The organism is Clostridium thailandense, assembly GCF_019207025.1.
Lineage (GTDB): Bacteria > Bacillota > Clostridia > Clostridiales > Clostridiaceae > Clostridium_AM > Clostridium_AM thailandense.
This window is the reverse complement of the sequence record NZ_JAEEGC010000041.1, coordinates 1-57,671: the sequence shown is the minus strand read 5'-3', so window position 1 is coordinate 57,671 and position 57,671 is coordinate 1. Positions and strand designations below refer to the sequence as shown.

The following is a 57,671-nucleotide window of genomic DNA, read 5'->3' as shown; positions in this document are numbered from 1 at the left end:
CATTAAAAATAATAAAAAGGAGTATAATATACTCCTTTTTATTATTCTTCCACAGTCTGTTCGGAAGCAACTTCTTCATTTTTTACTTTTTCATATTCTTCTAAAATAGACTTTTGTATTTTTTCTCTTGTTTGAGTGTTGATTGGATGCGCTATGTCTTTAAACTCTCCATCAGGAGTTTTTCTGCTTGGCATTGCTATAAAAAGTCCATTTTGACCTTCTATAACCTTTATATCGTGAACTACAAATTCATTATCAAAGGTTACTGAAACTATAGCTTTCATTTTACCTTCAGCAGCAATTTTTCTTACTCTAACGTCTGTAATTTGCATATAAAATCCACCTCCAAGATGCTTATGTATATATTATTCTCTACATTTTATATTTTTCCTTCTTAAATTTATTAAAAATAAATAAATTTTTTGAAAATTTTATTATTTGAACATTTTAGAAGGAAATAAAAGCGCTTCTCCATTCTCATCAATACCTTTAAAATCAACTATTGAAACATAATGATGTATAAGTTTTTTAGGATTCTCTACATTATCTATTAATACTCCTATTCCTAAAAGTTCACTATCAAATTCTTTTAATAAATCTATTATTCCTAATGCTGTACCACCAGCTTTCATAAAATCATCTACAAATACGCACTTACTTCCTTTATTCATTGCTTTTTTAGATAAAGACATATTTTGTATTCTTCCGCTAGAACCTGAAACATAATTTATACTTAAAGTTGACCCTTCAGTAACTTTAGTTTCCCTTCTAACTACAACCAATTGCACTCCAAGCATTTTAGCTACTTCATAAGCTAGAGGAATTCCCTTAGTTTCAACAGTAACTACATAATCTACATTCTTATCTATAAAGGATGCTGCTAGTATAATTCCTGCTGTATGTATAACTTGAGGATTAAACATTAAATCAGTCATATATAAAAAATTCCCTGGTATTATTCTTTCTCTATTTTTCAAAATAATACATAGTTTTTCAGCAAATTCCTTACTTTTTTCATATGATAATCCACACACATATTTTACTCCACCAGCCGCACCAGATATAGTTTCAATTCTTCCCATGCTAAGTTTCATTAAAATATCCTTAACTACAACTAAATCTTCACTTATTGTAGATTTTGCCGCATTAAACATATCAGTAAAATTATTTAAATTTATAATCTTATTAGGATTTTCTATTAATATTTTTGTTATGGCTGCAACTCGCTGGTTCCTGCTAAATTTATCCATAATATCACCTATTCACCTTCAATTTCGCGAATATTTATTTAAAATTATATTCTATCATTCATATTTTATTCTAAATAAATTATATAATCAATACTTATTATAATACCTTACATATTACAATTTAAAATAAAATTTTACAATTGTGTTTTTTTGGTTTATTTTTGTATATAATTATTAAATGAAGTTATTTAATTAAAGGAGCTGATTTTATTGTCATTTGATTTTATAAAAGATAAAAACAAAAAAGTACACTTCATAGGCATAGGTGGTATAAGCATGAGCGGTTTAGCAGAAATACTACTTAACAGAGGCTTTAAGGTATCAGGATCTGATATGAAGTCTTCACCTATAACTGATAAGTTATTAGCGGATAATGCTGAAATTTACATTGGTCAAAAAAAGGATAACATAAATGAAGATATTGATCTAGTGGTATACACTGCCGCTATATCCGAAGATAATCCTGAACTTATGAGAGCTAAAGAACTAAACATTCCAACTATGACTAGAGCTGAGTTTTTAGGCAACATAATGAAGGGCCATAAGTTTAACGTTGCAATCTCTGGAACCCACGGTAAAACTACAACAACTTCAATGGTATCACATATATGTTTAGATGCTAATTTGGATCCTACAATACTTGTAGGAGGACAACTTGATGCCATAGATGGAAATGTACGTCCAGGGAATAGTGACTATTTTATAACAGAAGCTTGTGAATATAAAGGTTCTTTTCTTAAATTTTTTCCTTATGTAGGAGTAATATTAAATATAGATGCAGATCACCTAGATTATTATAAAGACATAAATGATATTGAAAATGCCTTTGTACAATTTTCCAAACTTATTCCTGAGAATGGATTCTTAGTATGCTGTGCTGAAGATGAAAGAATGAAAAATGTAATTTCCAAATCAAAATGCAACGTGGTAACTTACGGAATAAACATCGGTGATGTTACCGCTAAAAATATTATTTTTAATAAAAAAGGTTGCGCCCATTTTGATGTTTATAAAAATAATACAAAGCTTTTATCTCTACAATTAAATGTTCCTGGCAAACATAATATTCTAAATGCACTTGCAAGTATATGTGTTGGTTTGACTCTTAGTATACCATATCAAAATATTGTAAATGGCTTACAGGAATACAAGGGTACCCATAGAAGGTTCGAAATAAAGGGTATGAAGAATGGCGTTACTGTTATAGATGACTACGCCCATCATCCAACTGAAATTCAAGCTACATTAAATGCAGCAAAAAACTATCCTCATAAAAAAATATTTTGTGTTTTTCAACCTCATACCTATTCAAGAACTATAAACTTATTCAAGGAATTTAGTGAAGCTTTCAATGATGTGGATGAGCTTATACTAGCAGATATATATGCTGCTAGGGAAAAAGATACCGGTATAGTAAGTTCAGCTATGTTATCAAATAAGATTAGTTCGTTAGGTGTGAACTGCTCTAATATCAATAGCTTTGACGAAATAGTTTCACATTTAGAAAAAAACCTACAAAGTGGTGATGTTCTTTTAACAGTGGGAGCTGGAGATGTATTTAAAATAGGAGAAATGTACCTTAAAAATTAAAGAAATACGATTATGCTTAAAATCCTCCAATATGGTAATACTATAGTTGATAACCTATTGGAGGTGTTTACTTATGAAAAACTTTTTAATATCTGCTGTGGTAGATATTATTTTAATTCTTGCTTCTTATTTTTTATTCAGAAATATAATTAGTGGTCCCACAAGACACAGACTTTATGAAAAATTCTTTAGTTCATTTGCAAAGTTTATAATTTACACCTTTATTGTAACAATAATAATAACTGGCGTTACAGCTATAATACTTTATAGAACTTGGTACATATCCTATATTAATATAGTAGCACCAGCACTAGTTTCTATACTTGTAGGCTTTCTTATGTCAACTGTCCCTACTCGCGGTGCTGGTGATGAAAAAATCAAATAGTTATACTAAAACAACTGATAGATATTTGTAAATTTATCAGTTGTTTTAGCATAATATGGTATAATATAAATTAATTTAACTATAATCTTATAAGGAGTTGTTACTATGAAAGCAAAACATAGTGAACTGTTTAAATCACTAATAAAAGCCTACTACGAAGAAAAATTTGAAGAAAAAATTAATGAAATTTTATCTCTTAATGAAATTAATAAGGAAGACTTATGTAAGGTTATTTCTTCTCTTTGCGGAACAGGTATAACTTATAGCCCAAACTTTGTTTCAGATTTAAAGATAGCCATCTCTTCTTATGAAGCAGATCATAAAATAGTAAATAAAATTAAACACTGTTCAATGGATTGCGAAGATGAGAATGGTGAAACAATATGCCAAAAATCATGCCCCTTCAATGCAATTTTTATAGACAGTAGAAAAAATACAAGTGTAATTGATTGTGAAAAATGCACTGATTGTGGCTTCTGCGTTGAAGCATGCCCTACAGGAAGTATACTAGATAGAGTGGAATTTATTCCTCTAGCTGAACTACTTAAAAGCAGTTCTCCAATTATAGCTGCAGTAGCACCAGCAATTATAGGCCAATTTGGTGATACTGTTACTATAGACCAATTACGTACAGCTTTTAAACGAGTTGGCTTTACTGATATGGTAGAAGTAGCATTTTTTGCAGATATGCTTACCCTAAAAGAAACTGTTGAGTTTGACCATCTTGTTAAGAAACAAGATGATTTAATGATTACTTCTTGCTGTTGTCCAATGTGGGTTGCTATGCTTAAAAGAGTTTATAATAATTTAGTAAAAAACGTTTCCCCTTCTGTATCTCCAATGATAGCCGCTGGTAGAATTCTAAAAAAATTGCATCCTAATTGTAAAGTTGTATTTATAGGCCCTTGCATTGCTAAAAAAGCTGAAGCAAAAGAAAAAGACCTTTTAGGCGATATAGACTTTGTACTTACCTTTGCAGAAGTGCATGATATATTTGAAGCCTTAGATGTAAAACCTGAAGAATTAAAAGGAGATTTATCCACAGAGTACGCATCAAGAGGGGGCAGACTTTACGGTCGTACAGGCGGAGTCTCTACTGCTATTGGAGATGCAATAGAACGAATATTTCCTGAAAAATATAAACTTCTTAAATCAACCCAAGCAAATGGTGTGAAAGAATGTAAAACGGCACTCGAGAAAGCTCAAAACGGTGAATTAAATGCTAACTTTCTTGAAGGAATGGGATGTATAGGTGGCTGTGTAGGCGGCCCCAAAGCAATTATTCCAAAAGAAAAAGGCAAAGAACATATTGACGAATTAGCTGAAAATTCATCAATAAAAGTTGCTGTTGACAGTGCATGTATGAATAAAATACTAGATAGCATAGGCATCTCTTCCTTTGAAGACTTTAAAGATGAAGAGAAAATAGATATATTTGAGAGGAAATTTTAAAGAAGGCGTATTAAACCGTCCTATTTTATGGATATCTTATAAATTATAAGATATCCTATATTTTTATTTAAAAAGCTTTCTAAAAATCACCTTAATTTTAAGCTTTCTATCTTTCACTTTATTTTAAGGTGACTTTTTAGTTTATGTTGATAACATTTGATGCTATACTATAAATTGAGGTGATATCTTATGCTGAAAAACATTAAGGGAGCCATATTCGATATGGATGGTACTCTAATTGATTCCATGTGGGTATGGAGTAAAATCGATGAAGAATATTTAAGAAAGAGAAATATACAACTACCAAATAACTTAAAACAGGATATAGAACATATGAGCTTCTCAGAAGTTGCTCAATACTTTAAAGATAGATTTAATATTACTGATTCAATAGAAGAAATTCAAAATGAGTGGAATGAAATGGCACTCTATCAATATGCTCATAAAGTCGATTTAAAGCCTGGAGCTAAAGAATTTTTAACCTTGCTAAAATCAAGAGGAATAAAACTTGCCTTAGCCACAAGTAATTCTAAGCCTCTTATAGAGATAGCACTTAAGAAAAATGATATTTATCACTTTTTTGATTCTATAACTACTACGGATGAGGTTTTGAGAGGTAAAGATTTTCCTGACGTATATTTATTAGCTGCAAAAAAATTATCCATTAACGCAAATGACTGTGTCGTATTTGAGGACATACTTCCTGCAATTAAAGGTGCAAAAGCTGCTGGAATGACCGTGATAGGTGTTCATGATACTTATTCAGATTATCAAAAAGATGATATAATAAATCTTTCAGACATGTATATTTATAAATATCTAGACCTAATAGAGGCTGTTTAAATACAAATTTTTAAAATCTTAGTTGAACTTAACTAGGATTTTTTTATTTTATGACAGTTTTACTTTTTTCTGAATATAATAATATTGTGTATCTATTAAAAGGAGGTAATCTTATGTTAGCATTTCTTTTTTTATTATTAGTTGGATTCGCATTATTTATTTCCTATTACTTTACAAATAAGATGACAAATCAAAGAAAACAGATTTTACTTCTAAAGCATCAGAACAATAGTCTAAAGAATAAAGCAGACTTAGAAAAAGAGGAACAAATTATAGTTAAATATCACTATCCTGACAAAAACCAGGGAATAATTAAAAGCAACTGTAAGTTATACTTGTGGCCTTCTGATAAATCAGCTACTCTCAATTCTCTAATGGAAAACATAGTGGTCCAAATACATGATAGTGCAGAAATTAACGAAGATCTTTGGTATGAAATTTCTATTTTATCAGAAGACAGAACAAATTCCAAAGGTTGGATAAAAAGTGACTGTCTAACCTTTGAAGACATAACCTAAGGTTTATAAAGTTAACTTACACCATATTTTAATCGTGTAGGTTAATTTTTTGTCTTATATTCCTACTTTATCCTACTTATGCAATTAATGCTTCACGAGAAATATTTACATAAGACGGAAATACTCTCAAATTTTTTATTGAAATTGAATAAAGTTATGAGAATGCTATACTAAACGAATTAAAATTGAATAATTCAATTAAAAAATTTTGAAAAATTCTAATAACGTGGTATACTATATACAAGTAAGAAACTTCTGAAAATTGTCTTAAATAAAATTATTTAAGCTATATATTAAAGCGATGTTATTGAATATAAAGTTGAGTCTTACATCAAATTTGAAAAGGTTTACAAGTTATTCTTCTAAAATATTAAATTGAAACAAATGAAAAATGTGTCAAACCATCACAAGTTTTAAACTGTATATTTGAAGGATTTCTGAAAAAAAATGAATGCTATGCATCATTATAAATTATATTTTTTAGGGGGTATTTTATCAATGAATAAACCAGTATTATCAGATCATTTGAAAAAAAGAATGCCATCAGACGTAAGACTTGGACAGATGAAATTTGCTGAACGTGAAGAGAAACCTGCGTTGATAAATGTAGCAATTGGAAACGTTTCACTTCCAACAAATCCTGCTATGCAAAAAAGAATGTTCGCATTAAATGCACCTGAAAGTCCATTTGCAAAGGGTGTTATACAATATTCAGGTACTGTTGGTGTAGCTGAGGCTCAAGATGCTTTTAAAAACATTCTTAAATGTGAAGGCTTTGATACTAGTAAATTATTTGTTCAAGTAACTGATGGTGGCTCCACTGGTATGGAACTATTATTACTTGGTGTTTGCGGAGATGCAGGTACTGGCGACAAACCTCTTATGATGATTGACCCAGCCTACACAAATTATATTTCTTTTGCAGAAAGAATTGGCCGTAAGACTGTTACAGTAAAACGTCACTTAGGTGAAGATGGAAAGTTCAGCCTCCCAGAATTAGACAAAATGGAAGAAATTATTAAAGAACATAACCCTGGAGCACTTCTTGTAATACCTTATGACAATCCTACAGGTCAGCTCTATGATTATCCAGCTCTTAAAGAGCTTGCTAAATTATGCGTAAAATACAATATGTGGATGGTAAGTGACGAAGCTTATCGTGAATTATATTATGATGAAAATAGCAGCTTAGTAAGTATTTGGGGACTTAGCGATGCAGATGTACCTGGTATAGAAGGTAGAAGAATAAGCATTGAGACTGCATCAAAAGTTTGGAATGCCTGCGGTTTAAGAATCGGAGCTATCATCACTGATAACGCAGAATATCATACTCAGTCAGTAGCTGAATATACTGCAAATCTATGCGCTAATGTAATAGGTCAGTATATATTCGGAGCATTAGCTCACGAAAGCAAGGAAAGTATTTCTGGATGGTGCAAAGGCCTTCGTGAATATTATAAAGATATCATGTTTAAATTCTATAAAGGTATGAACGAACAGGAGCCTAATCTCATCGTTTCAAGCCCTGATGCATCTATATACTCAGTAATTGACGTTAGAAATGTTGTAAAACCAGGATTTGATTCAATCGATTTTGTTTTATACTGTGCACAAAAAGGTGCAGTAAATTGCAATGGAGTTGATACAACTCTTTTAGTAGCACCTTTGAAAGGTTTCTACGATATTAAATCAGATGAAACTAACCCAGGAAGCACTCAATTCCGTGTTGCATTTATTGAATCTCCGGATAATATGGAAAAGGTTCCTGAATTATTCGTTAAGCTTTTAAGACAATATGAAGCTCAACGCTAAAATTAAAAAAATGAATTAATATAAATAAAAGGAGTGCAGTGCACTCCTTTTATTTATATTTTACACAATTTTAGTTGTCCATGATTCACAATCCCATATCTCTGTAACTATCTCTCTATAAAACTCCGGCTCATGGCATACAAGTAATATAGTTCCTTTATATTCCTTTAACGATCTCTTTAATTCTTCTTTCGCTTCTACGTCCAAATGATTTGTGGGCTCGTCTAGAATTAGTATATTTGTTTCTTTATTTATTATCTTACACAATCTAACTTTTGCTTGTTCACCACCACTTAAAACTACAACTTTACTTTCAATATGCTTAGTTGTAAGCCCACACTTCGCAAGAGCTGCTCTTACTTCATATTGAGTGAATGAAGGAAACTCCTTCCACATCTCTTCTATACAAGTATCATAGTTTGCTTCCTTTGTTTCTTGTTCAAAATAACCAATATATTGATAATCACCAAGTTCCACTTTACCAGAAACAGGCTTTATTTGTCCAAGCAAGCTTTTTAAAAGTGTTGACTTACCAAGACCGTTTGCTCCTACTAAGGCAATCTTTTGGCCTCTTTCCATGTAAAGATTTAATGGTTTTGTTAATGGCTCATCATATCCTATAACTAAATCCTTAGTCTCAAAAATAACCTTACCAGCAGCTCTAGCTTGCTTAAAGTTAAACTGCGGTTTTGGCTTTTCAGCTGTCAGTTCTATTCTATCAATCTTATCTAGCTTCTTTTGTCTGGATTTTGCCATATTAGCAGTAGCAACATTAGCCTTATTTCTAGCAACAAAATCCTCTAACTGCTCTATTTCCTTCTGTTGCCTATCATAAGCAGCTTCCAATTGAGCCTTTTTAAGCTCATATAATCTTTGGAATTCATTATAATCTCCAACATATCTCGTTAGTTTTCTATTTTCAATATGATAAATCAAATTAATTACACTATTTAAAAATGGAATGTCATGGGATATTAGTAAAAAGGCATTTTCATAATTTTGAAGATACCTCTTTAACCACTCAATATGCTCTTCATCAAGATAGTTTGTGGGCTCATCTAGAAGTAATATATCTGGATTTTGAAGTAATAACTTACCTAAAAGAATTTTAGTTCTCTGTCCGCCCGATAAATCTGAAACGTCCTTATCAAGACCTAAATCTAAAAGTCCTAATCCTTTTGCCACTTCATCCACTTTAGCATCTATAATATAAAAGCCATTATGATCTAGCATATCTTGAATTATAGCAGTTCTTTCCAGAGCTTTATTCATATCATCCTCATTCATATCTCCCATACTGCCATAAAGTGTATTCATTTCTGTTTCAAGATCAAAAAGATATTGAAACGCACCTCTTAATGCTTCTCTAATTGTCATACCTTTAATTAATGAAGCATGCTGATCCATATAACCTACTCTAACATTATTTGACCAAATAACTTGTCCTTCATCTGGCATAAGATTGTCTGTAATTATGTTCATAAATGTTGATTTACCTTCACCATTAGCTCCAATAAGACCAACATGTTCACCTTTTAGTAATCTAAATGAAACATCTTCTAGTATTGCTCTATCACCAAATCCATGGCTAACATTTTTAACCGTTAATATACTCATATTCTTCTCCTCAAACCTTTCATATTAAACATAAAATATCTCAAAATACTACAAGAAATAGTTTAATTTATTCCTGAGCCTTATGTCAAAGGAATTTTAAGTTATAAATTCACTTTATTTATTTGCAAGGCAAAATCTATCTAAGCAAAAATAATATATACTACAATTTTCAAATTGTGGTATACTACATAATGAACAAAAACATGGAGGTAATAAATTAATGGCTTGTAAGTTTTATTTATACAAAGGTAAGGGAAGAAAAGCCGAAGCTGGTCACCCCTGGGTATATACTGACGAAATAGAAGGTTATGATGGTACATATGAAAATGGCGATATAGTTGAGGTTTATAATTTTAAAAGTGACTTTATAGGAAAAGGATATATAAACGATGTTTCAAAAATCACCATAAGAATGATGACAAGAGACATAAATGAAGAAATAGATGAAGATTTTTTTAGAAAAAGATTAAATGCCGCTTGGGAATATAGAAAAAAAGTTATTGACACTTCAAGCTGTAGGTTTTTATTTGGAGAAGCAGATTTTGTTCCTGGGCTTATAATAGATAAATATGAAGAATATTATGTAATACAATCTTTAGCACTTGGAATTGATAAATATAAAGATATAATTGTAAAATTGCTAAAAGATGAATTTGATGCAAAAGGAGTTTATGAAAGAAGCGATGTTAAGGTTCGTGAGTTAGAAGGAATGGATCAAGTTAAAGGCTTTTTAACAGATCCCTTTGATACTAACGTGCAGATTATAGAAAATGGAGTAAAATACCATGTAGATATAGAGAATGGACAAAAAACCGGATTTTTTCTTGATCAAAAGGAAAATAGACGTGCTATACATAAAATTTGCAAAGATGCTGATGTTCTAGACTGTTTTACTCATACAGGATCATTTGCATTAAATGCTGGAATAGCTGGTGCTAAAAGTGTACTTGGCCTTGATATATCTCAATTGGCAATAGATGAAGCAACAAGAAATGCTGAACTAAACAACATTTCTGATAGAGTTAAATTTGAGTGTCATAATGCCTTTGACGTACTTCACCAATGGGTTAAGGAAGGAAGAAAATATGATGTTGTAATTCTTGATCCACCTGCCTTTACAAAATCAAGATCAACAATTAATGGTGCTGTTAGAGGCTATAAAGAAATTAACCTTAGAGGAATAAAGATGGTTAAACCTGGTGGATTTTTAGTTACTTGTTCCTGTTCACATTTTATGAATCCTGAGCTATTTAAAAATACTATTGCTGACGCTGCTAAAGATGCTAGAAAAACTTTAAGACAAGTAGAGTTTAGGACCCAAGCCTCAGACCATCCAATTTTGTGGAATTCTGATGAATCTTATTACTTAAAGTTTTATATATTCCAAGTAGTATAGATATTTAACCGTTACAGGCTTAAAATTAAGAGGAAAAGCTTTCTTAACTTTTCCTCTTAGCTATTGATATCACACTTAAACTATTTGTTCTTCTTTTTGCTCATCAAATAACGCTATAATTCCATTCTTATACATTGGTACTATATCTATAATATCTTTACTGCAACAATAATCTAAATCTTTTTCTAAATTTAGTTCTTTTATCCTTTTATAATGGCTAGCATATTTTATAAAGCTTATTATATCCTCATTTTCTTCATATACATAATTGGCAGTCTTAGATATATCAGTAAGTCCAATATCTTTCCTTTGACTTAGTAAACAATTAATAATATATCCACTACATATAAAGTCATCCATGGAAAACTGACCACAAGTTCCTGCATTTATTATAACCACATCATTATCTAATGCAAGCAGCTTTTCTGCCACTGCTTTAGCGTTTATCAATGCTCCTATTAGTACACTACTAGCTCCTAGACTTCCCTTTATAGCTCTTGTACCATTACTTGTCGTCATTATCAGTGTTTTACCCTTTACAATATCCTCTTTATATTCAAGGGGCGAATTTGCACAATCAAAGCCTTCTATTTTCAATGCTTTCCTTTCTCCTCCAAGGATATATTTACCTCTACCTTCACTTGCTTTCTCCAATGCCTCTTCTATAGTTAACACAGGAATTACAGAATCGCACCCATTATATATAGCTGTTGTTATGACAGATGTAGCCCTAAGCATGTCTATAATAACTACGGATTTACCAGTAATTTTCTCCTTCTTTATATCATCTGCTGAAATTATTAAATCTACTTCCATCCCCCTGTCTCCCTTCTAGTTCTTTTCTAATGAATTTAATATTGTGGTAACTACATATAAACAATCTATATAGATAAACACACCAGACACTTAACCTATACTCAGGAATATATTTGCATTTTTAAAGAGGAACTTATCAATGATAATTGATAAGTTGATCCGTCTTGAGGCACGAGTTTATCAATAGTTTATGCCTTGGTATATACCTCTTTTTTCTAATTCCATATCAATACTATTTAATATTTCCCACTTTTTTAGGCTCCATTGAGGCCCAATAAGCAAATCTCGAGGCGAATCTCCTGTAAGTCTGTGTATTACTATGTTAGGAGATGTAATAGCTATTGATCTGCATATTATATCTATATACTCTTCTTGACTTAAAAATTTTAATTCCCCCTCTTCATATAACCTTACAAGATTTGTATTTTTCATTAAATGCAATAAATGAAATTTAATTCCTTGTATATCTTTTTGACTTAAATAGCTTACTGTGCTTAACATGTCTTCTTGCGTTTCTCCTGGTAATCCAAAAATCATATGTGCAACAACATCAATATTTCTATTTCTAAGATTTTTTACTGCCTTTTCAAAAGTTTCCAACCTATATCCTCTATTTATCCTTTTAGCCGTATATTCATTAGATGTTTGAATTCCAAGTTCAATCCAAATATAAACTCTTTTACTTAACTCTTCTAGAAGCTTAAGTACATCATCCTCCAAACAATCCGGCCTTGTAGCAATAGCTAATGCCACGACATCTTCCTGATTAATTGCTTCTTCATATTTCTCTCTAAGAACCTCTATTGGGGCATAAGTATTTGTGTATGCCTGAAAATAAGCTATATACTTACCATTTTTCCACTTTTTTCTCATTATCATCTTTATATCTTCAAACTGATGTTTTATAGAAAATGATCTATCACCTGCAAAATCTCCTGATCCTCTTTCACTGCAAAATATACATCCACCTTTACTTAAGGTTCCATCTCTATTAGGGCATGAAAAACCAGCATCAAGTGAAATTTTGAAAACCTTACATCCAAATTTTTGTCTTAAAAAGTAATTCAAACTGTAGTATCTTTTGTCTCCCCACTTCATCGTTATTCTCCATAAATAGTTTTTATCTAAATTATATCACATTTTCTTAGCTTTAAAATCTCTAAGATTTATCTGCCATTTGCCTATAACGTCTCCCGCTGATTTATCATTTGCCTTTTTAGGTACAATATCAAAATTTATGGTTTCTTTATCATAAGATGAAAATAAAATATTAACTTTATCTATGGGAAATTTCTCCTCAAACTTGTAAGGTATTAAATCTCCTCCATCTGATTGATAAACTCGTATGCAGTGTCCCACATTAGGCTTTGTGTATTGTACTGTTATAAATTTTTCTGTTGGAGAAAAAGTTAAAAATTCTACTGTTGTGTCTTTTAATAAATCCAAACTTGTAATTTCTTTACCTATAGGTTTTTCTTGACCGCCACCTCCAGCGCCGCCCCCACCTTTTTGCTTATCTCCGCCTTCTGAATCTCCACCTTCTCCACCTTGACCAGATCCCTGTACTGACATAGCTTCATCTAATTTTATAATTGCAATATAAGCATCCTTATCAAAAGTAGATATTGCCAAACTATCCCCAGTATAAGCAAATGTCATAATCCCATAATGGTTTTTAGGAACTGTAATTTTATCTACATTAGTTTTATCATCTTTTGAAAATGCATAGTTCGGTATACCTCCAAAATCTACTACCAAGTTTGTATTTACATTATTTTTGTTTCTAATTCTTATTTGATTATTCTGTATAAAAGCTTCTTTCTGTACCACATTATTAGTTTCACTTATTTTATAATCAGAACCTTCTTTTTTTATCTTTAAGGAGTATTCATCTAATGAAGCAAAAGGCTTACTTTTATCTGCCCTAGATACATTTATTTTAAAAAGCCCTGATTTTCCTATCTCATTAGTTTCAGATAAATCATACCCCAAAATTTTCAAATTTCTATTCTCTTCGTTAGCTGCACCTTTAGATAACTCTTTTGAATAAAACTTTTTACTATTTTCAGTATCTTCTTTCATTAAATATTTCATATAAGTATCTGCTACATTGGAAGCAGCTTTCATGTCAAAGCCCTCAGTAGTGCTTTGACTCTCTTCTTTTTTCTTGGAACTGCATCCAACTGATATAAACTGAACAAATGATAATGAAATTGCTAATATTAAAACTATTGCCCTCCTTCTGTTCATTTTCTTCACTTTACTTACCTCCGTTTATATAAAATTTCATGGAAACTCCTTTTCAATTTCTCAAAGGAGTACTCAATGAGTAAGCGACCATATCAAAATCAGAGATTTTGATTCTCTGATTTTGTTCTAGTTTTCCCTTAAAATAAAAATTTAATTTATAAATCATTATTTTGGTGTTGTTCATATATATTTATATAAGTACACCTTATTTATATAAATTACTTTATTATGTGCTTTAAAAATGGGAGGGATGAGTTTGAAAGAAAAGTTGTTTTTAATTTTTCAAGTAGGTGCCGTTTTCATTGGTACAATAGTCGGAGCTGGTCTTGCTTCTGGTCAGGAGATAACTCAGTTTTTTACAGCTTATGGATATAAAAGTTTTCTAGGTATATTTATCTGTTTTTTTATTTACATAGTCATGGGTTCAATAATCGCAGATATAAGTTCAAAGTACAAGCTTTCTTCATATGACGGACTTATTAAACTAGTTAGTCCTGGATTTTTAGGTAGTATAACTAACTTTTTAACAACTATTTTTTTAATAAGTGGTGCTGCAATAATACTAGCTGGCAGCGGATCACTAATTCATCAGTATTTTGGGGTGTCTAAATGGTTTGGTATAATTATAATGTGTTTAGCATCATTAATAATACTTTTTAGAGATACTAAAGGACTTATAGAAATAAACTCCTTTATTGTTCCATCTCTTATTATTGTTATCATAACTATATTTATTCTATATCTTAATTTTTATAAGGACATAAATGTACCTCAACTAAGGACAATACCATTCTACAAATCTAATTGGCTTTTTTCCGCTCTTATTTATGGTGGTTTTAACATATTATGTTGTAGTGGTGTTATTGCACCTTTAAGTAATGAAATCAAAAGTAAAAAAGTTCTTATATGTGGTATATGTTTAGGTGCTTTGGGTTTGACTATTCTTTCTCTTATTATAAATCTGCTATTGATTTTAAATGTACCTTATATATTTAAATATGAGATTCCATTATTATATATAGCTAATAGGTTTGGTAACGCTATACAGATGCTTCTATTATCAATAATATGGCTTGAGATGTTTTCTACAGAGGTTTCTAATGTATACAGTGTAGGAAAAAATCTAGAAGAAGCTTTTAATATTTCTTATAAGCTTGTTATTTTATTAATTATGCTTATTGCAATTCCTATATCACAAATTGGTTTTGTAAATCTTATCTCTGTTTTGTATCCGGCTTTTGCGCTTGTAGGATTTATATTTATAATTCAGTGCTTATTTTTTTATTTTTTTAAAAAAATATAAACTGTACAGATATTTATTTATAATTGTATAATTATTTTAGAATGAGCTTTTAATTGAAATTGAGGTGTTACTAATGTTAGACTTACTTAAAAACTGTAGATTATGCGGACGAAACTGTGGTGTAAATAGATTGAATGGTGAACTTGGTTTTTGCAATTCAGGCAAAACTGTTAAAATTGCAAGAGTATCTCTTCATGATTGGGAAGAACCCTGTATATCCGGAATCAATGGATCTGGAACAATATTTTTTTCAAATTGCAATTTAAAATGTGTATTTTGTCAAAACTACAAGATAAGCTCAACAGGCTTTGGGCAAGAAATATCCATTAAAAGGCTAAGTGAAATTTTTCTAGAGCAGCAACAACGTGGAGCTCATAACATAAATCTAGTTACTCCAACGCATTATGTGCCTCAAATAATCGAGGCATTAGATATAGCTAAATCGCAAGGTCTTAATATACCAATTTTATTTAACACTAATGGTTATGAGAATCCTGAGACAATAAAAATTCTAAGTGGCTATATTGATGTATACTTACCAGATCTAAAATACTTTAGTAATAAATATTCAATCAAATATTCAAATGCACCAGATTATTTTGAAAAAGCTTCAACCGCCATAAAAGAAATGTTTCTTCAAGTTGGAGAATCCAAGTTTGATGAAAATGGATTAATACAAAAAGGGATAATCATACGTCATCTTATGCTGCCAGGTCTTCTATTTGATTCAAAAAAAATTATAGATTATATATATAAAACCTACAGAGATTCTATTTATATAAGTATAATGAATCAATATACCCCTATGTACAACGCTAAAAAGTTCCCTGAAATAAATAAGTCCCTCAATCCTAAACATTATGACAGCTTAGTAGATTATTGTTTATCCTTAGAAATAAAGAATGCCTTTATACAGGAAGTTGGCACTTCATCTGAGAATTTCGTTCCAGATTTTGATTTAAGAGGTATATAAAGGGGATGTTGCATTTTAAAATGCAACATCCCCTTTATAAATGCTTAGATTTTATACTTGCTTAATCCTGTCTTAAAAGTTTCTGCTATATTCTTGAAATCATGAATGTTATTTATAAGCTTTTTGATTTCATTTGTATAGTTAGCAACACTTGCACTTACCTCCTGAGACGATGCCGAATTTTCCTCAGCTATAGCCGCAAGAGATTCTACGTTATCGTAAATACTTGAAATAGAATCTGCTTCTTTACTCAATTCATTTATTGTCTGTATCATAGAAGATGCCACTACTTGCACTGATTTAGTCGCCTCATAGCTTATATCTCTAACACTTTCTAGACTCTTAGTTTCTCCTTGAAGAGTATAATATTGAGAGTCTATTTTCTCTACTAGTCCTCTTATCTCCTCAACAAATTTAATTAGATTTGAATTTATCTCTTCTACTGCATCTTGAGATTGTTCTGCAAGTTTTCGCACTTCTTCTGCTACAACAGCAAATCCTTTTCCTTGTTCTCCTGCACGTGCAGCCTCAATAGATGCATTTAATGCTAGTAAGTTAGTCTGTTCTGAAATTCCTGATACTATTGAAACAATATGTGTTATATCTTTTGCCTTTCCTTGAAGTTCAACTCCCTTATCTTTAACATCTTGGAACTTATCTAAAGTATCTAATATATTTTGGCTTGTATTATTTACATTCTCGTAGCTATTATTTATTTTTTCTAAAGCCTTTTCCAATTCAATTTTATTACTATTTTCGCTGTTAACTATTCCCTTTAGATTTTGTATGTTATCATTTAAAACTGATGCTGCTTGTTCAGTGTTTTGAGCCTGGTCTACTGCACAATTAGCTACTTGTTCAACTACTCCAGATATCTCCTCAGAAGTATAACTCATGGCATCAGATATGGTATTTATATTGTTTACAAAAGTGTTCATCTCATCTGTAACACCTTTAAAACCTACAAAATCCGCTGTAATATTTTTTTTATGTGTCTTTAATAACTTATAAATGTCTTCAAAAAAGTCTCCCGTTTCTATATCTCCATCTTCAACAAAATTACTATTATTAATTCTGTTTAGGTTGTCCATTATAATGGATTTAGGTCTCATGAGAACCGCTGTTGATATATATGCAGCTATTGTTGAAGCTAAAGAAACTGCTATAGACTTAGCTACACTATTGAATCCAATAACAGGAAGTGCTACTACCAAAGAAAATATAAAAGTAAATATACTTACTTTTGCTGCCATATCCCTTAAAAAACCAAAAGATAAAATTTTATTAAGTTTAAATACCTTTTTATAATATATATCTTTTTCAAAAGTAAATTTAAACTTTACCGCCTCATTTGTTCTCTCTATTTCCTCTACCTGCAGCTTTTCATTGAAAAACTTAGCAGCACCTTCAATTAATCCTTCGAGATAATCAAACATCCCTCTTTTAGATTTATATTCAAAAATGGCTACCCTACTAGATACAGGAGTTATACCTACTAACGGCGGCTTTGCCCCCGGAAATTTCTTAGTCATTACTACATGTATATCAAAAAGAGATTTTAGGAAAGAATACAGATTCTCATGTTCGAAAAACACTGGGAAGTCATTGTAAAATGCACTTATGTTATCTACCCCTATTTCATGCCATAATTTTTTTATATCAACATTATTTTCTTTTGCTATTAATCCAATAATTTTTTTGACTTCTGTATCTTCTATGTTTTCTGCTGGTGAAAATATTTTTCCAGCTCCCCAACCTACCGAGTTCATAGCATTATCTATAGTTTCGTTATCATATAGCTTTCTGCAAGTTTTCATCCAAGTGGCTACTACTGTACCTTTCATATTTTACCTCCTAAGCACTTATAAACTGTTCCAAAACACGTCACTTGTAAAAGTTAATTCATTAAGATAAATTATACAACAATAGTATTATTTTTACAAAGATAATATCAAATAACCTAATAAAAGTTCCTGTTACATAATAAGGTAACAGGAACTTTTTATTAGGTTATTCTATAGTTTTATTTCAAGTCTGTCTAGTCTAGCTATAACTTTAATATCTTTTATACCCACTGTTTCAGTCATTAAACTACCTCTATTACTCAATAGCAACAATTTACTATTATCTAATTTTTTTATTTGCCTTATTGATCTTTTATTATTGTATTCTATAAGACATACAGCATTGTTCTCTATTTCGTGTGTAATATGACCAAACGCTAGATCACCTTTTACCATTCTAAAGCCTACCATATCATCATCTTCAATTTCCAAGTATATTACTTTATCCTGAGCATAACCTTCAACTCTATTATTTATTAAAGGAAGTTGTTTTGATGCTACTGGTCTTCCCATATCATATTTATAGATAGGAACATTTTTTAATACAGAACTAAATGCCTCATTCCATACCTCTTTTACATCTTCCTTGTTCTTTTTAACTGAAAGCTTTTCACTTTTTTCTTCTTTATATACTTGTTCCTCAAATGCCATTGTAATGTCATTTATATCTTTTCCTAGTACTTTTGAGAGCCTATCAATTAAATTTTGATTTATAACTTTTTTTCCCATCTCTATTTCATTAACAAAACTTTCAGCTACACCTAATTTTTTTGCTAGTTGCTTTTGAGTCATGCCAATACTATTTCTTATGCTTTTTACTTTTTCTCCAATTCTGCTCATTTTCTTCCCCCACTTTTATTTTCCGTGCTTCTTAAACCATTCTCTTTCTTCTACTAAATGCTCTAATAAGCTTTCAAAAGTCCAATTTACAGATGTTTCTGTGATAACTGCTAAGATTGGTTTACTTATCAAACTATTTCTTATGTTCTTTATCGCTGTATCTAATTCTTCATCATTGAGGTTATTAAATAATATAACTTTTTCTTTGGGAAGACTACAATTATATACGTTTAGCCTTAGTCCTTCTAATATATCTTTTATTTTCATCTTTCCCATAGCTTCCTCAACAACCTTATAATTAGGAAAGTGATTTTTCTTAACTAGGTCATGCATAGTTTGCTTTTCTTCTGCATCAAATCCAAAAATCAATATGGTTTTGTTGTTTTCCAATAGCATTGCACTCCCTTCCTCATTCCATTATAATTTTTCAGGTTCTGGATACTCCTGTTCAAATGTATCAACTGTAACTTCTTCCATAACTTGTTCTTCATAAGGTCTATCTCTAAAGTCTCTTTCATTATTTACTATTTTTTCTGCTATATCCTGACCCTCTATGAGTTTCCCAAAGGATGCATATTGTCCATCTAAATGAGGTGCATCTTCTACCATTACAAAAAACTGACTTCCTGCTGAATTAGGGTTCATAGCTCTTGCCATGGATAAAACGCCTTTTGTGTGCTTCAAATCATTTTTAAAACCATTGTGACTAAATTCACCTTTTATTGAATATCCTGGTCCACCTGTTCCGGTTCCCTGTGGGCATCCACCCTGAATCATAAAACCAGGAATTATTCTGTGAAATGTTAATCCATTATAGAAACCCTTTTTCACCAAGCTTATAAAATTATTAACTGTATTTGGAGCAGTTTCAGGATATAATTCTACCTTCATTACTCCGCCATCATTCATCTTAATTGTTACTATAGGATTCATATGTATTCTTCTCCCTTCAAAATAAATAATTATATATATGAAATTATATCATAACTTTTATTATTTACTATTTTATAAACAATAATTCCACATAGAATATTACTGCCCTTGTCTATTCATTGGGGTTTAATAGCTTGTAACTTAAACTTATAATTTCATTATTAATTAAGGAATTGTTTATTTCTACTTTTCCGCATTCTTTTCTTTTACTAATGATATTATATTCTATTAACTGTCTTTTTAGCTGCCGCACTGTTCCCTTACTTCCATCAATAATTGGAACTTTGTTTTCCAAAATTCTGGATAAAGACTTCTTTATAAAAGGATAGTGTGTGCATCCTAATACTATAGCCGCTATCCCCTGCTCTTTAAAGAAATTTATCTTATCTTCCAAATATCTGTCTATTGTCTCACCATAGATTACCCCATCTTCTATTAGTTCTACTAATCCTGGACAAGGTAATGGTACTATCTCTGCTTTGTCTTTATAATTTTCCATGAGATTATTAAACTTCGCTTCAGCTAAGGTCATAGGAGTGGCCATTATAATTATCTTTCCGCTTCTATTATATTCCACTGCAGGCTTTAAAGCTGGCTCTATACCTATAACTGGCATAATTGCACTGTATTTATCCCTTAAATCTATTATAGCAGCACTAGTTGCTGTATTGCAGGCAATAACTAATGCTTTAATACCTTTCTTCATTAAAAAATCAACCGCATTAAAAGTTAAGAACTTAACTTCATCTACACTTCTTGTACCATATGGAGCATTTTTAGAATCTCCAAAATAGGTAAAGTTTTCTCCTGGTAAAACTCTTATAGCCTCCTTTAATACGCTAATTCCTCCTACACCTGAGTCAAAAAAACCAATAGGTCTATCTTCTAAATTCACCTTACCACCTCATTGTGTACATATGTATATTTTATATTATATAATATACATATACATTATACAAACTCGATATTCCTTTTGAATAATTATTCATTGAAAATGTATACAATTCACTTGAATATAAATAATCTGAATATTCGTTTAATTTTGTTGCAAATCTTTATTTTGTTAATAAATACTTTATCTTTAAAAAATCTGCTTCAAATATTTCATTTTTCATTTTTTTGGACCTATGTTTTTAATATAATGTAAATTTGATAAAAAATATACTATTTAAAATTTTTTTTATTATCCTTCACTTTTCTATTGACATATATGCATATTAATTATAAAATCATGAATATATTAAAATTTTCATTTTGATTATTGAAATTTCTCATTTTGACAACTTTTCTTATTTTTTAAATACTAGAGTGAAAACACTCTTATAATATTTTATTAGGAGGTCATGTTATATGTTAAAAGACTTACTTTACGTAATACCAAAAGAAAAACATTCTCAAGAAGATTTAAAGGAAATCCTAACTAACCATCCTGAAATAAAATTTGTATCTTTAGTTGGTATAGATCTTTCCGGAAATGATACAGATGAAAGAATACCTATGAAAATTTTCATGGACGATATTTCTGGTTTCTTAAAAGGAGCAATCCAAACTGATGGTTCCTCAGTTGTTCTTCCTGGAATTGCAACTTTAAACAATGCTAAAGTTGATATGATAGCTGATACAGATGTTAACTGGTTTGTAGATTATAACTTTGAACTTATGTATGAAGACACTAATAGACCAGTTGGAACATTAAGAATCCCTTGTTTCTTAATTCATGAAGGCAATGCAGTAGACTCAAGACACATACTAAAAGCTGCAACAACTCTTGTTAAAGATTCCTTATTTGATTCATATAAAAAATATCCAGAATTATTATCTGCTTATAATGCCACTTTTGATGATGTTGATGATGTAGTAGCTACAGCTGCTACTGAGCTTGAGTTTTGGGTAAAGACTCCAGATGACAAAGCTGAAGTTCAAGAACTTTTCACTTCTCAATTCCTTCAAGAACAGTACTGGACTAGAACTAAAGGTGCTGTAAGGTCCGCTCTAGAAGAAACTTTACTATTAATGGAAGCTTATGGATTAGAACCTGAAATGGGTCATAAAGAAGTTGGTGGTGTAAAAGCTCATTTAACTGAAACTGGTGATCTTACTCACGTTATGGAACAACTTGAAATTGATTGGAAATATGCTGATGCCGTACAAGCTGCAGACAACGAACTTTTTGTTAGATCATTAGTAAAGGAAACTTTCAGAAGATATGGACTTGATGTTACATTCTTAGCTAAACCAATAAATGGAGTTGCTGGAAGTGGAGAACACACTCACTTGAGTATTGCTTTAAAACTGAAGAATGGTAAAAGATTTAACCTTTATGCTTCAACTAACAGTAGCTTCTTAAGTATATATGGTTATGGTTCTCTAATGGGTATATTAAAGAATTATGAAGTTATTAATCCAATTGTATCTGCTACTAATGATTCCTTAAGAAGATTGAAACCTGGATTCGAGGCTCCAGTATGTATAGTTACATCACTAGGACATTCTGTTGAAGTTCCTTCAAGAAATAGAACCATATTACTTGGTGTTATTAGGGATCTTGCAAACCCACTTTCAACAAGATTTGAGCTTAGAGCTCCAAATCCATTTACAAATACCTATTTAGCGTTAGCCGCATTATTTACTACTTCAATGGATGGTATAAATTATGCTATAGAAAATAAAAAGACAGAAGATGCTTTACTTGCTGAACTTTCAAAATCTGCTGGAGAAGATGCTGCATATCTTGAAAAAGATAGAGCTTACAGAAGTGAAGAAGATGTATTTGAAGATTTCACTGACGAAGAAAGATCAAAATTATTCGGTAAAGCACCTGCTACAGTTTATGAAAATACATCAGCATTTGGTAAATACCCAGAAAAAGTTGCAGTATTAAAAGCTGGTGATGTATTTACAGAAAAAATCCTTAATAGTTTCCGTATTGGTGTAGAAAGAAGATGGCTAACTGAAATCAATTCAAGAATAGTTTCCGATTATGCTAATGAAATTAGAGGCTTTAAGAAACTTCACAGTGCTGAAAGAGCTTTAGATCTTGATGTAGCTAATTGGGAAAAAATTAATGCATTAAGATTATATTTGTTAAAAGACACTTACTCAACTAAAAGTTTGTTTACAAGGATAAGCGATGCTACTGAAGCTGAGAATTATGATGAAGTATCAAATCTTCAAATAGAATTGGATGCAAAAATGAAAGAATTAAGAGACTTATATATTAGTTACAGAAAAAACTTAATTGATATAGAATAATAAAAGATACCCGTGCAATTTGCATGGGTATCTTTTATTACGACGTTTCTCTAACTATAACTTTTGTTTGAAAGTATATTTGTTTATTTTCAACTTTATTTCCTTTTATTACATCTATAAGTAACTTACAGGATTGTTTTCCCATTTCATAAATAGGTTGGGCTACAGTAGTTAACTCTGGCTCAAAGATTTCTGATATTTCAATGTTATCAAATCCAAGAACTCTTATATCTTCTGGTACCTTAAATCCATTTTTCAGCAATACTTTTATTCCACCCAGAGCCATTGCGTCATTGCTATAAAATATAGCATCTATTTCGTCTATGCTCTTCAATATTTCTTTTGTAGCCTTAATGCCTCCCTCTATAGTGAAATCCCCTTCAAAAATTAGTTTCTTATTATATATACCATACTTATTCATAGAATACTCATATCCATCTAATCTTTGTCTAGAAAGCTCAAGGTTCTTTGGCCCTTTTACAAAGGCTATTCTCTCATTGCCTTTATTATATAGGTATTCTATACCTTGCAATACACCCTCCTTATTTAAAGCATATACTCCATACTCCTCTTCATGAGTATCAATATATCTATCCACAAGTACAAAAGGGACATTATTGTTTTTAAGCATTATAACGCTATTTTCACTTTCTCCCCCTGCTATAAATATAACTCCATCTACCAACTTGCTAATAAGCAATTTTATATATTTTTCTTCCTTATTAATTTCACTATCTGTATTACAAAAAATTACATTATATCCTAGCAGGCTAGCTTCATCCTCAATGGCTCTTGCAATAGAAGAAAAAAATGGATTTGTAATATCCGGAAGAATTATTCCTATTGTTCCTGTTCGTTTTGTACTTAGGCTTCTTGCTAAAGAATTTGGAATATAGTTCATTTCCTTAGCTAAATCTAATACTTTATTTTTTGTTTCCTCACTTATACTATGATCACGCTTACTTAAAACCATTGAAACAGTTGCCTTAGATACTCCTGCCATTTTAGCAATATCAAGCATTGTTACTTTCTTCATTATAATCCCTCATGCCTTTAAATTTTTCCACTAAATTATATATTTATTATACACTATATTTTATAAAATCCAGGGCATATCACCCTGGATTTTATGAATTATTTCTTTATAAGTTTTAAATCTACTGGTATTTCTTTTTGTACCGATTCACCTTTTATAACTTTTACGGCATTTTCAACCGCTAGGCTTCCCATTAAATCTGGTTGTTGTGCAACTGTAGCTGCCATATCTCCACTTTCAACAGCCTTCTTAGCGTCATCATTGCCATCAAAACCAACAACTAAAACTTTCTTACCTTTTAAAGCTTTAACCGCACCTAGTGCCATTTCATCATTATGAGCAAATACTGCGTCAAATTGTGGTGTAGCTTGCATTATGTTTTCCATTACATTTAATCCCTTTTGTCTGTCAAAATCAGCTGCTTGGCTTGCAACAACTTTAACATTAGCTTTGTTATCTACTCCTTCATGGAATCCCTTACCTCTATCTCTTGTAGCAGATGCTCCTGGTAATCCTTGAAGTTCAACAATATTAGCCTTGCCACCTAATTTTTCTAATATAAAATCTGCTGCCATTTTTCCACCCTTAACATTATCTGAAGCAATGTGGGTAACAACATCACCTGTATTAGCTTTTCTATCTACAGTTAAAACTGGTATTTTTTTATCATTTGCTGCTTTAATAGAATTTCCAACTGCATCACTATCTGTTGGGTTTATAATTATAGCTGCAACCCCTTGTTGTAGAAGGTCATCTACATTAGATCGTTCTTTACTTGCATCATTCTGAGAATCCACAACTACTAAATTATATCCTAATTCTTTTGCCTTTTTAGTCGCACCATCTTTCATTGACACAAAGAATGGGTTATTTAATGTTGATACCACCATTCCTATTTTTTTCTTGTCTCCACCTTGTGCCCCCTGCTGCTCTGCCTTGTTTCCACATCCGGTAAATCCTGCCATAGCAATTATACCAGTTAAAGCTAGTGATAACATAGTCAAACGTGTTCTTTTCATAATATTAATTCCTCCTTAAGTTTTATATAAATTTAAATTTTCAACTTATTTATTTTTCTTATCAAGAATAACAGCCAGTAATATTACAAAACCTTTAACTATTAGCTGATAAAATGGTGATACATTCATTAAGTTTAGTCCATTATTTAGCACACCTATAATCATTGCGCCTATAATTGTTCCAATTACTGATCCTTCTCCACCTGCGAGACTTGTTCCGCCAAGTACAACTGCTGCAATAGCATCTAATTCAAAGCCAGAACCTGCATTAGGAGATGCTGATCCTATCCTACTTGTTACTACAATTCCACTAAGTGCTGATGTTGCTCCAACTATAACATAAACTAAAGTTTTGATTTTATCTGTATTTATACCAGATAATCTTGCTGAATCTTCATTTCCACCTACTGCATATACGTATCTACCATATCTAGTTTGAGTTAATACATACCAAGCAACCAAAACTACAATTACTATTAATATGACTGGTACAGGCATACCCATTAACTTTCCATTACCTATAAAAGTAAAATTTGAACCTAATCCTGAGATTGGCGTTCCATTAGTATAAACATAAGTTACCCCTCTAAATATCGTCATACTTGCTAAGGTTACTATAAATGCTTGAATTTTACCTTTTGAAACTAAAAAACCATTAAATAAGCCAATTAATCCTCCTATTATTAGAACTACAATAATAGTTACTAATACATTTGTATTACTTTTAACTAATGTTGCAGCTACAGCCCCTGTTATAGCTAAAATAGATCCTACTGACAAATCTATTCCTCCTGTTAAAATTACAAAGCACATGCCTACTGCAATTATTGCGTTAACAGAAACCTGTGTAAATACGTTTAATATATTTGCTACAGTTAGAAATCTAGGCGTAACAAATGATATAACTACACAAAGCAATATTAAGCCTATTAAAGATTTGTATTTAAAGAGTAACCTCTTAATATCCTTTTCCATATTTCATTCTCCTCTGTACTAATATAAAATTTAAATTCCCACTGCATACTTCATTATATTTTCTTGTGTAAGCTCATCTCTATTTAATTCACCAGTAAGTTTTCCTTCATGCATTACTATCACTCTATCGCTTACCCCGATTAACTCTGGCATATCAGAAGAAATCATAATGACAGCTTTTCCAGCACTTTTAAGTTCGTTTAGAACTTCATATATCTCTTTCTTCGCACCTACATCTATTCCTTTTGTAGGTTCATCTATTATTAAAACCTTAGGTAAAAGCATAAGCCATTTTGCAATTATTACCTTCTGCTGATTCCCACCACTAAGGTTTTTCATCATTTGCTCTTGATGTGGAGTTTTAATTGAAAGTTTTTTTATATATTTATCAACTTCTTCTTTCTCTATTTTTCTATTTAATCTCTTAAATCCTTTTTCATAGCTTTTTAAGTTAGATATAGTCATATTTTCTCTTACTGACATACCTAAGATTAGCCCTTCTTTTTTTCTATCTTCAGATAAATAAGAAATCCCATATTCAATTGCATCTTTGGGTGAATTTATATTAACTTTTTCTCCTTCCACATAAATTTCACCAGAACTTTTCTTATAATCTCCAAAAATAGTCTTTGCGAGTTCAGTTCTTCCAGCTCCCATAAGGCCTGCAACACCTAGTATCTCTCCTGCCTTAACTTGAAAACTTACATCTTTAACTCTATTTTTTAATGATATGTTATCAACTTTCAATAAAACCTTTGTTTTTTCTACATCTTTATAAGGAAATTGATCTTCAAGCTTTCTTCCTACCATCATCGTAATTAGTTCATCTTTAGTTACTTCTTTGGTCTCAACATGCCCAACATACTTTCCATCTCTTAATACTGTAATAGAATCACAAATTTCAAAAATTTCATCCATTCTATGAGATATATAAACAATAGCTATACCCTTTTCTCTCAATTTTCTGATTACTGAAAATAAATTTCTTGTTTCTACATCTGTAAGTGCAGTTGTTGGTTCATCCATTATTATAATACTGGAGTTTTTGGTTAAAGCTTTTGCAATTTCAATCATTTGCATTTCGCCTACATTTATATTTTTTACTAAAGTATCTGGATCTATATTTGAACCTATTTGTTTTAAAAAACTTAAACTTCTTTCTCTCATCCATTTCTTATCTATTTTTCTTGTACCCTTATCAAACTTTTCATTCCCTAAAAATATATTTTCTGAAACTGTTAAATTAGGAAGTACACTTAGCTCTTGATGTATAATTGTTATTCCTAACCTTTCAGCATGCTTAATGCCTTGTATGTCAACTTCATTTTCTTCAATAAAAATCTTTCCTTCGTCCTTTTTGTAGACACCACTTAATATCTTCATTAATGTAGATTTTCCAGCTCCATTTTCTCCAAGTAATGCTATTACCTCTCCACCATGTACTTTTAAATTGACATCTTGTAGAGCCTTTACTCCAGGAAAGGACTTAGATATGCCCACCATTTCTAAAAGCGGCTTTTTGTCTTCCATATTCTTTCCTCCTAAAAAACTTTTTAAAACACAACTCCCGATTTTAAGATTATATTTGCATAAGGTGTTTGTTCTCCAGTTCTTATAACCGCCTTACACTCCTTTAATTTGCACTTAAGCTCTTCATGTGTTATTAAAGTTATTTTTACATTTCCAATTTCTTTTTTTATTTCTTCATATAAATCTGGACTAACTTCCATAGTTTCTTTAGCTAGTTCTACTTCTTCTATTTGAAGTTCCGTAAGTACCGCTTTTAAAGTCCCTATGAACGTAGGTATATCTTTTATAAGTGCTAAATCTATTCTCTTAGTTTCTTTTGGAATAGGTAAACCACAATCCCCTATAGCCATGCTCTCTGTATGTCCCATTTGTGATATAATTGCAGATATTTCTGAATTTAGTAGTCCTGTTTTTTTCATTTTCTATTCCTCCCCATATTCACTTATAACCTCTTCTAAATGTGGAAGCGACGGTTGAGCTCCTTGTCTTTGTACTACAATCGAGGAAACCTTATTAGAGAATTTAATGGCTCTTTCAATTGTTTCAAAGTCTATTTTATCTTCACTTTGCAATTTACTTGCCAATGCCCCTATGAAGCTATCTCCTGCAGCTGTAGTATCTATTGCTTTTACCTTATGAGCTTGCACAATACTTAGCTTTTCATCATCTAGCAACGCTGCCCCTCTTTCTCCTAAAGTTATTATTACAAACTTTACTCCTTTTTCCACAAAAACCTTTGCAGCTTTTTTGACGCCTTCAATATCTTCCACCTTAACACCTGTAAGATCAAAAGCTTCTGTTTCATTCGGGATTATAATATCTGTAAGCTTTAACAATTCATCTGGTACCTTCTTTGCTGGAGCTGGATTTAAAATAGTCGTTACACCATTGGCTTTCGCGACTCTAAATGCATTAATTATGCTTTCTAGCGGAGTTTCAAACTGAGCAATAAGTAGTTTTGAATTTTTTATTATTTCCTCAGCTTCTTCTATATCTTTTTCACTAATTTCCATGTTAGCTCCTGGGATAACTATTATTGAATTGCTTCCACTGTCGTCAACTGTAATTATTGCCATGCCAGTTGGAGAACTTTTACTATATTTAATGTTACTTATATCTATTTGATCCTTCTCAAGGATTTTCATCAACTGGTAACCGTTTTCATCGTCGCCAACTTTTCCTATAAAGCATACATTACAACCTAATCTTTTAGCAGCAACTGCTTGATTTGCACCTTTACCACCAGAAATTTTCTTATAGTCCTTTGATAATATGGTTTCTCCTGACTTCACCATTCTATCAACTCTCAACACCAAGTCCATATTTATGCTACCTAAAATACAAATTCTATTCATATATTCACCTCTATAATACTCAAACTTCTAGTTAACCGGTTTAATAAACCGGTTAACTTTATTTTATATTAGTAATAATACTATGTCAATATTTTTTTGAAAACTTTTTCATCAACTAATTTTAAAAATAAAAAGAGTCATTGACCTTAATTAAGTTCAATGACTCTTTTATATTTGCTAGATTTTTTATCTAGAAATCTCTTAGAGAAAAGCTTTTCACAACCATTTCTTTCTTATTATTTATAGGTTTCCAAAGTTCTATTCTATCTATCTTAGCCATTCTGTGAAAATTATCTTTTTTTGTACTTTCACATGCCGCAATATATTCCTTACTAGTCCACTCTCTTACCGCATAATTAGTATTAGCTAAAGATATGTGTAAATCCCAGTTTTCAATATTATCCCTGACATCAAATCCATGCAGTTTCAATGTATCATTTATGTTTCTAGCTAATCTGATAATATATCCTTTGCTTTCTACCTTCAAGTTTACAGATTTATATGGTGGATCAAAACACAACGCACCATTAAGCTCTACCTTAAATTTTTTATATGGTTTTAGTATATCTGAGATTACCTTACTTAATTTCTCTATGTCTGGATCTCCTATAATTTCTAAAGTTATATGAAGAACAGGCATGTTTTTATATATCTTATATTTTTTACATATACTTTTTTGCATTTCTTCAATATACGAATATGACCCTTTATCAAATAAAGCTACTAAATAATACTTCATTTTCATCTTTTTTTCAGCCCCCAAAACTAATACTTATAAGTCTATAGCTTATTATATAGATACTATTATAACATACTATTATTATATGTGATATTTTTATATCTAAATATATTTTAATAATTTATATGTTATATTTAACCAAGTATACAATTATTTTAAAAATTTTATTTCGTATATATAATAAGTTAACTTGATAAAATATTATTGCTAGGTTTTAAAAATTAATTGTGGAGGTAACAAATATGAATATAAAACATAATAATAGTATAGGATGTACAGTCAATGAGTGCAAGTTTCATGATAAAACTGAAGGCTACTGCACATTAGAAAAGATTCAAGTTACAAAACATGAAACAATGGCTAAAACAAAACAATGCACAGATTGTGGAAGTTTTGAAAGAGAATAATGTAGAAAATATAAGGGATTTGCGTCCCTTATATTTTTTTGCACTAAATTACACTAATATCCTATTCACATTTCTAAAATTAATGTTAAAATATTATAGAATTATGTTATAATAAAATTTGTGTAACAATTTGAATTTAAGTTTTATATATTTATATAAATTAATTAATTATATGATAAGGATGGATGCGGGAATGGATAAACTGGTAATTAGTGGAGGAAAATCTCTTTATGGTTGTATAGAAATAAATGGTGCAAAAAATGCTGCTGTAGCAATACTTCCTGCTGCTATAATGGCTAGCGAAGGGATTTGTAATATAGATAATATACCCAATATTGAAGATGTTCATTGTATAGAAAGAATAAATGAAAGCCTAGGCTGTAAGTTAGTCAGAGGAAAGAACTCTGTTTCTATAGATGCTTCTAACATAAATAGCGTTATTGCTAATACAGAAGATGTACGAAAAATGAGAGCTTCATATTACCTAATAGGAGCACTTTTAGGTAGATTCAAAAAGGCCGTTGTTGAATTACCTGGTGGATGTCCTATTGGTGTTAGACCTATAGACCAACATATAAAAGGCTTTGAAGCTTTAGGTGCAAAGGTAGAAATTAAGCATGGTTGTGTAACTGCTGAAGCTGATAAATTAATAGGAACAAATATATTTTTTGATGTAGTTAGTGTTGGTGCAACTATAAACGTCATGCTAGCAGCAACATTTGCTGAAGGTATAACAACACTCGAAAATGTTGCAAAAGAACCACATATCGTAGATGTTGCAAACTTTCTAAACAGTATGGGAGCTAATATTAAAGGCGCTGGTACTGATGTTATACGAGTAGTTGGAGTAGAATCCTTAAAAGGTTGCTCTTATAGTGTAATACCTGATCAAATAGAGGCTGGCACTTATATGATTGCTGCTGCTGCTTGTGGTGGAGAAGTTATTATACAGAATGTTATTCCGAAGCATCTCGAATCTATATCCGCAAAACTTATTGAAATGGGTGCAGAAGTAGCTGAGGATGGTGACTGTATTACAATCAAATCTAACGGCAAGCTTAAAGGAGTAAACATAAAAACTCAACCTTATCCTGGTTTTCCAACAGATGTTCAGCAACCTATGAGCACTCTTTTAACTGTAGCTCAAGGTAGAAGTATAATTAATGAAAGTATTTGGGAAAGCAGATTTAAACACGTTGATGAATTAAAAAAAATGGGTGCTAATATAAAAGTTGAGGGTAGATCTGCTATAATAGATGGCGCTGACAAACTCACAGGGGCAGTAGTAAAAGCAACTGATTTGAGAGCAGGTGCTGCTATGGTCATAGCTGGACTTATAGCAGAAGGTACTACTGAAGTATTAAGTATTGAACATATTGACAGAGGTTACCCTAATATAGAAGAGAAATTCGAAAAATTAGGTGCTCAAATTAAAAGAATTTCTTATAAGGAATAGGAGAATTATTATGATTTTTTGTTCTTTGTACAGCGGCAGCAGTGGTAATAGCTTGTTTGTATCCTCAGATAATGCTAAAGTTCTTGTAGATGCTGGGCTTTCTGGAAAACATATTGAGAATGCTCTATTAAACATTGGACACAATACCAAAGATATTGATGCTATATTTGTTACTCATGAACATATAGATCATACAAAAGGTGTGGGAGTGTTATCAAGAAAATATGACATTCCAATATATGCAAATGCCCCCACCTGGCAAGCTATGTCAGCAACTATAGGGAAAATAAAAGAGCATAATATTAAAATAATAGAAAATAATTATGTTAATATAAAAGATATAGATGTACTAAGCTATAAAATTTCCCATGATGCTGTTGCACCTTCTGGATATGCCTTGCAAAATAAAAATAAAAAGGTCTGTATTGCAACTGATTTAGGTTTTTTTTCAGATGACGTAAATAATTCAATAAAGGATGCAGATGTTATATTACTTGAAAGTAATCATGATGTAGAAATGCTTAAATTTGGTCCCTATCCATATAAGCTAAAAAGACGAATTTTAAGTGATATTGGCCATCTATCTAATGAAGACTGTGGAAAAGCTATTGTAAATATTACAAATGATAAATTCAAGAAAATAATATTAGGACATTTAAGCAAAACCAACAATTATCCTGAACTAGCATATCAAACTGTACTGAATGTTTTAAATTCTGCTAATGTTAAATTAGATAAAGATTTAAGTTTATCTATGGCAAAACGTGATATTCCTAGTAATTATATTGAATTTTAAATGAAATGGGTGAAGATATGAAAAAGGGTTTTTGCTTACTCATATGCTCTTTATTAACAACTTCTTTATTAGTTATAACAGGATGTGAAAAAAAGGACAAGACAAGTTTAAATAGCAATGAGAAGGAAAAGAAAATAATTTTATCGAAAGAAGACACCTTGGATTTAAATATTTACTTTGATTCCTCTAGTAATACAAAAAATCCTGAAGTTGCCAAAGAAGAAAGAATAATGAAAAGATATGAAATTCTTGGAGAAATTATAATTGGAGAAATTATAAAAGGACCTTCAGTAAATAGTAAACTTAAACCAACTTTACCTAAAGATACAAGAATTTTAAGTTTTTCAATTAAAGATAATATTGCTTTTCTTAATCTTAGTAAAGAGGCAAATATCTCAATGACTTCTTATAAAGAAGAAACTTGTTTAAAAAGTATAATTTGGTCTCTGTCCCAAATTCCTTCTGTTGAAAAAGTTAAGATTTTGATAGAAAATAAGGACATAGACCTTTGGGATAATCACTTTGATTTATCAAAACCACTAGGAAAGGGTGATATTCAAAATGCCAAAAGGGACTAAGTATTGTTGCGAAGAACATGTTGATATGGCTTTTGATGATTTTTTATTAGAGACAGAGACCTTTCCTTATATGGAGAAATCATCAAATCAACAATGTAGTTACTGCATGAAACCTGCAAAGTACGTTTTAGCCACTGAAGATTCAAGTAGAGATGTAAATATCAAAAATCATTGAAAAATATTATATTTTCTATTATAATATTCAAGTGGTATATTTTTAAAATTATTAATATATTTTCAAAGGAGAATACGATATGAGTTTGTATAAAAATTGGACAGATATGGTTATAGATTTTGTTAAAACTAGAGGGGAAGCAGCTTTTTGGAAAGAATACGGTTCAATTGAAAGACATATCTACACAAGAATTTTAGCAGAACATAATGACAATATAAGCGGATCAATAAAAGACTTAGCAGATAAATATGAAACTTCAACAATTTTCTTTATGGGATTCTTAGATGGAGTGAATGATAGTCTTTTGGAATCACTTGATCTTGAGAGTTTAGAAAATGATTCTAACATAAATATTAAAATTGATTTTGAAAAACTATATTTTAATATGTTGGATGCTAAAGCTGATTATTTATATAGTCTTCCTCAATGGGATTCAATATTCTCACCGGAAAAAAGAAAAGAAATTCGTCAGCAATGGGTTGCTTCTAAAACTATTATAAATAAAAATAAAGTCGGAAGAAATGATTCATGTCCATGTGGAAGTGGCAAAAAATACAAAAATTGTTGCGGAAAAAACGCTTAATTTAGATTAAATCCTTACACACCGTGTAAGGATTTTTTGCTTCTGATTAATTTATTCTATACTAAATATGAATTTAACTTTAAATACGCCTTATTGCTAATAAAAATATAATCATTAAAACTTGGAGGAATTATGAATATATCTGTAGTATGTGTTGGTAAACTTAAAGAAAAATATTTAAAAGCAGCCATTGAAGAATATGCAAAACGCTTGAGTCGGTATTGTAAACTCGAAATTATAGAGGTTTCTGATGAAAAAACCCCTGATAATGCCTCTGATAAGGAAGAAGCCTTAATAAAAGAAAAAGAGGGCCTAGGTATATTAAAACACATAAGAGATAATTCTTTTGTCATAACATTAGACTTAAAAGGAAAGATGCTTTCTTCGGAGGAATTAGCTGATTTTATCAAAGAATCTGCCATTAATGGTAACAGCAATTTAACTTTTATTATAGGGGGTTCCTTAGGCCTCTCTAACTCTGTGTTAGCTAGAGCAAATTTTAGCCTCTGTTTTTCCAAAATGACATTTCCCCATCAGCTTATGAGAGTAATATTATTAGAACAAATCTATAGGGGATATCGAATAATTAATAATGAACCATATCATAAATAATTCATCTTAATGACGTATAAACTTTTTTCCTACTTTACAAGTTTAATTTGAGTTAGCATATATATAAGTTTATAATTTATATAGTATTGACTGATTGTAAATTACTATAGAAAGGAATATGATGCTGAATAATGATGTATAGAAAGTCTCGAGTCAAAATTACTCTAATAATGTTAACTGTGGCCTTATTTGTGTTTATTTATTATAATAGTCCACTTAGGGCCAATAAAAACTATCCCTTAGCTAATGGAACCTTTATTCAATTAGATCTTACACAAAATTGGGATGAGTCAAAATGGAATAGTGAACTTCATTATATAAAACAAAATAAAATGAACTATATAATCATTACTGGAGTATCTTTCTCCAGTGAAAATGGATCAAAAATTGTGTATAAGAGTAATATACCTGGTTTTACGAAAATATATGGACAAACAGATCCTATTGACCTTTGTCTTAAAACTTCAGAAAAATTGGGACTAAAGGTTTTTGTAGATACTTACTTCAACAGCGATTGGTGGCAAAAATCCGGAGACGATCCTCAGTGGCTATATGACCAAGTATATAAGATAAATCAGGTATCTGATGAGCTATATAATAAATACCATTCTAAATACCCTAATTCTTTTTATGGCTGGTATTTTCCTTACGAAGTCGATAACTCAAAATTTAATAACTTAAAGCAATTTTCCATTTTATCTAATGCTATTAATATTAACCTTAGGTATTTAAAATCCAAAAGTGAGCGTCTACCGATTTTATTATCTCCTTTTATGAACTCATCTTGCGGTACAGCCAAAGAGTATGCTAATAACTGGACTTATTTCTTTGCACATACAGACTTAATTAAAGGAGATATTTTCTGCGTACAAGATGCAGTTGGAAGTGGTCGCTTAAACCTTGATGATGTTAATCCCTGGTTTACAGCTTTAAGAAAATCAGTAAATTCAAAACCTGGTCTTCTATTTTGGGCAAATGCTGAAAACTTTGATTATGTAAATAACTCGAGTGTACCAATAAATCGCTTTATAGAACAGCTAAAACTCGAAAGTCCTTGTGTAGATAATATAGTAACCTTCTCCTATAGTCATTATTATAGCCCTAATAATATTGATAAAGGTTTTCAAATGGCGTATTATGATTATGTTATTAATGGCAAACTTTCAGTTCACAAACCTAAAAGTCCAGAAAACTTGGCTGTCAAGACCTTAAATAAAAATGAATTCCTAATTTCATGGGAAGCACCTAAAGATAATAATGATATTTGTGGATATAATGTATATAGAGATGGAATTTTAGTCTTTAATACCACTGTCCAAAGACGTTATGGTGGAGATCCAAAGGGATTATGCATGAATTTTACTGATAGACCTCTTTTAAAAAATAATATGTATTCATGTAATTATGAAGTAAAATCTTTCGATTTTTATGGTAATCTCTCTAATTCATCAAATGATGTTAAAGTACTTGTAAATGTTGACAAAGAGCTTCCTAATGTACTTTCTAAAGGTTGTAGGTATACAATTTATCCATTGCCTGATTACAACTATAATGATCCATATTTTACGAAATTAACTGATGGTGTTTACTCTAATTCAAATTCTAGTAAAGATAAAGCTTTTGTTGGATGGTATGGTAAACCTGTTGATATTACTATAGATCTAGGTAAAAAAACTGATTTACAGCAAATTTCTGTAGATTACTTAAGAGATCCGTTACCTTGGATTCAATTGCCTGATAGCGCATCAGTTTCAGTTTCTAATGATGGTCTATATTTTGAACCAATAGGACTTTTAAGAATGCCTAGTGTTCCATATTCAGAACGTAGCGGATCTAAGTATAGAATATATTTAACTCTGAATAAACCAGTATCTGCCAAATACGTCAGGCTTTCTTCTTTTTCTAATCCATATACTTATATGTTTATGGATGAATTAGAGATTCGTAGTAATTAATTGTAGACAATTACATTACCCTTATTATAAACTATTATTGTAGCAAATATCATGAAAAGAGCTTTAACATTACAAAATAATGTAATTTTTACAAATGAACATCTTTTAAATTTATACATATTTGGTTAAAATAGTATAAAAGAATTAAGGAGGAAATTGTAACATGGACATAACATTAATAAAACAACTCTACAGAGAATGTGAAAAATTCTCTAATAAAGACGTAAAAATTTCTGGATGGATAAGAACGGTAAGAGACTCTAAAACATTTGGTTTCGTTGAAATAAATGATGGAAGTTTCTTTAAAAATGTTCAAATAGTATTTGAGGATAGTTTAGATAACTTTAAAGAAATTACTAAACTTCCTATATGTACATCACTATTAGTTGAAGGTACATTGGTACTTACACCAGATGCAAAGCAGCCCTTTGAAATTAAAGCTAAAAAAATGGTAGTAGAAGGTTCTTCTTCTTCAGATTATCCTCTCCAAAAGAAGAGACATACTCTTGAGTATTTAAGAACAATAGCTCATTTAAGACCAAGAAGTAATACTTTCTCTGCAGTATTTAGAGTTCGTTCCATTGCTGCTTATGCCGTTCATAAATTCTTCCAAGAAAGAGGATTTGTATATGCTAATACTCCAATAATCACAGGAAGTGACTGTGAAGGTGCTGGAGAAATGTTTAGGTTAACTACATTGAATATGAATAATGTTCCAAAGAATGACAAAGGAGATGTGGACTTTTCTCAAGACTTCTTCGGAAGAGAAACTAATCTTACTGTAAGCGGACAGTTATCTGCTGAATGTATGGCGCTTGCATTTAGAAATGTTTATACTTTTGGGCCAACTTTCAGAGCTGAAAATTCAAATACAGCAAGACATGCTGCTGAATTTTGGATGATTGAACCTGAAATGGCTTTTGCAGAATTAAAAGACTATATGGACGTAGCAGAAGACTTGGTTAAATACGTTATAAAATACGTATTAACAAATGCTCCTGAAGAAATGGAATTCTTTAATTCATTTATCGATAAAGGATTGTTTGATAGATTAGATAATGTAGCTAATTCCGATTTTGGAAGAATAACGTATACTGAAGCTGTTGATATCTTAATAAAATCTGGTGCTCAATTCCAATACCCTGTTGAATGGGGAATAGATTTGCAAACAGAGCATGAAAGATATTTAACTGAAAAGGTATTTAAAAAGCCTATATTCGTTACTGATTATCCAAAAGACATCAAAGCATTTTATATGAGACTAAATGAAGATGGAAAGACTGTCGCTGCAGCAGATTTACTAGTTCCTGGTGTTGGAGAAATTGTTGGTGGAAGCCAAAGAGAAGAAAGACTTGATGTTCTTGAAAAAAGAATAGAAGAAATGCATTTGAATAAAGAAGATTATTGGTGGTATTTAGAATTAAGAAAATACGGAGAAACTAAACATTCCGGTTTTGGACTTGGATTTGAAAGAATACTTATGTACATTACAGGAATGGGAAATATAAGAGATGTAATTCCATTTCCAAGAACAACAGGCTCTGCTGAATTCTAATAGGTAGGGGTTAAGCTTATGGAAAAAAGAATAGGTGTTGTAGGCATTGTAATAGAAAATCTTCAAAATGTTTCAAAGGTTAATGATATATTGCATTATCATTCAGAAATTATTGTGGGAAGACTTGGAATCCCTTATAGGGAAAGAAACTTATCGGTTATATCGTTAATAGTAGATGGTACTTCAGATGAAATTAGTGCTTTGACGGGAAAGCTTGGAAAGATTGATGGAGTAAATGTAAAATCCGCAGTAACTAAAAAATAAAATTTTATAATTGCTAAAAGCAGAAATTTATGAGTAAAAACTTGCAAATTTCTGCTTTTATTTTCTGAACAAAACATATAATAACATCTAAAGTAAGAAATATTTTAAAATTTTAAAAAAATTTTTATGTAACCGATTACTGATTATTTCAATATTTGATGATTTTCGTTAAAATAATATAGGTAGGAAAAAGCGAATATTGAAAACTTTCTACTCTAACTTTTATTTAATTATAAGGATATGGAAAGGCGGCCTTATTATATGAAATTTTCAACACTATTTAAATTACAAGAGGACTTGGATAAACATATTAGACATCAGAGAGGACTTGATGATAAATCTTTAATTTCCAAAAAAATATTAGCCTTACAGGTTGAGCTAGCTGAACTTGCAAATGAAACAAGATGTTTTAAGTTTTGGAGTGAAAAAGGACCTTCAAATAAAGATGTTATTTTAGAAGAATATGTTGATTGCCTTCATTTCATATTAACATTAGGACTTGAAAAAGAATTCACAGATGTTGATATTGAAGCTAAAGAAGTTGAATATGACATAACTGCACAGTTTTTAAATCTTTATGTAGATATAAATGACTTTATAGTTTCTTCTGCTAAAGATCATTACATAACCTTATTTGAAGATTTTTTAAGCCTTGGTAAAAGTTTAGATTTTTCCACAACTGAAATTGAAAATGCTTACATTAAAAAGAATTCTGTTAATCATAAAAGACAAAACGAAGGGTATTAAGATTAAAGCCTATGATATGAAAAATCATAGGCTTTTTTATTTTATTAATTAATAATAAATAAACACTATGGTTAAACTAGATTTGGGAAGGTGATAGTTAAATGCTCGGTATAATAGTCTCATTACTTGCTGGAATATGTATGAGTTTTCAAGGAGTTTTCAATACAAGACTAGGAGAAAAAATAGGACTATGGGAGACTAATGTTATAGTTCAAGCGAGTGGATTAATAATTACAATTATAGCAGTCTGTATATTAGGCAATGGTGGTTTTAAAAATATAAAAAATTGTAATAAGCTATATCTTTTAGGTGGTGTATTGGGAGTTATAATAATTTACACTGTCATGCAGGGAATTAAGTCTTTAGGGCCAACTTGTTCCATATCCATTATATTAGTTGCCCAGCTTACTACCGCTGCTCTAATTGATGCTTTTGGCCTTTTTGACACTACTCAGGTTAAATTTGGAGTTACAAAAATAATTGGAGTTATTATAATGATAATTGGAATACTAATCTTCAAATACAAATACTAAAGATGAGGTTGGAACTAGATTTCAACCTTACTTTTTTAGCTCACAATACATGCCAATACTCTGCCTAAATTTGATATTAACTAGAGATTATTGATTAGACTATTTAATAATATCTACCTATAATATATCATGGCTATGATTTTTATGTTATTATTTTTATATAGAAACATTTTTCTTTAGGGGGTAATCAGATGGACTTTAAACAAATAGAAGCCTTTATAAATGTAGCAAAATTCAAAAGCTTTTCTAAAGCAGCAAACTTTTGCTTTCTCTCACAACCAGCAATCAGTTCACATATAGCAAGCCTTGAAAAAGAACTAGGCATTCAGCTCTTTGATAGAACTTCTAAAGAGGTTTTACTTACACCTGCTGGAGATTCCTTTTTAAAATATGCCATAGATATACTAAATACTCGAGACAAAGCTATATATCATTTATCAAACTTTAATGAGAACATTAGTGGAAGACTTAAATTAGCTTCTAGTACTACACCTTGTAATACTATTTTACCTTCTCTACTTAAAAAGTTTCATTTGTTATACCCTGAAGTGTCCTTTGATATATTAGAAAGTAGTTCTGGTGAAATTATTGAAAATATTATAAAATTCGATTGCGAAATAGGTCTAATAGGAGAATTAGTTAATGATGAAAAAGTTAAATGTTATGAACTTATACAAGATGATTTAATAGTAATATCTTCTCCTGAAATTAATATTCCAAATATAATTGATTTAAACTCTCTTCTTAAATATACATTTATAATGCGTGAAGAAGGGTCTGCTACTAGAAAAACCTTCGAAGATGCTTTAAAAAATCATGGTGTAGATAGCTCTAATATAAATATATGTTTTGAAGTTAATAATCTCGATGCAATATTTCAATGTGTTAAGGAAGGCCTTGGAGTATCTGTGGCTTCAAAACAGGTCTCTAAAAATTATTCTAGTATTGGACTTATAAAAGAAAGCTACATACAAGATCTTTCCTTAAAACGATCTATTTATTTAGCTGTAAGTTCTAAAAGAACTCTTACACCTACTGCAAAAGCTTTTTTTAATCTATGCAAAGATCAATTCAAATTGGAATAATACAATTTTACTATAATCCTAAAAATTAATATATGTTGCACATATATTTCCTTCTTAGCTTATAATATATAATGTAATTAATTTTTAAGGAGCTTTAAATGTTTTTTACTAAAAACAAATTAGATCCTAACTTAAAAGTATCTATAGATGGAAAATATTATAAAAAATACAGGGTAATTATATATTGCAAAAACCTTCCAGAGGTAATAGAAAAAAAAGTAAAGTCCTATAGAGGGACTTTAATACATTTTATTCCTCTAATAAATTGTATATGTGCAATTCTTTCCCCTAATGCTATAGAAAAGATATCTGAATTTCCTCAAGTAAGCTATATATCATTAGATAGCTTAGCACTCTTATGCGGAAGAAGTGTTCTAGCCTCTAACAAAATATCTATGCAAGAAGGATATAAACTTACAGGTAAAAACATATGTATAGGTATTGTAGATAGTGGAATTTACCCTCATGCTGATCTTTTAAACCCTAAAAATAAAATAAAAGGATTTATAGATTTGATTAATGAGTTCAAATATCCATATGATGATAACGGTCATGGAACCTTTATGAGTGGTATACTGTGTGGCAGCGGATATTTATCTAAAGGCGTTTATAAAGGCATAGCTGAGGACAGCTCTATATATTGCATTAAGGCTTTCAATAGTTTAGGTAAGGGACTAGTATCTGATATATTATTTTCTATACAAACTTTAATTGAAAAAAGCAATGAATATAACATTAAAATTTTATATCTCCCATTTGAGTTAACTGTAAATAGTAACTTTTTAACACTGTTATTTTCTAAGATATTTGATATTGCTGTAAAAAGTAACTTAACTGTTGTTGTCCCTGCTGGACATAATGGAAATTCTGAAGGAAGCATTTCAGGAATTGCAACTCTTGATAACTGTATTACTGTAGGCGGCATTGATACCACAACTGACTCAATTGAGCCGTATAAATATTCTTCATCCGGACCCTTTGGAAAATTAGAAAAACCTGACTTAGTAGCTGCTGCTGTAGACATTTGCTCTACTAATTCAAGCGTCAACTATGTTTCCGAAAGGAATGGACTAAAAATATACCCTAAAGCCTTAGACACTCCTTATACCTTCTATAGTGGTACATCTTGTGCTGCCGCATATGTTAGTGGAGTTTGTGCACTTCTATATGAAAATAATCCTACTTTAACTTTTAAAGACTTAGTTTCTCTTTTAAAAGTATCGTGTGATTTAAAAGATATACCAAAATGTCTTCAGGGTGCAGGCATCCTTGATCTAAATAGATTACTTTCCTAATAAGTAAGCAACATATAATTCATGTTATTTTACGACAAATAGGTATAATGGCTAAAACTATCATGCCTATTTGTTAATATCCCTTATTTATATCTACTATGTTAATCAATTTTTCATTTTGAGCATACTTTTTCATATTATTATATATCATGTTAAATCTTCGAGTATTTCTCATTTCAGACATCCATGAATTATGAGGAGTTATAATTACGTTTTGAAAATTCCATAAAGGATTGTCTGAACTTAAAGGCTCCTCTTCTACTACATCTAATGCTGCACCGTAAATTTTCCCTTGCTCAATATTTCTAATTAAGTCTTTCTCATTCATTATTGATCCTCTAGCTACATTAATAATGCATACCTTGTCTTTCATCATTTTAAACTTCTCATCATCTATTAAATGATGAGTATCATTTGTATAAGGAATTGTAATAACAACTATATCACTGACTGATAGCATTCCTTTTATATCTTTTGATGAATAGCATTTGTCAAAATACTCTACCTGTCTTCCACTTGTATTTAAACCTAAAATTTCTACATCAAAACCTCTTAATCTTCTCGCAGCCTCTTTTGCAATATCTCCTGTCCCTACAAAGCTTATAGTCTTTCCACACAGTTCTAATATTGTAGTATCCATTTTCCATAATCTATTTTTTTGATTTTCATACAACTTAGCACTATGTTTCAAAAGCTCTAATATTTTTAAAACAATCCATTCACCAATTGGTATGCTGTATCCACCTCTATTATTAGTTATAATAATTCCAGAGTTTCTCACATATTCTAATGGTAATTGGTCTATTCCAGCACTCGATAACTGTATCCATTTTAATTTTTTCATCTTTCTTATATCCAAAGTTTGAAATGGATTATAGCATACTAAAACTTCTACATCTTCTATATTCTTATCATAAACTGCATCTTTCTCTCGTATACTTATTATGTCATATCCTAATTCCTTAATCTTGTTCATGCTTTCTTCACCATAATCATAAGTAAATAATGTCTTAATAGCCATTTAAACCCACCCCTTTTTAGAATATAAATATAAAGCAGCCTTCATTATCAAAATAAAAGCCACTTTAATATTATAACTTATTTTTTAAACATTAATCTAAAATATTTTGTCCTAGTAATAAACTAGTATATCAATCTATTACTCTGTATATTTACCCATATTTCTAAACTTATTATACCTTTTTTCCAGTAATTCTTTCACTGGTTGTTTTTTTAATTCATCAAAGCACTTTATTAGTTCACTTTTTATTGATGATGCCATTTTTTCTACATCCTTGTGTGCTCCCCCTAAAGGTTCTTTCAACACCTTGTCAATGATTTCATATTCCTTTAAATCTTTTGCTGTAATCTTCATAATTTCAGCAGCCTCTTTAGCACGTGAAGAATCCTTCCACAATATGCTTGCAAATCCTTCTGGAGATAATATTGAATATACTGCATTTTCTAGCATCCACACTTCATCTGAAACAGCAAAGGCTAATGCTCCACCACTTCCTCCTTCACCTATAACTATAGAAATTATAGGCGTTTTTAGGCTTGACATTTCTATAAGATTTCTTGCAATAGCCTCTCCCTGACCTCTTTCCTCTGCTCCAGTACCACAAAATGCCCCTTGAGTATCTACAAAGCATACGATAGGTCTATTAAACCTTTCCGCCTGTTTCATAAGTCTCAAGCCTTTTCTATATCCTTCAGGATGAGGTGAACCGAAGTTCCTTTTTATCTTTTCTGCTGTATTTCTTCCCTTTTGATGCGCAATTATAGTTATAGGTTCGCCATCTAGTAAAGCAATTCCTCCAACAACCGCAGCATCATCACTAAAATGTCTATCACCGTGAAACTCTATGAAAGAATCAAATATTCTCTCTATATAGTCAAGAGAAGTAGGCCTTTCAAGCATTCTCGCTAAAGAAACTCTTTCCCATGCACTTTTATTATCTAACTTTTGAGTTATTATTTGCTGTACTTTTTCTAACTTTTCCATATGAACAGTTTCCTTTCTTTAGAAATATAAATATTTCAAAAATATTTATTTACTTCTATTATGAATAAAAAGTATCTTTTTAAGAGTACTCTTTAACTCATTTCTACCGACTATTTTATCAACAAAACCATGTTCTAATAAAAATTCAGCCTTTTGGAAACCTTCAGGAAGCTTTTGTCTTATAGTTTGCTCTATAACTCTTTTGCCGGCAAATCCAATTAATGCACCTGGTTCTGATAAAATTATATCACCAAGCATGGCAAAACTTGCAGTAACTCCTCCTGTAGTTGGATCCGTAAGTACAGTAATATATAGTAAACCTTCTTCATTAAGCTTTCCAATAGCTGCACTTACCTTAGCCATTTGCATAAGAGAAAACATGCCTTCCTGCATTCTTGCGCCACCAGATGCTGTAAAAATTATTATCGGTAGCCTTAGTTCAATAGCCTTTTCAATAGCTCTAGTAATCTTTTCTCCTACTACAGATCCCATACTTCCCATCATAAAATGACTGTCCATGACACATATAACTACATCTTCCTTGATAATACGACCTCTTCCAGTTACTACCGCCTCATTTATTCCTGCATTTTCTTTCATTCTTCTTATTTTTTCCTCATATCCACTAAATGATATAGGATTGTCTGAAGTCATATCTTTGTCAAATTCCTCAAAAGTATCTTTGTCAATTATAAATTCTATTCTTTCTCTTGCGGTCATTCTAAAGTGATGATTACATTGAGTGCATACTTTATTATTTTCTTCTAAATCATTATTATATATTATTTTCCCACAGCCATCACACTTAACCCACATGCCATTAGGAATACTTGGTTTTGTTTCTAAAGTGTCCTCAGTCTTTCTTAATGCTTGTTGACTAACAGTGATATATTTAGTTTTTTTGAAAGGATTATTCAACAAGTTAGCTCACCTCCAGTCAAAATTAGCAAAGCTTATTATTATGAAATATTAAATCTATTCTCAATAAACCTGGTATCATAATCACCATTTATAAATTCTTCACTATTTATAAGTTCGAATTGAAAATCTATATTTGTACTAACTCCATCAATGATAAATTCTCCTAGCGCTCTTCTCATCTTTTTAATAGCCTCTTCTCTATCCTTACCATAAACAATAAGTTTAGCTATCATTGAATCATAGTATGGAGGTATTACATATCCTGAATACACTGCACTATCAACTCTCACATTAAAGCCCCCTGGCACATACATATCCTTCACTTTTCCTGGACATGGCATAAATCCTCTACTAGCATCTTCAGCATTTATTCTACACTCTATTGCGTGCCCACTAATCTTTATGTCCTCTTGAGAAAAGTTTAGCTTTTCACCTGCAGCAATTTTAATTTGCTCCTTTATCAGGTCTATACCAGTGACCATCTCTGTTATAGGATGTTCTACTTGTATACGAGTATTCATTTCCATAAAATAATATTTATTATTCTTATCTAATAAAAACTCTATGGTGCCAGCATTATTGTAATTTACCGCTCTAGCTGCTCTTACTGCAGTTTCTCCCATAGATTTTCTAAGTTCCTCTGTCATTATAGGACTTGGAGATTCTTCTAAAACCTTTTGATTTCTTCTTTGCATGGAGCAATCTCTTTCACCTAAATATATAATATTTCCAAAACTATCACCTAGTATTTGAATTTCAACATGTCTTGGTCTTTCTATAAATTTCTCCATGTATATAGTATCATCTCCAAAGGCTGCCATGGATTCTGCTTTAGCATTCTCATAGGCTTTTATAAGCTCATTTCTTTCATATACTATTCTTATGCCTCTTCCACCACCGCCTGCAGATGCTTTAATCATAACAGGATATCCAATCTCTTCTGCAAGCCTTGATAATTCCTCTTCATTATTTATAGCACCATTAGAACCTGGAACTACAGGAACACCTGACTTAGTCATAATATCTCTTGCATTAGACTTATTACCCATATTTTCAATGCATTCTGGTTCAGGTCCTATAAATGTAATATTACACTCTTTACACATTCTTGCAAACTTGCTATTTTCAGATAAAAAACCAAACCCTGGATGGATTGCTTGCGCTCCTGAAAGAACAGTAGCACTTATTATATTTTGAATATTTAAGTAGCTATCCTTAGCTGCAGCTGGACCAATACAGATAGCTTCATCAGCCATTTGAACATGTAAAGCATCCTTATCAGCTTCCGAATAAACAGCAACCGTCTCTATTCCCATTTCTCTGCATGCTCTTATTATTCTAACTGCTATTTCTCCTCTATTGGCAATTAATATTTTACTAAACACTTTTAAAACTCCACTCCTAATATTCTAGTTTTAGTTATATAGATAAAAGTTTCTAACATATATACTATTTTACCACATATTAACTAGCCTATCATAAACATTATTTCTGCTTCTGCAGCTTTTTTATCTCCTACATAAGCTATTGCCTTACCAATACCTGCTGGTCCTTTAATTTTTATGATTTCTACTTCTAGCTTTAAAACATCTCCTGGCACCACTTTTTTTCTAAACTTTGCTTTATTTATTCCACCAAAGAAGGCTATTTTCCCTTTAAATTTATCTTCGCTTAGAATAGCCACTGCACCAGCTTGTGCTAAGGCCTCTATGATAAGAACTCCTGGCATAACTGGTTCGGCAGGAAAATGTCCTTGAAAAAAATATTCATTCATAGTTACATTTTTATATGCAATGACCTTTTTTCCTGGCTCCATATATGTTACTTTATCTATTAATAAAAATGGATATCTATGAGGGATAATTTCTTGTATTTCTTTTATTCCAAGATTTACACTGAAATCTTCATTTTCCATTGTTCTTCCTCCTAGTAATATACTGGTTTATTAATTAGTTTTTATTTTGAACATAGTCTGACCGTACTCAACCATTTTCCCGTTCTCAATTAAAACTTCTACTACCTCTCCGTCTACTTCACTTTGAATTTCATTCATAAGCTTCATAGCTTCAATAATACAAAGTGTATCTCCTTTTTTAACCATAGATCCTACCTGAACAAAAACTTCCTTATCTGGACCAGGTGAACTATAGAAGGTTCCGACTATAGGTGATACTACGTCTTTTATATTTTTATCATCAACTTCTACTTTAATCTCTTCTTTTGACTCATTAATAATATTCTTAACAGTCTCTTTTATCTCTGCCGCTGCTTCAGGTATATTATTCTCTTCCGAAGTACTTATGGCTTCTTTATTTATACTTTCATTTGCTTTTAAACTTCTTTGGTAATCAGGCTCTCCCTGCTTTCTCATTATTATAGAAATACCTTCCCAATTAACCTCTAAGTATCCTAATTTAGAATTATCTACAGTTTTTATCATTTCTTCAATTGCTTTAAAATCCATATTACTCACTCCACTTTTTTAATAAAATTACAGCATTATGTCCTCCAAATCCAAGGGAGTTAGACATTGCATATTTAAGTTCTGCAGTTCTACCTGCATTTGGGACATAATCAAGGTCACACTCTTCATCAGGCACTTCATATCCAACAGTTGGTGGAACAAAGCCCTCTTCTAAAGCTTTAACACAAACTATAGCCTCTATGGCTCCTGCTGCACCTAATAAGTGTCCTGTCATAGACTTTGTAGAACTTATAGGTATATTGCTAGCACTTTCCCCAAATACTCTTTTTATTGCTCCAGTTTCAAATTTATCATTAACTGGAGTACTTGTTCCATGAGCATTTATGTATGATACTTCCTCTTTATCTATTCCTGCTTCGTTTATGGCAATTTGCATAGCTCTTGCAGCTCCTTCTCCATCTGGGTCTGGAGAGGTTATATGGTAAGCATCACAGGTTGATCCATATCCAACTACCTCAGCATATATAGTCGCTCCTCTTTTTTGAGCATGTTCTAAAGATTCCAGAACTAATATTCCTGAACCTTCTCCCATTACAAATCCATCTCTTTCTTTGTCAAATGGAATAGATGCTCTTTTGGGATCAGCACTTTTTGATAAAGCTGTTAATGATGTAAATCCAGCCACTGATAGTGGTGTAATTGAAGCTTCTGTTCCTCCAGCTATCATTATATCAGCTAAATCATTTTTTATAGCATGAAAAGCTTCTCCTATACAATTTGTTCCTGTAGCACAAGCAGTTACCACTGTTGTACATATTCCCCTTGCACCGAATTTAATAGCTATGTTTCCTGCTGCCATATTACTTATAATCATAGGTATAAATAATGGTTGAACTCTACCAGGTCCTTTTTCTAAAAGTTTTGTTTGCTCTTTCTCTATAGTACCTATACCACCAATTCCTGAACCAACTATAACTCCGAATCTTTCTTTCTCTACATTCTCTACATCTAACTTTGAATTCTCAACAGCCTGAATAGCTGATGCCAAAGCAAACTGACAAAATGTATCCATTCTTTTTGCTTCTTTTTTTTCTATATACTTTAAAGGATCAAAGTCCTTAACTTCTGCTGCTAACTTTACTTTGAAACCTTCTGTATCAAAGCTCTTTATAAAGTCTATGCCAGGTACTCCATTCTTTATATTATTCCAGAATGAACTTACATCATTTCCTACTGGAGTTATTGCACCTAAACCAGTTATTACAACTCTTTTTCCCATTATAATTTCACCAACCTTTATTTTAATTTACATAACCATTCCGCCATCTACATTTATTACTTGACCAGTAACATAATCTGCAGATGGTGAAACTAAAAATGCTACCATATTTGCTACATCTTCTGCCTTACCAAATTTCTTTAATGGTATACTATTTAAAGTACCTTCTTTAACTTTATCTGATAAAACTTCTGTCATATCTGTTTGAATAAAACCTGGCGCAACAGCATTTACATTAATTCCTCTTGAAGCAAGCTCTCTTGCTACAGACTTAGTCATTCCTATTATTCCTGCCTTTGCAGCTGAATAGTTTATCTGACCTGCATTTCCTACAATCCCAACTACTGATGATATATTAACTATTTTACCACACTTTTGTTTCATCATTATTGGTGTTGCATGTCTTATGCAATTAAAAGCTCCTTTTAAATTTACATCTATAACCTTGTCAAAATCTTCTTCTTTCATTCTAAGAATTAATCCATCTTTAGTTATTCCTGCATTATTAACAAGTATATCTAATGATCCAAAAACTTCAACAGCCTTTTTCATAATATTTTCAGCATCTGAAAATACACTAACATCTCCTTGAACAGCTATAGCTTTACTTCCTTTATCTTCAATCTCTTTAATTACATCCTCTATTGACTTTGAATCACTTCTATAGTTAATCACTAAGTTTGCACCAAGTTCTGCCAGTTTAACTGCTATAGCTTTACCGATTCCACGACTAGCACCAGTTACTACTGCAGTCTTTCCTTCTAAAACCTTCATAACTCATTCTCCATTCTAACTTTTTAGTTTTTCTATAGTACTTTCAAGAGACTTTAAATCCTGTACATTTAAAATTGTAGCTTTTCTATTTATCTTTTTTACGAAGCTACTTAATGCTTTTCCCGGTCCAATTTCTACAAAGGTATCTACTCCCATGTCCATCATTTTTTTTATGCTTTTTTCAAAAAGGACTGTACTCATAACCTGCTTCTTAAGATAAGGTTTTACCTTTTCCTTACCTTCAATAACATCTCCTGTTACATTTGTTATTACAGGAATTTTAAAGTCATTGATTGAAACATTATCAAGTTCTGTTTCTAACTTTTCTGCCGCTGGCGCAAGCATTGATGTATGGAAAGGACCACTAACAGCTAACATTACTGTTTTTAATGCTCCTTTTTCTTTTAGTTTATTGCAAGCAGCTTCTACAGCATTTACTTCTCCTGCAATTACAATTTGACCCGGACAATTTAAATTTGCAGGTTCAACTATTCCTATATTAGAGCATTCATCACATACTTCTCTTATGCTTTCTTCATTTAATCCAATGATAGCAGCCATAGTGCCAATACCTTGTGGCACTGCCTCTTGCATATACTTTCCTCTTTTTTTAACTAGCTTTACAGCTTCCTTAAAATCTAGAACTCCACTGTAAACTAAAGCAGAATATTCGCCAAGACTTAAGCCTGCAGTTACATCTGCAGTTATACCATGACTCTCTAAAGCTTTAAGTGCTGCAATACTTACAGTTAAAACTGCGGGTTGAGTATTTTCTGTGCTATTTAAATCATCTTCTGGACCATCAAAACATATTTTGCTTATAGAAAATCCTAATGCTTCATCAGCGCTTTCAAATGCTTCTCTACATACTTCTATGTTATCATATAATTCTTTTCCCATGCCTACATACTGAGCACCTTGACCTGAGAATAAAAAAGCTATCTTACTCATATAATCCTCCCTAGCTATATAACCTTAAAAATTTGATTAACTCTTTTTAAATGCATCTCTGCTTCATTAAATATCTCTTCAATTATCTCACTACAACTTTGTTCCTTACAAACAAGTCCAGCTATTTGTCCTGCCATTACCGATCCGTTATCAGCGTCGCCTTCACGTGCAGCCTTAGAAAGTGCTCCTCTTCCAAGTTCCTCAAACTTTTCTGCTCCAGCACCTTCTTTCTCAAGTATCTGGAATTGTCTAGTTAACTTATTTCTTAAAACACGTACTGGATGTCCTGTTGCTCTTCCAGTAACTTGTGTATCTATATCTTTTGCACTCAATACCCTATTCTTGTAATTTTGGTGAACTGTACATTCATGTGCCACTAAAAATCTTGTTCCAACTTGTATACCAACTGCTCCAAGCATAAAAGCTGCTGCAGCTCCTCTTCCGTCTCCTATGCCTCCTGCAGCTATTACAGGAATCTTTACCGCATCTACTACCTGTGGAACTAATGTCATAGTTGTAAGCTCTCCAACATGGCCTCCTGATTCACAACCTTCAGCTATAACTGCATCTACACCAGCTCTTTCCATCCTTTTAGCCAATGCTACTGAAGCTACTACTGGAATAACCTTTATATCATGTTTTTTCCACATATCAATGTACTTTCCTGGATTTCCAGCCCCAGTTGTAACGACTTTAACACCCTCCTCACAAGCCATTTTCGCTACTGCTTCTGCAGTTTCGCTTAAAAGCATTATGTTTACTCCAAAGGGTTTATCTGTTAACTGTTTGGCTTTTCTTATTTCAGCTCTTACCCACTCCAACGGGGCATTTCCCGTTATAATTCCAAGCCCTCCTGCATTAGATACCGCTGCAGCTAGGGAACTATCTGCAATCCAGGCCATTCCTCCCTGGATAATAGGATACTTTATACCCACCATCTGGGCAAATACGGAATTAATCATAGTTTTTCCTCCTGACCATTTTTAAATTTATAGTCTATTGTTCATCTACTTTTTTATATTGCCTTTAACGAAGTCAACCGCCTCTTCGACTGTTCTAATTGACTCTGCATCTTCTATCTGAACTCCGAATTCCTCTTCTATTTCAATTATTATTTGAAACAAATCTAAGGAATCTACACCTAATTCTTCAAAAGAAGTCTCTCTTGTTATATTTTCTTCATCTATTTTTAGTTGTTCTGATATTATTTTTTTTATCTTCTCAAATATCATTTTGTCCTCCATAGTTTTGTGTAAGTTTCCTTACCACTCTATTATTAGTCCTCCGTAAGTTAGACCTCCGCCAAAACCTATGAGTAAAATCTTATCTCCATGTTCAAGTAAATTATTTTGTACCATATCATCTAGCGCAATACCTATAGTAGCTGCAGATGTATTTCCAAATTTATCCAAATCCAAATAAAACTTTTCTTCACTTACGCCTAATTTTTTTGCTGCCGAATCTATTATTCTAGAGTTAGCTTGATGCGGTACTATATATTTTATATCATCTAAAGAGCACTTAGCATCTGCTAAGAGTTTCTCTACTTCTTGTATTATAACCTTTACTGCAAACTTGAATATTTCTCTTCCATCCATTTTAACTGTAGCATCCACTTGTTTATCTAGCATTTCTTTACTTACGTATGGATTTTTTACTGGAATTGCACTACTAACTAATGCCTTACCTTTACTTCCGTCTGCTCCTCTACAAATAGCCAATATTCCTTCTACATCGGAAGTCTGTAAAATTGCTGCTGCTGCTCCATCGCCAAATAGCACACAAGTATTTCTATCCTCCCAATTAATAATTTTGGAAAGAGTTTCTGCACCAATAACTAGAGCAGTTTTACAACTTCCAGTTCTTATAAACTGTGTGGCAATATCTAATCCATAAACAAACCCTGAGCAAGCTGCTGATATGTCAAAACACATAGCATTCATGGCTTTTATATTACTTTGCACTATACAAGCTGTAGATGGAATAAAATTGTCTGGTGTAGCTGTACCTAAAATAATTAGATCAATATCTTCAGGCTTTATCCCCGCACTTTCTATAGCCTTCATTGCTGCTTTTGAAGCCATTTCTGATGTATCTTCACCTTCTGATATTCTTCTTTCTTTTATGCCTGTTCTGCTACTTATCCATTCATCACTGGTATCTACCATACGTGATAAATCATCGTTACTAACAACCTTTGATGGTACGTAGCTACCTGTACCTATAACTTGTACCTTATTCATTATTTTTCTCCTTTAAAATTAGTATTTAAATTATATTTAGATATAAAAAAACTATTGATCTTATTAAGGGCAATGACTAAAACTCGCTCTTCTTCATCTGTCAACTCTTCTATAGATGACTTAATCATATCAGAGTGAAACTTTCTATGAACTCTATATGCTAGCTTACCTCTCTTAGTTAGTTGAATATATACTATCCTTCTATCTGCTTCACTTCTTTTTCTTTCAACATAACCTTTTCTAACTAGATGTCCTATAGCTGTAGTTAACGTTCCTAAAGTTATATTCAGTTGGCAGGCAACTTCTGTCATAGTTCTTGCTTTATACATTCCTATCGCTTCAATAGTATGTATTTCTGTAACTGATAAATCTTTAAAGGCACCAGATTGAAGAGCATTTTGTTCAATTTCTAATATGTCATCAAAAATCCCTACCAGAAGATCATTTAAAATGCTAATACACTCATTAGCCACAAAATCACCACTTCTAAAAATTTAATATAGTAAAAACTTATTTATATAACATACCCAAATCAAAATTTCTAATCATCAGTTAGACTTTTCTCAGCATCAGTAGTTAGTTCTTTGATTAACTCTTTAACTGTAACAATTTTATCTATTCTATAAGCGCTGCTGCCTGAGAATATTAATCCATCATTAACATTTCCTTTAACAGCTTCAATTAAAGCTTTTGAAATGCAATAAGGAGTATTCTTAGGGTCACACTTTTTTAAGCAATTGAAACACTTGTTAGGTTTAATTCTTTCTCTTTCAACTTGCTTTATAAAATCATTTTCTATAGCTCTTCCAGGAAGTCCTACAGGGCTTTGTATAATTCTAATGTCTTCTTTCTTAGAATTAATATAGGACTTTTTGAAATCTATATGAGCATCACATTCCTCAGTTGCTACAAAACGTGTAGCCATCTGGACTCCTGCAGCCCCCATCTTTATGAATTTTGCAATATCTTCTCCTGTATAAATCCCACCTGCTGCTACCACAGGAATTTTTGTGTCATATTCTTCCTCAAAAGGCTTTAATGCTTCAATTACTTCAACAACTATTTCTTCAAGCTTTAATTTATTATTTCTAACCTCTTCTGGATGGAATCCTAGATGACCTCCTGCTTCTGGACCTTCAACTACAACTACATCAGGAACTCTCTTATATTTTTTAATCCAGTGTTTTGTAATAACTGAAGCTGATTTTCCTGAAGATGCAATTGGCGCTATCTTAGTATTACTTCCTTCTACAAGTTTAGGCAACGCTAAAGGAAGGCCTGCACCAGAAATGATTAAATCAACCTGTTCCTCTACGCAAGCCTTTACTTCCTCATCATAATCAGTAATAGCTACCATAATGTTAACCCCTATAATTCCATTAGGACTTAACTCTCTTGCCTTTTTTATTTCTTTTTTTAATGCTCTGATATTAGCTTCTTTTGTATTAGTTTGAAAATCTTCTTCTCTATATCCTATTTGAACTGAAGATATTATACCAATAGCTCCTTCATTTGCAACTGCTGATGCGAGTCTATATCCTGATACACCTACACCCATACCACCTTGGATAATAGGTACTTCAGCTTTTAAATCTCCAATAATTAATGGAGGTAGTTTCATTTAATCGTCCCCTTTAACTTTATTTTCATTGTCAAATATTTTGATAGTCAAAGTATATATTAAAAAGCTATGCATGTCAATAAATTTTACATTTTAAGTAATTAATTCATATAATTACCTAATAATGCTTATATTTTACTTATGAATCATCATTAATAAAACTGATATCTATCCACAACTATCTTGGTAAATAAATATCAGTTCTCTTTATTATACACTTAATCTCTATTATTTCATCCTATCTTAAGTATGTGATAGGATCCTTAGGAACATCTTCAACTCTAACTTCAAAATGTACATGTGGTCCAGTGCTGTTTCCTGTACTTCCTACCAGACCTATTTTCTCTCCTCTTTTGACAGTCTGCCCAACATTAACATCTATACTGCTGCAATGTCCATATACAGTTTCTATACCTACCCCATGGTCTATTTTTATTACCTTTCCATAACCATCTTCCCATTCTGCACAAATTACTTTTCCATCCATAGCAGCATAAATAGGGTCTCCCATTGATGCTCCTATATCTATTCCATTATGCATTTTTCCCCATCTCATTCCAAAAGGGGATGTTATGTTTCCTTTAGTCGGAAATTGGAGAAGATTAATTTTACTTGACGCTCTCGAGAGATTTGAACTTTGTACACTGTTAGATTCCTGTCCTTTAGAAAAGCATACAAGTGAATTATTAGAATCTTCTTTCACCTTTTTTACTATCTCATCTATAGTATTTACATCATTAATATTAGCAATTTCTTTAACATATGTTATATGGTTATTTAATTTGAGATCTTCCGTTTTATTTTTATCTTTATATTCATTTTTGATCGTATCTAAAACTTTAATCATTTCATTTTCATTAGCAAGTGTCCCAAGTTTTTTACCATCAGATTTCATCAAAACTACTGATACACTCATTTTACTGTTTTTCAAAATTATGCTTTTAAGTTCATTTTTACTTGATATGTATTTTGAGTTAACTAAAGCTTTTCTAAAATCTACAACATCCTGAGATGTAACTTTCACAAACCTCTTTTCTAAATCTTTTTTTATATCTTTTTCTACATTATAAAAGTCTTCTTTATTTTTTACATAGGCCAATGGCTTATCATCCATATATACTTGATAAGCGTTAAATATATTACAGTATACATATTGCCCAGATATTATAATGGTAATAATTATAGATATATAAATTAGTATCTTCTTAGACCTATCACTTAGTGACAAAATCACCAACTCCTTCCAATATTGTATTTTTACTCTCACTTCTTTATTTTGCCTTATTTCTTAAAATTTATTACAACTTTTATAATGTTTTTTAATTGTTATACTACTACTATTTTGTTATAATAATTTATTAGAAACTATTTTTTAATAATAAACAAAACAAAGGTAGGTCTTAAAAATATGAGCACTTTCGTATTCAAAAGTGGTGGTTCAACTTATACTCCTGTTAGTAACATTTTTATAGATAAATTTATGCCAAAAGCCCGAGGAGAATTCGTTAAGGTATATCTTCTAGGGCTAAAATATTGTGTCTCTGGAGAATTGGGGGTAAATTCTCAAATAATGTCCAGCGCCCTTCATTTACTAGAAACGGATGTTCTAAACGCATGGAATTATTGGAATGATGAGAATGTAATTAAAATAATTCCGATTGATAACATGGGAAACTACAGTATTGAATTTTTAGATTTAGTAGATTTACCTTCAGTAAACTCAAATGATATAAATCTACTTGAAGAACTAAATAAAAATTCTACTAAAGACATGTTACAAGATATAGAAAAACTTTTAGGAAGACCTCTTTCTTCAAAAGAAATGACTATGTACATAGGTTGGTTGAAGGATTTTAATTTTACTCCTGAAATTATACTTCTACTAATTCAATATTGTGCTTCAAGAGGTAAAACCGATTGCAGATATATCGAAAAAATAGCTATTGCATGGTTTGATGCTAAAATCAAAAGTATAGATGATGCTCAAGCATTTATAAAGAAACATGAAGATAAATGGGTTAAAATAAGAAAAATATTAAATTATTTAGGTATAAAAGATGCAGAAATAATGAAGCCTCAAGAAGACTTGTTACATAAGTGGATTAGTACATATAACTTTTCCTTAGACGTTATCTATCGAGCATGTGATATATGTTTTCAAAGAATTAACAAAGCAGACTTTAAATACATTGATGGAATTTTAAATAGTTGGAACAAAGACGGAATTGCAACTATAGAAGATGTAGATAAAAAGGACTTAAAAAAGGATAACAAAAAATCTTCTTATAATAACAATTCTAATTCTTCATTTAAAAATAATAATTATAATAAAGCATCAAATAGCACATTTAACAATTTTAAACAAAGAGACTATGATTATGATGATTTAAAAAAGAAGCTTTTAGGATGGGATGATAAATGATTAAAGGTTATGAAAGTAGTATAGTAAAAACTTATGAAAATATAAGAAAAACTGAAGAAAAATCTCTTAAATTGAGAAGAGATGAGATAGGGAACAAAATTCCTGAAGTTATAAAAATCGAATCAGAAATTGCGAAGCTATGTTTGAAGTTATCAATAAATATATTAAATAATGCACAAAACAAAGATAACTATCTTAAAGAACTAAAAGAAAAAATTACAGACCTAAGAATAAAAAAATCCGAACTTTTAGTGAGTAATAATTATCCATTAGATTACTTAGAGATAAATTATAAATGTAATAAATGCAAAGACACAGGTTTTATAGGCAACACTAAATGTATTTGTTACAAACAAAAACTTGTAGATCTGTATTATGAGAACTCAGATTTAAAAGAAATATTGAAAAAAAATAATTTTGCTAACTTTAATTTTGAACTTTATTCTGCCCGAAGAACTGGAAGTGAACCTGTAAGCCCTAGAAAAAATATAGAGAATATAGTCTCAAAATCTTGGAACCTAATTAAAAATTTTTCTTTTACTGATGAGAACTTGTTATTCTTAGGCACTTCGGGAACCGGTAAAACCTTTTTGTCAAATTGTATAGCTAAGGAACTATTAGATAATGGCTATCTAGTAGTATATAGAACCGCTGATTCCTTAATTCAAGATTTAAAACACATAAGATTTAACAATGACAATACGTTAGAAGATTTGTTATTAAACTGTGACTTACTTATAATAGATGATTTAGGATCAGAACAAATAACAGACTTTTCAAGGACAGAGCTGTTCAACTTATTGAATAGACGGCTTCTCAAGAAAAGTAAATTATTAGTTTCAACAAATTATGATTTAGAAGATTTACTAAAAATATACTCAGAAAGAATTTCTTCTAGATTGCTTGGGGAATTTACTTTATGTAACTTTTTTGGCGAAGATATAAGAATACAGCAAAATATAAAAAACAAAAGTTATTAATTACAGAAAAAGTAGCACAAAACTTAAACTTTGTGCTACTTCATTTTTATACACGTATAATTTTAATATTTTACATACAAAAAAAACTGTATGCATAAACATACAATTTTAATAAATGGTGCTGGCAGCAAGAATCGAACTCGCGACCTACTGATTACAAGTCAGTTGCTCTACCTGCTGAGCTATGCCAGCAAATTAATATGGCGACCCAGAAGGGACTCGAACCCTCGACCTCCGGCGTGACAGGCCGGCACTCTAACCAGCTGAGCCACTGGGATCGC

Annotated in this window: 59 protein-coding genes and 2 tRNA genes; 26 read left to right on the top strand and 35 right to left on the bottom strand. The window is 31.1% G+C overall.

The annotated features are described in order from the left end of the window. Positions 1-41: 41 nt before the first annotated feature. Positions 42-332 (bottom strand): septation regulator SpoVG, encoded by a 291-nt coding sequence (spoVG, locus tag I6U48_RS10375; RefSeq protein WP_218320343.1) that lies wholly within the window; start codon positions 330-332, stop codon positions 42-44. Positions 333-434: 102 nt separating this feature from the next. Then, a complete protein-coding gene (purR, locus tag I6U48_RS10370; protein WP_218320342.1) occupies positions 435-1,250 on the bottom strand; it encodes a pur operon repressor in 816 nt (271 codons plus the stop codon). 210 nt (positions 1,251-1,460) lie between these two features. Here purR and murC point away from each other — a divergent pair, with 210 nt between their 5' ends. From murC to I6U48_RS10340, 6 genes are all read left to right on the top strand, one after another. After that, the gene (gene murC / locus I6U48_RS10365) at positions 1,461-2,840 is read left to right on the top strand and encodes a UDP-N-acetylmuramate--L-alanine ligase (RefSeq protein WP_218320341.1); all 1,380 of its coding nucleotides are present in this window, start codon (positions 1,461-1,463) and stop codon (positions 2,838-2,840) included. A 73-nt stretch (positions 2,841-2,913) separates the two neighbouring features. Next, complete coding sequence (locus I6U48_RS10360) at positions 2,914-3,225, top strand: hypothetical protein (protein WP_218320340.1); 312 nt, start codon at positions 2,914-2,916, stop codon at positions 3,223-3,225. 105 nt (positions 3,226-3,330) lie between these two features. Beyond that, positions 3,331-4,677, top strand: a complete 1,347-nt coding sequence (locus I6U48_RS10355; RefSeq protein ID WP_218320339.1) for a [Fe-Fe] hydrogenase large subunit C-terminal domain-containing protein — start codon at positions 3,331-3,333, stop codon at positions 4,675-4,677. Between the two features lie 189 nt (positions 4,678-4,866). After that, positions 4,867-5,520 (top strand): HAD family hydrolase, encoded by a 654-nt coding sequence (locus I6U48_RS10350; RefSeq protein WP_218320338.1) that lies wholly within the window; start codon positions 4,867-4,869, stop codon positions 5,518-5,520. Between the two features lie 113 nt (positions 5,521-5,633). Next, positions 5,634-6,038: a hypothetical protein gene (locus tag I6U48_RS10345; RefSeq protein ID WP_218320337.1), complete on the top strand. Its 405-nt coding sequence runs from the start codon at positions 5,634-5,636 to the stop codon at positions 6,036-6,038. A 498-nt stretch (positions 6,039-6,536) separates the two neighbouring features. After that, entirely contained in the window at positions 6,537-7,850 is a 1,314-nt protein-coding gene (locus tag I6U48_RS10340) for a pyridoxal phosphate-dependent aminotransferase (protein ID WP_218320336.1), read from the top strand. Between the two features lie 60 nt (positions 7,851-7,910). Here I6U48_RS10340 and I6U48_RS10335 read toward each other — a convergent pair whose 3' ends face one another. Then, complete coding sequence (locus I6U48_RS10335; protein WP_218320335.1) at positions 7,911-9,467, bottom strand: ABC-F family ATP-binding cassette domain-containing protein; 1,557 nt, start codon at positions 9,465-9,467, stop codon at positions 7,911-7,913. A gap of 220 nt (positions 9,468-9,687) precedes the next feature. On the opposite strand from I6U48_RS10335, the gene I6U48_RS10330 reads away from it, so the two are divergent. Then, on the top strand, positions 9,688-10,863 hold the full coding sequence (locus tag I6U48_RS10330; RefSeq protein ID WP_218320334.1) for a class I SAM-dependent rRNA methyltransferase: 1,176 nt from the start codon (positions 9,688-9,690) through the stop codon (positions 10,861-10,863). Positions 10,864-10,938: 75 nt separating this feature from the next. Here the strand turns inward: I6U48_RS10330 and I6U48_RS10325 are convergent, their stop codons facing one another. From I6U48_RS10325 to I6U48_RS10315, 3 genes are all read right to left on the bottom strand, one after another. Continuing rightward, positions 10,939-11,679, bottom strand: a complete 741-nt coding sequence (locus I6U48_RS10325; RefSeq protein ID WP_218320333.1) for a 2-phosphosulfolactate phosphatase family protein — start codon at positions 11,677-11,679, stop codon at positions 10,939-10,941. Between the two features lie 180 nt (positions 11,680-11,859). Next, a complete protein-coding gene (gene mnmL / locus I6U48_RS10320) occupies positions 11,860-12,783 on the bottom strand; it encodes a tRNA modification radical SAM protein MnmL/YtqA (protein WP_218320355.1) in 924 nt (307 codons plus the stop codon). Positions 12,784-12,813: 30 nt separating this feature from the next. Then, positions 12,814-13,929, bottom strand: coding sequence for a hypothetical protein (locus tag I6U48_RS10315; RefSeq protein WP_218320354.1), 1,116 nt, complete (start codon positions 13,927-13,929; stop codon positions 12,814-12,816). A gap of 250 nt (positions 13,930-14,179) precedes the next feature. On the opposite strand from I6U48_RS10315, the gene I6U48_RS10310 reads away from it, so the two are divergent. Further along, a complete protein-coding gene (locus I6U48_RS10310; RefSeq protein ID WP_218320332.1) occupies positions 14,180-15,232 on the top strand; it encodes a YkvI family membrane protein in 1,053 nt (350 codons plus the stop codon). Between the two features lie 73 nt (positions 15,233-15,305). Further along, positions 15,306-16,205 (top strand): radical SAM protein, encoded by a 900-nt coding sequence (locus I6U48_RS10305; RefSeq protein ID WP_218320331.1) that lies wholly within the window; start codon positions 15,306-15,308, stop codon positions 16,203-16,205. 44 nt (positions 16,206-16,249) lie between these two features. Here I6U48_RS10305 and I6U48_RS10300 read toward each other — a convergent pair whose 3' ends face one another. The 5 genes from I6U48_RS10300 to murI all read right to left on the bottom strand — a co-directional run bounded on the left by I6U48_RS10300 (position 16,250) and on the right by murI (position 20,717). Next, the gene (locus tag I6U48_RS10300) at positions 16,250-18,049 is read right to left on the bottom strand and encodes a heme NO-binding domain-containing protein (protein WP_218320330.1); all 1,800 of its coding nucleotides are present in this window, start codon (positions 18,047-18,049) and stop codon (positions 16,250-16,252) included. A 171-nt stretch (positions 18,050-18,220) separates the two neighbouring features. After that, entirely contained in the window at positions 18,221-18,889 is a 669-nt protein-coding gene (locus I6U48_RS10295) for a helix-turn-helix transcriptional regulator (RefSeq protein WP_218320329.1), read from the bottom strand. Positions 18,890-18,904: 15 nt separating this feature from the next. Beyond that, positions 18,905-19,285 (bottom strand): DUF3783 domain-containing protein, encoded by a 381-nt coding sequence (locus I6U48_RS10290; protein WP_218320328.1) that lies wholly within the window; start codon positions 19,283-19,285, stop codon positions 18,905-18,907. Between the two features lie 21 nt (positions 19,286-19,306). Beyond that, positions 19,307-19,822, bottom strand: coding sequence for a peptidylprolyl isomerase (locus I6U48_RS10285; protein WP_218320327.1), 516 nt, complete (start codon positions 19,820-19,822; stop codon positions 19,307-19,309). A gap of 112 nt (positions 19,823-19,934) precedes the next feature. After that, positions 19,935-20,717 carry a glutamate racemase gene (murI, locus tag I6U48_RS10280; protein WP_218320326.1) on the bottom strand — a complete coding sequence of 261 codons (783 nt, stop codon included), beginning with the start codon at positions 20,715-20,717 and terminating at the stop codon, positions 19,935-19,937. 455 nt (positions 20,718-21,172) lie between these two features. Between murI and I6U48_RS10275 the strand changes: the two genes are divergently transcribed. Beyond that, entirely contained in the window at positions 21,173-23,074 is a 1,902-nt protein-coding gene (locus tag I6U48_RS10275) for a glutamine synthetase (RefSeq protein ID WP_218320325.1), read from the top strand. 37 nt (positions 23,075-23,111) lie between these two features. Here I6U48_RS10275 and I6U48_RS10270 read toward each other — a convergent pair whose 3' ends face one another. The 7 genes from I6U48_RS10270 to I6U48_RS10240 all read right to left on the bottom strand — a co-directional run bounded on the left by I6U48_RS10270 (position 23,112) and on the right by I6U48_RS10240 (position 29,728). After that, positions 23,112-24,110: a LacI family DNA-binding transcriptional regulator gene (locus I6U48_RS10270; protein ID WP_218320324.1), complete on the bottom strand. Its 999-nt coding sequence runs from the start codon at positions 24,108-24,110 to the stop codon at positions 23,112-23,114. Positions 24,111-24,208: 98 nt separating this feature from the next. After that, complete coding sequence (rbsB, locus tag I6U48_RS10265) at positions 24,209-25,129, bottom strand: ribose ABC transporter substrate-binding protein RbsB (protein ID WP_218320323.1); 921 nt, start codon at positions 25,127-25,129, stop codon at positions 24,209-24,211. Between the two features lie 45 nt (positions 25,130-25,174). Beyond that, positions 25,175-26,104: a ribose ABC transporter permease gene (gene rbsC / locus I6U48_RS10260; RefSeq protein ID WP_218320322.1), complete on the bottom strand. Its 930-nt coding sequence runs from the start codon at positions 26,102-26,104 to the stop codon at positions 25,175-25,177. A gap of 30 nt (positions 26,105-26,134) precedes the next feature. Further along, positions 26,135-27,634, bottom strand: a complete 1,500-nt coding sequence (locus I6U48_RS10255; protein ID WP_218320321.1) for a sugar ABC transporter ATP-binding protein — start codon at positions 27,632-27,634, stop codon at positions 26,135-26,137. Between the two features lie 23 nt (positions 27,635-27,657). Then, positions 27,658-28,053, bottom strand: a complete 396-nt coding sequence (rbsD, locus tag I6U48_RS10250) for a D-ribose pyranase (protein ID WP_218320320.1) — start codon at positions 28,051-28,053, stop codon at positions 27,658-27,660. Positions 28,054-28,056: 3 nt separating this feature from the next. Further along, positions 28,057-28,989 (bottom strand): ribokinase, encoded by a 933-nt coding sequence (gene rbsK, locus I6U48_RS10245; protein ID WP_218320319.1) that lies wholly within the window; start codon positions 28,987-28,989, stop codon positions 28,057-28,059. 190 nt (positions 28,990-29,179) lie between these two features. After that, on the bottom strand, positions 29,180-29,728 hold the full coding sequence (locus I6U48_RS10240; protein WP_218320353.1) for a 2'-5' RNA ligase family protein: 549 nt from the start codon (positions 29,726-29,728) through the stop codon (positions 29,180-29,182). 242 nt (positions 29,729-29,970) lie between these two features. On the opposite strand from I6U48_RS10240, the gene I6U48_RS10235 reads away from it, so the two are divergent. The 14 genes from I6U48_RS10235 (at position 29,971) to I6U48_RS10170 (ending at position 41,769) form a co-directional block, all read left to right on the top strand. Next, positions 29,971-30,135 (top strand): DUF1540 domain-containing protein, encoded by a 165-nt coding sequence (locus I6U48_RS10235; RefSeq protein ID WP_218320318.1) that lies wholly within the window; start codon positions 29,971-29,973, stop codon positions 30,133-30,135. Between the two features lie 193 nt (positions 30,136-30,328). Beyond that, on the top strand, positions 30,329-31,591 hold the full coding sequence (murA, locus tag I6U48_RS10230; protein WP_218320317.1) for a UDP-N-acetylglucosamine 1-carboxyvinyltransferase: 1,263 nt from the start codon (positions 30,329-30,331) through the stop codon (positions 31,589-31,591). A gap of 10 nt (positions 31,592-31,601) precedes the next feature. Then, positions 31,602-32,387 carry an MBL fold metallo-hydrolase gene (locus I6U48_RS10225; RefSeq protein WP_218320316.1) on the top strand — a complete coding sequence of 262 codons (786 nt, stop codon included), beginning with the start codon at positions 31,602-31,604 and terminating at the stop codon, positions 32,385-32,387. A 17-nt stretch (positions 32,388-32,404) separates the two neighbouring features. Further along, positions 32,405-32,965 (top strand): GerMN domain-containing protein, encoded by a 561-nt coding sequence (locus I6U48_RS10220; protein WP_218320315.1) that lies wholly within the window; start codon positions 32,405-32,407, stop codon positions 32,963-32,965. Further along, the gene (locus I6U48_RS10215; protein WP_218320314.1) at positions 32,949-33,140 is read left to right on the top strand and encodes a CxxH/CxxC protein; all 192 of its coding nucleotides are present in this window, start codon (positions 32,949-32,951) and stop codon (positions 33,138-33,140) included. Before I6U48_RS10220 ends, I6U48_RS10215 begins: the two co-directional genes overlap by 17 nt. A gap of 79 nt (positions 33,141-33,219) precedes the next feature. Continuing rightward, positions 33,220-33,723 carry an SEC-C metal-binding domain-containing protein gene (locus I6U48_RS10210; protein ID WP_218320313.1) on the top strand — a complete coding sequence of 168 codons (504 nt, stop codon included), beginning with the start codon at positions 33,220-33,222 and terminating at the stop codon, positions 33,721-33,723. 132 nt (positions 33,724-33,855) lie between these two features. Continuing rightward, positions 33,856-34,335: a 23S rRNA (pseudouridine(1915)-N(3))-methyltransferase RlmH gene (rlmH, locus tag I6U48_RS10205; RefSeq protein ID WP_218320312.1), complete on the top strand. Its 480-nt coding sequence runs from the start codon at positions 33,856-33,858 to the stop codon at positions 34,333-34,335. Positions 34,336-34,526: 191 nt separating this feature from the next. Further along, positions 34,527-36,290, top strand: a complete 1,764-nt coding sequence (locus tag I6U48_RS10200) for a DUF4434 domain-containing protein (protein WP_312890961.1) — start codon at positions 34,527-34,529, stop codon at positions 36,288-36,290. Between the two features lie 163 nt (positions 36,291-36,453). Next, a complete protein-coding gene (gene asnS / locus I6U48_RS10195) occupies positions 36,454-37,845 on the top strand; it encodes an asparagine--tRNA ligase (RefSeq protein WP_218320311.1) in 1,392 nt (463 codons plus the stop codon). Positions 37,846-37,863: 18 nt separating this feature from the next. Further along, positions 37,864-38,109, top strand: coding sequence for a TM1266 family iron-only hydrogenase system putative regulator (locus I6U48_RS10190; RefSeq protein ID WP_218320310.1), 246 nt, complete (start codon positions 37,864-37,866; stop codon positions 38,107-38,109). A 261-nt stretch (positions 38,110-38,370) separates the two neighbouring features. Then, positions 38,371-38,856, top strand: coding sequence for a dUTP diphosphatase (locus tag I6U48_RS10185; protein ID WP_218320309.1), 486 nt, complete (start codon positions 38,371-38,373; stop codon positions 38,854-38,856). A 101-nt stretch (positions 38,857-38,957) separates the two neighbouring features. Further along, complete coding sequence (locus I6U48_RS10180) at positions 38,958-39,389, top strand: DMT family transporter (RefSeq protein ID WP_218320308.1); 432 nt, start codon at positions 38,958-38,960, stop codon at positions 39,387-39,389. 191 nt (positions 39,390-39,580) lie between these two features. Next, complete coding sequence (locus tag I6U48_RS10175; RefSeq protein ID WP_218320307.1) at positions 39,581-40,474, top strand: selenium metabolism-associated LysR family transcriptional regulator; 894 nt, start codon at positions 39,581-39,583, stop codon at positions 40,472-40,474. Positions 40,475-40,572: 98 nt separating this feature from the next. After that, positions 40,573-41,769: a S8 family serine peptidase gene (locus tag I6U48_RS10170; protein WP_218320306.1), complete on the top strand. Its 1,197-nt coding sequence runs from the start codon at positions 40,573-40,575 to the stop codon at positions 41,767-41,769. A gap of 73 nt (positions 41,770-41,842) precedes the next feature. On the opposite strand, the gene I6U48_RS10165 is transcribed toward I6U48_RS10170, so the two are convergent. The 15 genes from I6U48_RS10165 to I6U48_RS10095 form a co-directional block, all read right to left on the bottom strand. Beyond that, positions 41,843-42,790, bottom strand: coding sequence for a phosphoglycerate dehydrogenase (locus I6U48_RS10165; protein ID WP_218320305.1), 948 nt, complete (start codon positions 42,788-42,790; stop codon positions 41,843-41,845). Between the two features lie 138 nt (positions 42,791-42,928). Beyond that, complete coding sequence (locus I6U48_RS10160; RefSeq protein ID WP_218320304.1) at positions 42,929-43,774, bottom strand: acetyl-CoA carboxylase carboxyltransferase subunit alpha; 846 nt, start codon at positions 43,772-43,774, stop codon at positions 42,929-42,931. Between the two features lie 45 nt (positions 43,775-43,819). Then, entirely contained in the window at positions 43,820-44,695 is an 876-nt protein-coding gene (accD, locus tag I6U48_RS10155) for an acetyl-CoA carboxylase, carboxyltransferase subunit beta (protein WP_218320303.1), read from the bottom strand. A 38-nt stretch (positions 44,696-44,733) separates the two neighbouring features. Continuing rightward, positions 44,734-46,080, bottom strand: coding sequence for an acetyl-CoA carboxylase biotin carboxylase subunit (locus I6U48_RS10150; protein WP_218320302.1), 1,347 nt, complete (start codon positions 46,078-46,080; stop codon positions 44,734-44,736). A gap of 83 nt (positions 46,081-46,163) precedes the next feature. Next, positions 46,164-46,610 carry a 3-hydroxyacyl-ACP dehydratase FabZ gene (gene fabZ / locus I6U48_RS10145; RefSeq protein WP_218320301.1) on the bottom strand — a complete coding sequence of 149 codons (447 nt, stop codon included), beginning with the start codon at positions 46,608-46,610 and terminating at the stop codon, positions 46,164-46,166. A 30-nt stretch (positions 46,611-46,640) separates the two neighbouring features. Continuing rightward, a complete protein-coding gene (accB, locus tag I6U48_RS10140) occupies positions 46,641-47,159 on the bottom strand; it encodes an acetyl-CoA carboxylase biotin carboxyl carrier protein (protein WP_218320300.1) in 519 nt (172 codons plus the stop codon). Position 47,160: 1 nt separating this feature from the next. Then, complete coding sequence (fabF, locus tag I6U48_RS10135; protein WP_218320299.1) at positions 47,161-48,399, bottom strand: beta-ketoacyl-ACP synthase II; 1,239 nt, start codon at positions 48,397-48,399, stop codon at positions 47,161-47,163. A 27-nt stretch (positions 48,400-48,426) separates the two neighbouring features. Continuing rightward, entirely contained in the window at positions 48,427-49,173 is a 747-nt protein-coding gene (gene fabG, locus I6U48_RS10130; RefSeq protein WP_218320298.1) for a 3-oxoacyl-[acyl-carrier-protein] reductase, read from the bottom strand. 15 nt (positions 49,174-49,188) lie between these two features. Continuing rightward, positions 49,189-50,124, bottom strand: a complete 936-nt coding sequence (fabD, locus tag I6U48_RS10125) for an ACP S-malonyltransferase (RefSeq protein WP_218320297.1) — start codon at positions 50,122-50,124, stop codon at positions 49,189-49,191. Between the two features lie 14 nt (positions 50,125-50,138). After that, complete coding sequence (gene fabK / locus I6U48_RS10120) at positions 50,139-51,086, bottom strand: enoyl-[acyl-carrier-protein] reductase FabK (protein WP_218320296.1); 948 nt, start codon at positions 51,084-51,086, stop codon at positions 50,139-50,141. 45 nt (positions 51,087-51,131) lie between these two features. Then, positions 51,132-51,368: an acyl carrier protein gene (acpP, locus tag I6U48_RS10115; protein WP_446681752.1), complete on the bottom strand. Its 237-nt coding sequence runs from the start codon at positions 51,366-51,368 to the stop codon at positions 51,132-51,134. An 18-nt stretch (positions 51,369-51,386) separates the two neighbouring features. Next, positions 51,387-52,367 (bottom strand): beta-ketoacyl-ACP synthase III, encoded by a 981-nt coding sequence (locus tag I6U48_RS10110; protein ID WP_218320294.1) that lies wholly within the window; start codon positions 52,365-52,367, stop codon positions 51,387-51,389. Beyond that, on the bottom strand, positions 52,367-52,840 hold the full coding sequence (locus I6U48_RS10105) for a MarR family winged helix-turn-helix transcriptional regulator (RefSeq protein ID WP_218320293.1): 474 nt from the start codon (positions 52,838-52,840) through the stop codon (positions 52,367-52,369). Before I6U48_RS10105 ends, I6U48_RS10110 begins: the two co-directional genes overlap by 1 nt. A 68-nt stretch (positions 52,841-52,908) precedes the next feature. Then, positions 52,909-53,988 (bottom strand): NAD(P)H-dependent flavin oxidoreductase, encoded by a 1,080-nt coding sequence (locus I6U48_RS10100; protein WP_218320292.1) that lies wholly within the window; start codon positions 53,986-53,988, stop codon positions 52,909-52,911. Positions 53,989-54,226: 238 nt separating this feature from the next. After that, the gene (locus I6U48_RS10095; RefSeq protein ID WP_218320291.1) at positions 54,227-55,216 is read right to left on the bottom strand and encodes a M23 family metallopeptidase; all 990 of its coding nucleotides are present in this window, start codon (positions 55,214-55,216) and stop codon (positions 54,227-54,229) included. Between the two features lie 180 nt (positions 55,217-55,396). Between I6U48_RS10095 and I6U48_RS10090 the strand changes: the two genes are divergently transcribed. Together I6U48_RS10090 and I6U48_RS10085 are read left to right on the top strand one after the other, a co-directional pair. Beyond that, entirely contained in the window at positions 55,397-56,410 is a 1,014-nt protein-coding gene (locus tag I6U48_RS10090; protein WP_218320290.1) for a DnaD domain protein, read from the top strand. Further along, positions 56,407-57,390: an ATP-binding protein gene (locus I6U48_RS10085; RefSeq protein WP_218320289.1), complete on the top strand. Its 984-nt coding sequence runs from the start codon at positions 56,407-56,409 to the stop codon at positions 57,388-57,390. Before I6U48_RS10090 ends, I6U48_RS10085 begins: the two co-directional genes overlap by 4 nt. 116 nt (positions 57,391-57,506) lie before the next feature. On the opposite strand, the gene I6U48_RS10080 is transcribed toward I6U48_RS10085, so the two are convergent. Further along, positions 57,507-57,582 (bottom strand) — tRNA-Thr (locus tag I6U48_RS10080). 9 nt (positions 57,583-57,591) lie between these two features. Continuing rightward, positions 57,592-57,669, bottom strand: a tRNA-Asp gene (locus I6U48_RS10075). Positions 57,670-57,671: the final 2 nt, after the last annotated feature.

Coding starts and splice junctions, on each gene's coding strand:
- spoVG (WP_218320343.1), bottom strand. CDS start 332: ATGCAAATTACAGACGTTAGAGTAAGAAAAATTGCTGCTGAAGGTAAA.
- purR (WP_218320342.1), bottom strand. CDS start 1,250: ATGGATAAATTTAGCAGGAACCAGCGAGTTGCAGCCATAACAAAAATA.
- I6U48_RS10360 (WP_218320340.1), top strand. CDS start 2,914: ATGAAAAACTTTTTAATATCTGCTGTGGTAGATATTATTTTAATTCTT.
- I6U48_RS10355 (WP_218320339.1), top strand. CDS start 3,331: ATGAAAGCAAAACATAGTGAACTGTTTAAATCACTAATAAAAGCCTAC.
- I6U48_RS10350 (WP_218320338.1), top strand. CDS start 4,867: ATGCTGAAAAACATTAAGGGAGCCATATTCGATATGGATGGTACTCTA.
- I6U48_RS10345 (WP_218320337.1), top strand. CDS start 5,634: ATGTTAGCATTTCTTTTTTTATTATTAGTTGGATTCGCATTATTTATT.
- I6U48_RS10340 (WP_218320336.1), top strand. CDS start 6,537: ATGAATAAACCAGTATTATCAGATCATTTGAAAAAAAGAATGCCATCA.
- I6U48_RS10335 (WP_218320335.1), bottom strand. CDS start 9,467: ATGAGTATATTAACGGTTAAAAATGTTAGCCATGGATTTGGTGATAGA.
- I6U48_RS10330 (WP_218320334.1), top strand. CDS start 9,688: ATGGCTTGTAAGTTTTATTTATACAAAGGTAAGGGAAGAAAAGCCGAA.
- I6U48_RS10325 (WP_218320333.1), bottom strand. CDS start 11,679: ATGGAAGTAGATTTAATAATTTCAGCAGATGATATAAAGAAGGAGAAA.
- I6U48_RS10315 (WP_218320354.1), bottom strand. CDS start 13,929: ATGAACAGAAGGAGGGCAATAGTTTTAATATTAGCAATTTCATTATCA.
- I6U48_RS10310 (WP_218320332.1), top strand. CDS start 14,180: ATGAGTTTGAAAGAAAAGTTGTTTTTAATTTTTCAAGTAGGTGCCGTT.
- I6U48_RS10305 (WP_218320331.1), top strand. CDS start 15,306: ATGTTAGACTTACTTAAAAACTGTAGATTATGCGGACGAAACTGTGGT.
- I6U48_RS10300 (WP_218320330.1), bottom strand. CDS start 18,049: ATGAAAGGTACAGTAGTAGCCACTTGGATGAAAACTTGCAGAAAGCTA.
- I6U48_RS10295 (WP_218320329.1), bottom strand. CDS start 18,889: ATGAGCAGAATTGGAGAAAAAGTAAAAAGCATAAGAAATAGTATTGGC.
- I6U48_RS10290 (WP_218320328.1), bottom strand. CDS start 19,285: ATGCTATTGGAAAACAACAAAACCATATTGATTTTTGGATTTGATGCA.
- I6U48_RS10285 (WP_218320327.1), bottom strand. CDS start 19,822: ATGAATCCTATAGTAACAATTAAGATGAATGATGGCGGAGTAATGAAG.
- I6U48_RS10275 (WP_218320325.1), top strand. CDS start 21,173: ATGTTAAAAGACTTACTTTACGTAATACCAAAAGAAAAACATTCTCAA.
- I6U48_RS10270 (WP_218320324.1), bottom strand. CDS start 24,110: ATGAAGAAAGTAACAATGCTTGATATTGCTAAAATGGCAGGAGTATCT.
- rbsB (WP_218320323.1), bottom strand. CDS start 25,129: ATGAAAAGAACACGTTTGACTATGTTATCACTAGCTTTAACTGGTATA.
- rbsC (WP_218320322.1), bottom strand. CDS start 26,104: ATGGAAAAGGATATTAAGAGGTTACTCTTTAAATACAAATCTTTAATA.
- I6U48_RS10255 (WP_218320321.1), bottom strand. CDS start 27,634: ATGGAAGACAAAAAGCCGCTTTTAGAAATGGTGGGCATATCTAAGTCC.
- rbsD (WP_218320320.1), bottom strand. CDS start 28,053: ATGAAAAAAACAGGACTACTAAATTCAGAAATATCTGCAATTATATCA.
- rbsK (WP_218320319.1), bottom strand. CDS start 28,989: ATGAATAGAATTTGTATTTTAGGTAGCATAAATATGGACTTGGTGTTG.
- I6U48_RS10240 (WP_218320353.1), bottom strand. CDS start 29,728: ATGAAGTATTATTTAGTAGCTTTATTTGATAAAGGGTCATATTCGTAT.
- I6U48_RS10235 (WP_218320318.1), top strand. CDS start 29,971: ATGAATATAAAACATAATAATAGTATAGGATGTACAGTCAATGAGTGC.
- murA (WP_218320317.1), top strand. CDS start 30,329: ATGGATAAACTGGTAATTAGTGGAGGAAAATCTCTTTATGGTTGTATA.
- I6U48_RS10225 (WP_218320316.1), top strand. CDS start 31,602: ATGATTTTTTGTTCTTTGTACAGCGGCAGCAGTGGTAATAGCTTGTTT.
- I6U48_RS10220 (WP_218320315.1), top strand. CDS start 32,405: ATGAAAAAGGGTTTTTGCTTACTCATATGCTCTTTATTAACAACTTCT.
- I6U48_RS10215 (WP_218320314.1), top strand. CDS start 32,949: ATGCCAAAAGGGACTAAGTATTGTTGCGAAGAACATGTTGATATGGCT.
- I6U48_RS10210 (WP_218320313.1), top strand. CDS start 33,220: ATGAGTTTGTATAAAAATTGGACAGATATGGTTATAGATTTTGTTAAA.
- rlmH (WP_218320312.1), top strand. CDS start 33,856: ATGAATATATCTGTAGTATGTGTTGGTAAACTTAAAGAAAAATATTTA.
- asnS (WP_218320311.1), top strand. CDS start 36,454: ATGGACATAACATTAATAAAACAACTCTACAGAGAATGTGAAAAATTC.
- I6U48_RS10190 (WP_218320310.1), top strand. CDS start 37,864: ATGGAAAAAAGAATAGGTGTTGTAGGCATTGTAATAGAAAATCTTCAA.
- I6U48_RS10185 (WP_218320309.1), top strand. CDS start 38,371: ATGAAATTTTCAACACTATTTAAATTACAAGAGGACTTGGATAAACAT.
- I6U48_RS10180 (WP_218320308.1), top strand. CDS start 38,958: ATGCTCGGTATAATAGTCTCATTACTTGCTGGAATATGTATGAGTTTT.
- I6U48_RS10175 (WP_218320307.1), top strand. CDS start 39,581: ATGGACTTTAAACAAATAGAAGCCTTTATAAATGTAGCAAAATTCAAA.
- I6U48_RS10170 (WP_218320306.1), top strand. CDS start 40,573: ATGTTTTTTACTAAAAACAAATTAGATCCTAACTTAAAAGTATCTATA.
- I6U48_RS10165 (WP_218320305.1), bottom strand. CDS start 42,790: ATGGCTATTAAGACATTATTTACTTATGATTATGGTGAAGAAAGCATG.
- I6U48_RS10160 (WP_218320304.1), bottom strand. CDS start 43,774: ATGGAAAAGTTAGAAAAAGTACAGCAAATAATAACTCAAAAGTTAGAT.
- fabZ (WP_218320301.1), bottom strand. CDS start 46,610: ATGGAAAATGAAGATTTCAGTGTAAATCTTGGAATAAAAGAAATACAA.
- accB (WP_218320300.1), bottom strand. CDS start 47,159: ATGGATTTTAAAGCAATTGAAGAAATGATAAAAACTGTAGATAATTCT.
- fabF (WP_218320299.1), bottom strand. CDS start 48,399: ATGGGAAAAAGAGTTGTAATAACTGGTTTAGGTGCAATAACTCCAGTA.
- fabG (WP_218320298.1), bottom strand. CDS start 49,173: ATGAAGGTTTTAGAAGGAAAGACTGCAGTAGTAACTGGTGCTAGTCGT.
- fabD (WP_218320297.1), bottom strand. CDS start 50,124: ATGAGTAAGATAGCTTTTTTATTCTCAGGTCAAGGTGCTCAGTATGTA.
- fabK (WP_218320296.1), bottom strand. CDS start 51,086: ATGATTAATTCCGTATTTGCCCAGATGGTGGGTATAAAGTATCCTATT.
- acpP (WP_446681752.1), bottom strand. CDS start 51,368: ATGGAGGACAAAATGATATTTGAGAAGATAAAAAAAATAATATCAGAA.
- I6U48_RS10110 (WP_218320294.1), bottom strand. CDS start 52,367: ATGAATAAGGTACAAGTTATAGGTACAGGTAGCTACGTACCATCAAAG.
- I6U48_RS10100 (WP_218320292.1), bottom strand. CDS start 53,988: ATGAAACTACCTCCATTAATTATTGGAGATTTAAAAGCTGAAGTACCT.
- I6U48_RS10090 (WP_218320290.1), top strand. CDS start 55,397: ATGAGCACTTTCGTATTCAAAAGTGGTGGTTCAACTTATACTCCTGTT.
- I6U48_RS10085 (WP_218320289.1), top strand. CDS start 56,407: ATGATTAAAGGTTATGAAAGTAGTATAGTAAAAACTTATGAAAATATA.